Genomic DNA, 53,327 nt, shown 5'->3' with positions numbered 1-53,327 from the left:
GCCAGCAGGCGCATCGCACCCGACAGGGACACGGCCGCCGCCGCATAGCCGTCCCAGGGCGCATTGCCCTGGCGCAGGCGCTCGCCCACCGTACGCACCGTCCAGTGCGCGCCGCTGGTGAGCTGGCCCAGTTCGGACCAGGACACCGGCACCGAGATGCCCATGCCCTCGCGTGAGCGCGCGGACCAGGCGCTCACCGTGGTCGCCCCGCGCCCGTTGCGCAGGTAGTCCACAAAGATCTTGCCCACCCGGTTGCGCGGGCCGCTCTTGGCGACAAAGCGCGCCGGGATGGTCTCGGCCAGGTGCTGCACCACGGCTTGCGAGAAGCCCTTGACCGCATCCCAACCCTGCAGGCGTTTGAGGGGAACGACCACGTGCAGGCCCTTGCCGCCGCTGGTCTTGAGAAAGGCCGGCAGGTGCAGCTCCTGCAGCATCACCTGCACCAGTTGGGCCGCCTCCAGCACGTTGTCCCACGGCACGCCCTCGCCCGGGTCGAGGTCGAAGGTCATGCGGTCGGGCCGCTCGATGCGGTCCTTGCGCGCATTCCAGGTGTGGAACTCCAGAACGTTCATCTGCGCGGCCGACAGCAGCCCCTCGGGTTTGGCCACTTCGAGCAGCGGCGCATGGCCTTCGTCCAGAGCGGGGTCGAGCAGCGTGACGCCGTCCATGGCCCCCTTGTCCAGGTGCTTCTGGAAGAACAGCTCGCCGCCCACGCCATCGGGCGCGCGCACCAGCGAGACGGGCCGGCCCTTGAGGTGCTCCATCATCAGCGGCGCCACGGTGGCGTAGTAGCGCACCAGTTCGATCTTGGTGATACCGGTGGAAGGGTCGATCACGCGGTCGGGGTGCGAGATTCGCAGCGAGTCGGGCAGCGCATCGGATGCCTTGGCAACACCAGCCTTGCGGGCCGGTTTCTTCTTTTTGTCGATGGCTTCCATGGCCTGCGGCTTCTCCTGCGCGATGGTCCGGGCCGGCTTGTCCGCGCGCAGGCCGTGGAATACGGAGTGCCGGATGCGCCCTTCCTTGGTCCACTCGGCAAACGACACCTCGGCAATCAGGCGCGGCTTGACCCAGTGGGCCTTTCTGCCGACGGCAGTGCCCTCGGGGAACGGGCTCTTGGCTGTGGTCAGCGCGGTGAGCCTGGTGTGCAGCTCCTGCAGCGTGCGTTCGGTGAAACCCGTGCCCACATTGCCCGCGTAGCGCAGCGCACCATCGTCGCCATGCACGCCGAGCAGCAGCGAGCCGATGCCGGTGCGCGAGCCCTGCCGGTCGGTGTAGCCGCAGACCACGAACTCCTGCCGATGGCTGCACTTGAGCTTGATCCAGTCGGCATTGCGCCGGGAGGCATAGGCCGCCGACTTGCGCTTGCCGATCACGCCCTCGAAGCCCAGGTGGCAGGCCGACGACACCAGGTCGGAAGGTTTGGCTTCGAAGCTTTCGCTGAAGCGCACGCGGTCGTTGGCCACTTGCTCCACCAGGGCGCGCAGCATCTCGCGGCGCTCCACCACGGGCAGGCCACGCAGGTCGTGCCCATCGGCATAGGGCAGATCGAACGCGTAGTACACCAGGTCCTTGGCCACGCTGGCGTCAAAGGCGTTCTGCAGGGCCTGGAAGTCGGGCGTGCCGTGTGCGTCCAGGGCCACCACCTCGCCGTCGAGCCAGCCAGACGAAAGGGGTAGCTCGCCGATGGCCTTGACCAGTTGGGGCATGCGGTGCGTCCAGTCGTTGCCGTTGCGCGTGAACAGGCGCACCGAGCGGTTGTGCACCCGGGCCAGCAGGCGGTAGCCGTCGAACTTGAGCTCCCAAAGCCAGTCCGTGGTGTCCGCTGGCGGCTTGTCCACCAGCGTGGCCAGCTGCGGCGCCAGGGTGTCGGGCAGCGGCACCTTGGCGAGCTTGGCGGCTTTGGCCTGCACCACGGCACCACGCGCAATGCCTGCGGGCCGGGGCGGTGCCAGGGGCGCCAGCGAGGCCACGCTGTCGGGCATTTCCTCCACCACACTGAACTCTGCAGCCGGCCGCTCGAAATCGTCGTGCTCCTTGATCAGCAGCCACGGGGGCTGCCGTTCATCGCTTTTGCCACCCTTGCCGTGCATGCGCACCAGCGTCCAGTGGCCCTTGAGCTTGTGGCCATGCAGTTCGAACTTGAGCTTGCCCTTGCGGTAGCCCTCGGCCGCATCGCCCAAGGGCACCCAGTAGCCCCGGTCCCAGACGATGACCTTGCCGGCGCCGTACTGCTTGGGGGGTATCTGGCCCTCGAACGTGTTGTACGAGATGGGGTGGTCTTCCACCTGCACGGCCATGCGCTTGTCGGACGGGTCCAGGCTCGGGCCCTTGGGCACGGCCCAGCTCTTCATGCTGCCGTCGAGCTCCAGACGCAGGTCGTAGTGCAGGCGGCTGGCCCAGTGCTTCTGGATCACGTACTGCAGCGCCTCCCCACCCGGCGCCCCGCCATCGGCTGGCTCGGGCGTGATGGCAAAGTTGCGCTTTTGCTTGTACAGGGCAAGGGAGTCGGCCATGGGGTGGTCTTTCGCCATCTCTTTCGCCATACCTCAGGCCGCCCGGCGCGCCAGGGTCTTCTTGGCGGGCGCCTTCTTCGCCGGGGCCTTGGCGGCGGCCTTTTTTGCAGGCAGCTTCTTCGCCGCAGTCTTCTTCGCTGCGGGCAAGGGCGTGACCGATGCCGGCTTGCCCTTGGCCTGTACCGCAGTTGCCTTGCCGCCCTTGCCCTCCAGGCTGCGCTTGAGCAGCGCGGTCAGGTCCAGCACGTCGGCGCCGGCCGGGGCGCTTTCCTTGCCACTGTCGACCTTGACCACGGCTGCGGTCTCGCCCGAGGCCACCTTGGTCTCCACGAGCTTGTGGATCTCCTGCGCGAAGGAATTGCGAAAGCTGTCGGCATCCCAGGCCTGCGTCATGTCCTCGATGAGTTGCAGCGCCATGTCCATTTCGGCCGGCTTGATGCCAGCGGCCTTGGCGTCGAGGGGAGGCAGGTTCAGCTGCTCGAACGAACGGATCTCGCCACCCCAGCGCAGCAGGTTCAGGACCAGCGCGCGCCCACAGGGGATCAGCACCGCCAGGTGCTGCTTGGACTGGATGACCACCTTGGCCACGCCCACCTTGTTGCTTTGGCGCAGGGCCTCGCGCAGCAGCGCATAGACCTTCTCGCCGCGCTTGAGCGGGGCCGTGTAGTAGGGCCGCTCCAGGTAGACGAAGGGAATCTCGTCGGCATCGAGAAAGGTCTCGATCTCGATGGTCTGCGTGATCTTGGGGTAGGCGGCCGCGATCTCTTCGGGCGTGAGCACCACGTAGTGCCCGTCCTCGTATTCGATGCCCTTGACGATGTCGGCCGTGGCGATCTCCTTGCCCGTGACCTTGTTCACGCGCTTGTAGCCCACGGGCTCCATGGAGCGCTTGTCGAGCCAGTCGAAGTCGATGCCCGAGCTCGCCGTGGCCGAGTACAGCCCCACGGGAATGTGCACCAGTCCAAAGCTGATGGCCCCCTTCCACATCGTGCGGGTGGAAGTCGGTGCCTTGCCTGCGTCCTCTTTGTCCTGGGCCATCGCAATGCCCCTCAGCGGGCGTGGCTCAGGTACTCGCGCACCTTGTCGGCCGAGGAGCCGACGGCCGCCACGGCCTCGCGCAGCTGCGCCTCGGTAACGCCCAGGCTGTTGGTCCAGTCGCGCACTTCGTAGTGCTCGGCGAGGCTGATGAAATGGCGGTCTTGGGCGGTCTTGCTGTGGTCGTCGCTCATGGCGTGGTTCCTTCTCAGAGGGTGCTCTGGAAATTACCACCCGCCTCAGGACGGCCTTGTAGGACAGCAGCCGATCCACCCCCCGGCGAAATGCCCGGCCTGGGCGTCAGGGGGTCTGCAGACGTATGTGCAAGTGAGGCCCGGCCGTCAGGTCAAAGACATCGGCCCGGGCCAGATCGGGGCAGTGGTGGAACTGCGCTTCGACGAAGTCCGCCGTGAGCTGGCTGGCAACGGCTTCGAGCAAGGCCTGGACAGTGGCCAGCCCGCCGCCCGCGACTCCGCTGCCCTCCAGCGTATAGCTGTAGCGGCCCTGCCGGTGCGTGACGAGTGCCAACGCGATCAGGTGGCCCTCGGTGTCGCCCGCGTAGACGCGCCCTCCAGGGAAAAAGAGGGTGTAGCAGCGCACTTTCTGCAGCTGGTCCTGACCGGGCGGGTGGGCGATGGTGACCTCCGATGAGATGGGCGGATGGCAAATCAGCGTTGGCTGCCACGGCAGCTGGCTTGGCAAATTCTGCAGCCTGAACCGCATGCGCGCAAGAGTCAGGGCCAGCCCGCGCAGTGCAATCCGGCCGTGTCCTACAGAGCCATGCCTGCGGATTTCCTACGATGTTTACGTCCGGTCACGTTCGCCGTGGCCTGTGCCTGCAGGGACATTGCAGGTCCCAGTACCGGAGGGTTTCCATTGCAGCCCACTCCATCCCATCTATTCTTGATCGCGCACCGATGGCAGCCACCAGAAACAAGAAGAATGCTCCTGCTGAAACGTCTGCAGGCATCGCGAAGTCGCCCACCGGCATTGCAGGCCTCGATGAAATCACCGAAGGTGGACTGCCCGCCGGCCGCCCTACCCTGGTGTGCGGCGCAGCGGGCTGCGGCAAGACCATGCTGGCGGCGGAGTTCCTCGTCAAGGGCGCCACGGAGTATGCAGAGCCTGGCGTCTTCATGATGTTCGAGGAGTCGACCGAGGAGCTGGTAGAGAACATGCGCTCGCTGGGCTTCGACCTTGACCAGTTGCAGCAGCAAAAGAAGCTGGCGCTGGACTTCGTGCGCGTAGAGCGCAGCGAGATCGAGGAGACCGGCGAATACGATCTGGAGGGCCTGTTCATCCGCCTAGGCTACGCCATCGATTCGATCGGTGCCAAGCGCGTGGTGCTGGACACCGTGGAGGCATTGTTTGCCGGCGTGCCCAACCACGCCATCCTGCGCGCCGAGTTGCGCCGCCTGTTCCGCTGGCTCAAGGACAAGGGCGTCACGGCCATCATCACCGCCGAGCGCGGCGAGAGCGCCTTCACCCGCTATGGGCTGGAGGAGTACGTGGCCGACTGCGTGATACTGCTGGACCACCGCATCGAAGACCAGGTCTCCACCCGCCGCCTGCGCGTGGTGAAGTACCGTGGCTCGGCCCATGGCACCAACGAATACCCGTTTTTGATCGGCAGGCATGGTATCTCTGTGCTGCCCATCACCTCGATGGCATTGAACCACCAGGCATCGCGCGAGCGCATGTCCACGGGCATTGGCGGGCTCGATGAAATGCTGGGTGGCCAGGGGATCTACCGTGGCAGCAGCCTGCTGGTGTCGGGCGCGCCCGGCACGGGCAAGAGCAGCATGGCCGCCAGCTTCGTCGATGCGGCCTGCGCGCGCGGGGAGAAGGCCATCCTTTTCACCTACGAAGAGTCCGAGAGCCAGCTGCTGCGCAACATGGAGTCCATCGGCCTGAAGCTGCGCCGCTGGGTGGACAAGGGCCTGCTCAAGATCGAATCCACCCGCCCCACCCTGCAGGGGCTGGAGCAGCACCTGGCCCATGTGTACGACCTGGTGCGCGACTTGCATCCGCAAGTGGTGGCGGTGGACCCGATCAGCAACCTAACCGCGCAGAAAGATGATTCGGGCCTCAAGCTCACGCTGATGCGGCTCATCGACTTCCTCAAGACCGAGGGCACGACGGCGCTGCTCACCAGCCTCACGGCCGATGCGGCGCCCTTGCCGGTCGCCACGTCGGAAGTCGGAGTGTCCTCGCTCATGGACAGCTGGCTGCTGCTGGCCAACGTGGCCGTCAACGGCGAGCGCACGCGCACGCTGCAGGTGCTCAAGTCGCGCGGCATGCCGCACTCCAACCAGGTGCGCGAATTCGTCTTCTCCGACACGGGCGTGGACCTGGTGGACGTGTACCTCTATGGCGACCAGGTGCTCACCGGCACCGCACGCGTCGCGCATGAGGCGCAGGTGCTGGCCGCCAACGACCTGCGCGGGCGCGACCACGAGCGCCGCCTGCGCGACCTGGCCAACCGCCGCAAGGCCCTGGACGCTCAGATCGCGGCCTTGAACACAGAGGCACTGGAGCGGGCCGGCGAGGTGGAGTTCGCCATCGAGCGCGAAACCATGGAGGCCCTGGGCGCGCAGGAGCGTGCCCGCAGCATTGCGGCCAAGCGCGGTACCGCCAGCACCGGCGGCAAGGTCGCGCCTCAACCCGCGTCGCCCAAAGGATGATCGATATGGCAACCCCCTCCACCCTGCGCGAAAGGCCCACCGCCGAGCCGCTCAAACCCGAGTGGCAGCTCAGGCTCTACGTGGCCGGCTCCACCCCCCGCTCCAATGCCGCGCTGGACAACCTCAAGCGCCTGTGCGAGACGCATCTGGCCGGGCGCTACAGTATCGAAGTCGTGGATCTGCTGCTCAACCCGCAACTGGCGGCGGGCGATCAGATCCTGGCCGTACCCACCCTGGTGCGCAAGTTCCCCGAGCCGATCCGCAAGATCATCGGCGACCTGTCGAACGAGGAACGTGTACTCGTCGGGCTCGATGTGAAGCCCCTCGTTTGAACCCCATGGCACCTACCGAAACCCGCCATGCCCAGCACGAACAGCCCGCCGAGGTTTCGCAGCCCAACGACTACCGGCTCTACGTGAGCATGGCCTCGCCGATCTCGCTGCGTGCCATCGCCAACGCGCGCCGCATTCTGCAGGAGGCCTATCCCGGCACGCACCTGCTCACGGTGCTGAACATCGCCGAACATGTGGATCTGGCGCGTGCCGACCAGATCATCGTCTCGCCCACCTTGCTGCGCCTGGCGCCGCTGCCGCAGCGCCGCTTCATCGGCGACCTGTCGGACCTGAACCGGCTGCGCAGGGCCTTCGGCATACTGCCGGCGCAGGGGGCCGCATGACAGCAAACGGATTCGACCCCGCCCCGAGCCTGGCCGGAGAGACCGCCCTTGCCGCCGAGAACGCCTCGCTCAGGCTGCGGCTGCAGGAGTTGGAAGAAACGCTGCATGCCATCCACACCGGCGATGTGGATGCGCTTGTCGTCAACAACGCCATCTACACGCTGGAGAGTGCACACGCGGCCACCGACCAGCTGCGCCAGGACGTGCTGGGCCAGATGGAGGACGCCGTCTTCGCCTTCGACCAGGATGGGCTGGTGATGTACATCAACGCCGCCGCAGAGCGGCTCTATGGCGTGCGGTCCTCCGATGTGCTGGGCCAGCCCCGGCAGTTCATCTTTACCGAGATGCCTGGCATGGGCGAACCGGATGTGTCACCTGCCGCACCAGGGGCGCTGGCCACCCTGGGCACCCTGCACCGTTTGAACGATGGCCGGCTGATCGATGTGGAGGCCGTGGTTTCGCCCCTGCTCGGCCCACTGGGCCGGCCCCTGGGTTCGCTGGCCGTGGTGCGCGACATCACCCAGCGCCGGCGCGCTGAGCACTGGCGCAACCTGCTGGCGCGCCTGCCGGAGCGTCTGCGCGAGGTGGGCGACCTGCCAGGCATGGCGCAGGAGGGGGCGCGCCTGCTGGGCGAGACACTGCGCCTGGCGCGCGTGTGCTACGGCACCATCGACGACACGGGCGAGCTGTGCACCATCGACCAGGACTGGTGCGCCCACGGCCTGGCCACGCTGGCTGGCACCTGGCGCATGCACGACCTGGGCTCCTGCGCCGATGGTCTTTGGCACGGAGAACCCCTGGTGGTTGCCGACACCGGGGCCGACCCGGAGCGCTACCCAGAAGGCACACTCGATACCCAGGGCGTGCGCGCCCTGCTGAGCGTGCCGCTGATCGAGCAGGGCAAGCTCGTGGCCATCCTGTTCCTGCACCATGCGGACGCGCGCCACTGGACAGCCGATGAAATCGACTTCGTGCGCGAGTTTGCCGAGCGCATCCGCTCCGTCTGCGAACGGGTGCGCAGCGCCAATGCCCTGGCGCTCAGCGAGGCGCGGCTGCGCGATGTGAATGAAAACCTGGAAGCCACCGTGGCGGCGCGCACGGGCGAGCTGATGGCGGTTGAAGAGGCACTGCGCCAGTCGCAGAAGATGGAGGCCGTGGGCCAGCTCACGGGCGGCATTGCGCACGATTTCAACAACCTGCTGGGCGCTGTGAGCGCCAGCCTGCAGGTGCTCAAGGTGCGCATGCGCCAGGGCAAGCTCGACCAGGCCGAACGCTACATCGGCATGGGCCAGGACTCGGTCAAGCGCGCCGCCGCGCTGACCCAGCGCCTGCTGGCCTTTGCCCGGCGCCAGACACTGGACCCCAGGGCCACCGACCTCAACCGGCTGGTGGCAGGGCTCGAAGAACTGGTGCGCCGCACCGTGGGGCCGGACGTGCAGGTCGAGTGCACGGCCGCCGAGGGCCTGTGGACCACCCGGGTGGACCCCTCGCAGCTGGAAAACTCGCTGCTCAACCTGTGCATCAACGCGCGCGACGCCATGCTGCCCGGCGGCGGGCACCTGGCCATAGTCACCGCCAACATCGCGGCCACGGACACCGTGCTGCGCAGCCTGGGCCTGCCTGCGGCAGACTACGTGTGCCTGTCTGTCACCGACACCGGCTCGGGCATGCCGGCCGAGCTGATCGAGCAGATCTTCGACCCCTTCTTCACCACCAAGCCCACCGGCCAGGGCACCGGCCTGGGCCTGTCGATGGTGTATGGCTTCGTGCGCCAGTCGGGCGGCCACGTGCGCGTGCAGTCCGAAGTCGGCGTGGGCACCACCATGCGCCTGTACCTGCCGCGCCATGACGGCCAGGTTCTGGAAGACGCGGCCGATGGCCCTGCCGACACCGTGCAGCAGGGCGAGGGCGAGACCCTTCTGGTGGTGGAGGACGAAAGCACCATCCGCACCTTGACGGTGGAGGTGCTCAAGGACGCCGACTACGTGGTGGTCGAGGCCCACGACGGCCCGAGCGCCCTGCGCACCCTGCAAGCCATGCGCCGCGTGGACCTGCTGATCACCGACGTGGGCCTGCCCGGCGGCCTCAACGGCCGCCAGGTGGCAGACGCAGCCCGCCAGGACCGGCCCGAATTGAAAGTGCTGTTCATCACCGGCTTCGCCCAGAACGCCGCCGTGGGCAATGGCCTGCTCGATGCCGGCATGGAGGTCATGACCAAGCCCTTCGAGCTCACGGCACTGGCCAGGAAGGTGCGCGACATGATGGATGGGCAGACCGACCGCACGCGGCCGGCCGCGCCCCAGTGAACCGCATGATCCGGCGCCCTTTGCTGCAGGGCGAGGGCACTCAGATCGGTTTCTGATCGTCTCCGTCTTCAGTCTTGAGCAGGCCGCGGATGTTCATGGCCGCCAGGCAGACCTGCAGCGCGATCAACGCGATGGCGTGGGAGTACAGGCCCCAGGCTACCCATAGCACATTGCTGGCCAAGAACACCCAGAACCCGATGTTGCGGCGCGCGGACGCGTTGGACCCCACCAGCCAGGCCGCCAGCACCGACGCCGCAAATGCGGGCCACTGCGCCCAGTCCAGCCAATCGTTCATGGGGTGCTCGCCTTGCGCCGGTTTAGAGAATGGCGGGCAGCACGGCCAGTGCACCGCCCAGCTGCAGCAGCGTGGCGCCAAAGCCGGCCGGTGCACGAAACTGCTTGCGCGCACTGGTCGTCACGCGGGTGGCTGCGGTCCAGGCAATGGACAGGCCGCGTTCCTGCAGCCGATGCACCAGAGCAACGTCCTCACCGGTGGCCAGAGACTCAAAGCCGCCCACCTCCCTGTAGGCCTGCGCCGTGACACCGATATTGGCCCCGTGGATGTGGCGGTGGCCATCACAGTCCTGGTACAGCGCATCGAACTGCTCGCGGACCCCGTCGCCATGCGCTCCCCAGTCGCGCACCTGCACTGTGCCGCACACTGCATCGGCCTGCTGGCAAAGCTGCTGTGCAATCCAGTTGGGCGCCACCTCGCTGTCGGCATCGGTAAAGGCCAGCCAGCGCGCGCCGGCCGCCAGTGCCAGCTGGGCGCCGATGGCGCGGGCCGCGCCTACATTGCGTGCGTGGCAGACCACGGTGCGCACACCCAGCCCGGCTGCAATGGTCTGCGTTGCGTCGCTGCAATCGTCCAGCACCACGATCAGGAGCACGCGCTCGCCCGCCAGATCGGGGCAAGCCGAGGCGGCGGTGAGTGATTGAAGGCAGGCCGCGATGTGGTCTTCTTCGTTGTGCGCGGGGACGATGACGGCGATCATGCCCAGCCTCTGGCTCGCGAAGCCCGGGGCACCGTGACGGCGGCACCGCACATCATTCCGAGGAATCGGGCGAACCGGCCGTTGCCAGCGTTGTGTCTGGCGCCGCGTTCGCCTGCACCTGTGCGCCCTTGCTCTGCCAGAAACCAGGGTCCATGCTGTTGGCCAGCACCATGGCCAGCACGACCAGGGCGGTAGCCACTTCTGCATACAGCAGGCCACGGCTTTCCCAAGGAGACACGGGTTGGGGGAACTCGCCGGCAGGGCCGTGGGAAGTGCGAGCAGGCGGAGTTTGGGTGGTCACGGAATGCTCCTGGTAGTAGGTAGCCAAAAGTAATCGTTGGCAGGCGTGGGGCTTGTCGGACAGCATCCCAAAGCAGTGTCGTGCCACCGCAAATCTCCCAGTGGAATGTTCCCGAAACTGTCGGTGAAGGAACCGGGCATTCGTCCCACAGCACAGCCCGCCCGGTGCCGACCAGGCCCTGCACGCATACCCGCCAGAGTAGGAAGATCTCCAAACAAGGCCTCCTGCATGTCCGTCCCCACTGTCCGCCAGATCGTTCCCAACCCGGTTGTCACGGTTTCCGCGCTCTCCGAGGCCTTGCCTGCGCTAGCGGCGTTGCCGGTTGCGGCCCAGTTGCGGCAACTGGTGGGCATGGGCCTGGCCCGGTTACCGCAGCCTGGCAAGGGCAACACTTTGCAGCGTTGGCAGGCGCTCAGCCGTGTAGCGCAGCACAGCCTTTCGCTGGCCAAGCTGTACGAAGGGCACACCGATGCGCTGGCCATCCAGCATGAACTGGGTCACGCCCCCATTCAGACGAACGCTACATGGGCCGTCTGGGCCGCCGAAGGGGCGGGCCAGATGGCACGGATCAGCCCGCCAGGCAACGGCCGGCAGGTCACGCTGTCCGGCACCAAGGCCTGGTGCTCCGGTGCGCAGGGCGTGAGCCACGCCCTGCTCACCGCCTGGCTTGAAGGGCAGGACCAGAGCCAGCTGGTGGCGGTGGATCTGTCACACCCCAGCATTCACATGAACACCGACGCCTGGCAGGCTGTGGGAATGGCCGACACCCTGAGCGCGGAAGTCGCCTTCGATGGCACGCCCGCCACCCTGGTGGGAGACCCTGGCGACTACCTGCAACGGCCCGGTTTCTGGCACGGGGGCGCGGGCATCGCAGCCTGTTGGCATGGCGGCACGCTGGCCGTGGCCGAGGCGCTGTACCAAGGCATGCGGGCGGCCTCACCCGAGCACTCGGCGTTTGCGTCCCGCTGCGCAGCATTCGGCAAGGTGGACAGGGTGCTCGCGGGCCTTGCGGCCCTGTTGCGCGAGAGCGCCGACTGGATCGATGCACATCCGCATGCAGACGCCATGGCCGTGGCCCTGCGTTTGCGCCAGGCCGCCGAGGCAGGCGCCCATTGCGTGCTGGAGGAAACCGGGCGCGCGCTGGGCGCCACGCCCTACTGCCGCGACGCCGCCTTTGCCCGCGCGGCGGCAGACCTGCCGGTCTTCATTCGGCAGAGCCATGGCGCGCGCGACGACGCAGCCCTGGCAAACGCCGTGCTGGCGCAGGAGCACTACCCATGGGCACTGTGAGCCCCGCCGCCACGGTGGATGGGCGGGACCCTGCCACCCGCTTCATCAGCTCCCCGCGCGCGGCCTCGCGGTTCTGGGAGTCCTGGCTACGGGAACAAGGCATTCCGCGTCTGCCCGCCAGGCAGTTGGTGGGCCAGCACCAGCGCCTTGTGGTGGTAGCGCCGCACCCGGACGACGAGATTCTGGCCTGTGGCGCCCTGCTCTACGCCCACCTGGCGCAGGGCGGCACCTGCCTGCTGGTAGCGGTCACCGACGGCGAGGCCAGCACGGCAGGGGCTCCCGGGCACGATCCATTGGCCCTTGCCAGTCAACGCAGGAAGGAAAGTGCCGCGGGGCTGAAGCGCCTGGGAGTGGCCGAGCCAGACGTCGTGCGGCTCGGTCTGCCCGACGGAGGGTTGCAGGATCACACGGAAGATCTGCGAGCCCAGGTGGCGCACCTGGTACGGCCCGGGGACGTGGTGCTCACCACCTGGCGCCGCGACGGGCACCCGGACCACGAAGCCTGTGGAAACGCCTGTGCTGCGGCATGCGACACCAACGCAGCCACCCTGCTCGAGGCGCCCGTATGGATGTGGCACTGGGCCGAGCCCTGGGACCCGCAGGTGGATTGGACCCGGCTCACGGGTGTGGGTGTGGACAACGACACCGTAGCCCGCAAACTCCATGCACTGGCCGCGCACCGCTCTCAGCTCACGTCGCGCTCCCCTGCCCTGCCTCCGGTGCTGGATTCCGCCCTCATCGAGCGCGCTGGTTGGGACACCGAATACTTCTTCGCACCATGACTGCACCCGCACCGCAAAACCTGTTCGATCCCCTGTTCGCCCGGGGACCCGATCCCTGGCATTTCGAGAGCAGTTGGTACGAGGCACGCAAGCGCGACATGCTGCTAGCCAGCCTGCCACGCCCGCGCTATGCATCGGCGTTTGAGCCGGGCTGTGCGAGCGGCTTTATTTCGGAGCACCTGGCGCAGCGCTGCGACCGGCTGCTGGCCTGGGACGGGGCACACCGTGCAGTGGACTATGCGGCCCAGAGGCTGAGGCCCTATGCGCACGCTCAGGCAGCGCACGGCTGGGTACCGGACCATTGGCCTGAGGGCCGTTTCGACCTTATCGTGCTCAGCGAACTGCTGTACTACCTGAAGGAGGACGACATCGAGCGCCTGGCGCAACGCTGCCGCACCACTTTGCTGGCTACAGGGCCAGAAGCCATCGTCGTCGCCTGCCATTGGCTCCAGCCGTTCAAGGACTTTCCGCTGGGCGGGGCCCGCGTGCACGAAATCTTGCACCAGCACTTGCAGATTCCGCGCGTGGCGCAGTGGCGTGACGCAGACTTTGGCCTGGAGATATGGTCCAGCGACCCGCTGAGCGTGGCCCAGCGCGAAGGGCGCAGGGCCTGAGTAGCATTCAGGCCAGCGCCTGGAGCAACAGGTGCGGCTGCAAAGGCTTTCCCATGTGCTGGTCGAAACCGGCGGCAAGTGCGCGGTCACGGTCCTGTGGGCGTGCAAAGGCCGTGAGCGCAATGGCGCGCAGGCGCGGATGGCCCGCAGCAGCCTCCATCTCCCGGACCTTGGCGATCAGGTCATGGCCGTCGCGGCCGGGCAGACCAATGTCGCTCACGAACAGGTCGGGCCAGGCCTTGTCGAACTGGGCAATTGCAGTCTCGTAGCTGTCGGCCACGCGCACATTGGCGCCCTCGTCCGTGAGCACGATGCTGAGCATCTCGCTGGTGTCGGCGTTGTCGTCCACCACCAGGATGTCCTTGCCCTGCAGCAGGCGCACTTCACGGGCCTGCGGCGTGGCCTGGGCATCGTCATCGCCCGCCAGCGGTTCTTCATAGGCCACCAACAGCCGTGCAGTCATCGCCGTGCCCTGGCCGATCCCCGCGCTGCTGGCCGCAATGGTGCCGCCGTGCAGGTCCACCAGGTGCTTGACGATGGACAGGCCCAGCCCCAGGCCGCCATGGGAGCGGTTGCCTGGCGTGCCGCTCTGCGTGAAGCGCTGGAACAGGTAGGGCAAAAACCCCGCCTCGATACCTGCGCCGTGGTCCTGCACAACGAGGATGAGTTCGTCCGCTTCGCGCTTGAGACGCAGCTGCACCATGCCACCGCTTTCCGAGAACTTGATGGCATTGGTCACCAGGTTCCACACGATCTGCTGAAAGCGCGTGACGTCAAGCCAGGCAGGTTCATCCGTATCGTCGCAGGCCACTTCGAGGGTAATCTTCTTGGCCAGGGCCAGGTCGCGCAGGGCATCGAGCGAAATGCGCACCAGCTCCACCGGATTGGCCCACTCACGGTGCAGGCGCAGCTTGCCCGATGCAATGCGCGAGACGTCCAGGATGTCCGAGATGATGCGCCCCTGCGCCTTGGCACCGCGCTCGATGGCGTCGATGCCGCGCGCCAGCGTATCGGCGTTGGTGTTCGGGCGCTTGAGCATGTGCACCCAGCCGGTGATCAGTGTGAGCGGTGTGCGCAACTCGTGCGAGAGCACGGCCACGAAGTCGTCCTTGGTACGGCTGTGGCGCTCGGCCAGCACGCGCGCTGCCTGTTCGCGCTCGAGCAGTTCCTCGCGCCGGCGCTCGAAGTCGATGCGCTCGGACAGATCGGTTGCAATACCGATGCGGATGCCCGGCTCCACATGGTCCGACATGCCCCAGTCCAGCAGTATCTCCTTGCCGTCGCCGCGGATCAGCGGAAACTCACCCTGCCAGTTGACATCGGCCGAGCCCTGCATGCGCTCTTGCACGAAGTCCTGCCAAGGCGGCGGCGTAAGAGAGGTCACGGCCATGCCGATGAGGTCCATGCGGCTACGCTGCATCAATTTTTCGGCGGCCGGATTCACGTCGGCAAAGCGCCCCTCTGAATCGATGAGCATCATGGCCACGGGCGCCTGGTCGTAAATGGCGCGAAACCGCGTTTCGCTGCGCCGCAGGTCTTCCTCGGCCGTGCGCGCACGGATAAGGGCCTGCAGCGTAGCCACCATCAGCGGTGGCTCGGCAGGGTGCACCATATAGGCGTCGGCACCGGCATTGAGCCCTGCCACCTTGTGCTCGCTCTGCATGTAGGTGGCTGACAGGTGGATGATGGGCGTCAGCTGCGTGCGCGAATCCGCACGCAGCACCCGGCACACCTCGAATCCGTCCATGTCCGGCAGGTGCACGTCCAGCACTACCGCCGACACGTTGCGCTTGGCGGATTCAATGGCTGCGCCGCCCGTCGCCGCCTCTTCCGTCTGAAAGCCTGCGGCGCGAATGACCCGGGCTGTGGCGTAGCGGGTGACCGGGTTATCGTCCACCACCAACACCGTGTGCAGGCTTCGGTCGATCGTGGGCGAGATCATTTCTGATGTGGCCATGGTTCAGTCCGAAGTGGCTTTCTCGACCGGGTGCATCTGCACCGGCACAGTGACCGAGAACACCGAGCCCTTTCCCACCACGCTGGTAACCTCGACCGTCCCACCCAGCAGGGTGGCCAACTGCCTGGACAGCGCCAGCCCCAGCCCGGTACCGCGCAGGCGCTTCTGGATTGGCGCCTTGACCTGCGAGAAGTCATTGAACAGCGCAGGCAGGTTTTCCGCAGGGATGCCGATGCCCGTGTCGGCCACGGCAAAACGGATCATGCCCTCGCCCTCCAACCGAGCGGACACCCGCACCTCGCCCTGGGCAGTGAACTTGAGGGCGTTGGATATGAAATTGCGAAGGATCTGGGAGAGCTTGCGGTCATCCGTGTAGAGGCGTGTCAGCCCCACCGGCTCTTCGAACACCAGGTTCAGCGCCTCATTGTCCAGGATCGGCTTGAACATTCCGCGCAGCGCCGAGAACAGGTCCATCATTTCAAACCACTCGGGCGACACGTCGAGCCGGCCGGACTCGATCTTGGCCAGGTCGAGCAGGTCGTCGACCATGCTGGAGAACTCCTCACAGGTAGTCTGGATGAAGCGTACCTGGCGTTCCTGCTCCTCAGTCAACGGGCCGTCTACTCGATCGAGCAGCAGGCGCACCAGGCTCAGGGTGGCGCCGATGGGCGTGCGGAACTCGTGGCTCATGTACGACAGGAACCGGCTCTTGAGCTGGGTGGCGTGCTTGAGCTGCTCGGCCTGTTCGTCGAGTTCGGCGTACAGCGCCACCACGCCGCGGTTGGTTTCTTCGAGCTCTTCCCGCAGGGCCTGCATCTCGGCCTGCAGGGCCTCGACTTCGGCCTGACTCTGCTCCAGCTGGGCTTTCAGATCGTCACTCAAGCGCGTCTCCCTGTTTTATCACCAGCACGGTGGCATCGTCGCGGCCCCGGCTCTGCTGCCACAGCAATGCGGCCGCGATCAACGTGGGGTCGCGCTGCAGCAGCGGAACCACTTCCTCCGCTTTCCAACGCGAGGCAATGCCGTCGCTGTGCACCACAGCCACCGCATGGTCTGGCATCTCCAGTGTTGCCACCTCGGTCCGGCGCACCTGCACCCCAACCGTTCCGTGCTGGGTGATCATGGACCTGTCGAACACTCCCGAGATGATGCGCCCGATCACATTGCCGGCCCCTGCGTACTTCAACTGCCCCGAACTTTCCATGCGCAGCGCGAACACTGCCGCGCCTCGCGTGGTCTGCAGGCCGAGGTGGGCGTCGGGCAGGAAGCTTTCGATTGGCGCGAAGGGATCGCCCGCAAACACATCCAGCGCGGCGTCCGAGGCAAGGGCTGCATGGGGCCCATGGCCGAGGCCATCGGCCACCACTGCGGACACCTTGCCGCCTTCGGTCGCCACCGCCCAGCCGTCGCCGCACGCCGTCTCGCCGGGTGCGGCAATGCTCACCGCACCCCACTGTCGATGGCCAGCCGGGGCCTCCTGCGAGGCGGGGCGCACGCGCACCAGACACAAGGTGCCAAAAGGCGTCGAATGGATGTCGAAATCGCTGGCCAGGCGACGTATGGCGCCAAGGCCCGTGCCGGGCGAACCGGTACCGGTGGACACACCGTCCTGAAATGAGCGTTTGACATCCGCCATTCCGGGACCTTTGTCCAGCGCCAGGATCTCCACCTCCTGCCCACCGGCCGGAGCGGCAATCCACAGCTCCCCCTGCAGCGCGTGGCGCACGAGGTTGGTGCCCAGCTCCGTCAATATCAACGACAGGCGCCCCACATCCACTTCGCTCCAACCCCAGTCTTGCGCGGTCCGGGCGCAAAAGCGACGCGCATCGCCAACGCAGCTGGAGTCGGTGATGGCGAACGGACGGTGGCTCCATCCCCGTATCACTTCCACTTGGTGATACTCACGCGGGTGCCCTGCCCAGGGGCAGAGTCGACCACGAAATCGCTAACCAGCCGCTTGCTGCCAGGCAGGCCCAGGCCCATGCCGGAGCCCGAGGTCCAGCCGTCCGTCATGGCCAGCTTCATGTCGGCGATGCCGGGGCCTTCGTCCTCGAAATGCAAGGCTAGGCCAAGCTTGGCCCCTGTGTCCAGCACCTCCCAGCGCATGCGTCCACCGCCCCCATGGATGAGGGTATTGCGCGAGAGCTCGCTCGCGGCCGTGATCATCTTGGTCTGCTCGACGAGCGAGAACTTGAGCAGTTGGCACAGCGAGCGTACGGCCTGCCGGCTGGCAACGATGTGCTGCTCCGTCTCCAGCGGCAGCGTGCCGGTGCGTTCAATCGACATGGCCGCTCGCCACGCGTGCGCGTTGCAGCAACGCGAGCCCCCGCTCCACGTTGAGCGCCGTCTTCACACCTTCCAGCGACAGGCCGAGCTCCACCAGCGTGATGGCCACGGCCGGCTGCATGCCCACGACCACCGTGGTGGCCGAAAGAATGCGGGCGATGCCCGAGATGCTGGCCAGCATGCGGCCCACGAAGGAGTCCACGATCTCCAGCGCCGAGATGTCGATCATCACGCCGCTGGCACCGGTCTTGGCGATGCGGTCCGCCAAGTCGTCCTGCAGTGCCAGCGCTGTCTGGTCCTGCATGTCCACCTGAATCGTAACAAGCAGGGTCGAACCCATGCGCAATATTGGTATGCGTTCCATGTGCAATACCCCTCAGACGGCCTGGCGAGTGATGCGCCAGCCCGTGCGCTGCAGGGCCAGCGAGAGGGCATCGGCCAGGCTCGCCTTGGTGCTGATGCCCTGCAGGTCGATGCCCAGGTGCACAATGGTCTGCGCGATCTGCGGGCGGATGCCACTGATGATGCAGTCAGCGCCCATCAACCGGATGGCCGTCACCGTCTTGAGCAAATGTTGCGCGACCAGAGTGTCCACCGTGGGTACGCCAGTGATGTCGATGATGGCCAGCTCAGAGCCGGTCTCCACGATCTTTTGCAGCAACGTCTCCATCACGATCTGCGTGCGGTTGCTGTCGAGCGTGCCGATCATGGGCACAGCCAGCACACCTTCCCAAAGCTTGACCACGGGCGTGGACAACTCCAGCAGCTCTTCCTGCTGGCGATTGATGATGTCCTCACGCGCGCGCTGGAAGGTGGTAGCCGTGAACTGAGCCATTCCGTCCACCAGCTTGGTCAGGCCCCAGAATGCGGCGGTGAGCTGAACGCTGTCGCTACCATTAAGCCGCTGCTGCAGGGCGTTGAGCAAAGGTTTCTTGAGGGCCAACACAAAGACGCTGGTCTCTCCGGCGCTCTGGCCCTGCGCGGCGCGCGAGCGCGACAGCGAGGAAAGCACCTCCTGTAACGGCGCCCATTTGGCGTCGGCAAAGGATTCGATGTTGGCCCCCGCCTGGAGCCCCTTGGCCAGTGCCGATGCAATGTCGGCGGCATCGGCGGAGGCTGACTTGGAAAGGCTGGCATTGCCTGAACGTGCCTCTTCGAGCCACTCCTGAATGAGGGCGGGCTTGTTGCCCTCCTGCAGTGCATCGAGGATTTGGGTGTTCAGGGTAGTCATGGAAGGAGATCTCGCCAGTTAAGTGTCCGTTCCATGTCCGCGTGAGAAGAGGCTGCGGGCATGGGCAAAACATTGTACGGGCCTAAGGGCTTACTACATCGCCCAAAGGCGATGGAGACCGCGCTTTGCGGCGTTGTCTTACGCAAACTGACCTTAACCCAGCGCCTGGCGCAGCTTGCGCGCCAGGTCTTCGCGCGAGTAAGGCTTGCTCAGCAGCGCCACCCCCGCATCGAGCCGCCCGCCATGGACGATGGAGTTCTCGGTGTAGCCCGAGGTGAACAGCACCTCGATGTTCGGCTGCACCAGCCGCGCCTTGCGCGCGAGATCGGGGCTGCGCAGCGGGCCGGGCATGACCACGTCGGTGAACAGCAGGTCGATCTGCACGCCGCTCTCCACCACCGCCAGGGCGCTTTGCGCATCGGGCGCCTTGAGCACCTTGTAGCCCATGTCGGTGAGCAGCTCGACCACGGTTTCGCGCACCTGGGCGTCGTCTTCCACCACCAGAATGGTTTCGCTGCCGCCTTCGGCCTCCACCAGCGGCAGGGGGCCGCTCGAGAGCTCGGCTTCGACCGACCGGGGCAGGTAGAGCTTGACGGTGGTGCCGTGGCCCACCTCGCTGTAGATCTTGATGTGGCCACCGCTTTGCTTGACGAAGCCGTACACCATCGACAGGCCGAGCCCGGTGCCATGGCCTTCGGGCTTGGTGGTGAAGAAGGGCTCGAAGACCTTCTGCACGATGTCCTCGCTCATGCCGCAACCGGTGTCGGACACGGCGATCATCACGTACTGGCCTGCCGTGACTTCGCCATGGGTCAGCGCATAGATGTCGTCCAGGCTGGCGTTGCCGGCCTCGATGGTCAGGCGGCCATGGCCCTGCATGGCGTCGCGGGCGTTGATGGCCAGGTTGAGCAGCGTGTTCTCCAGAAAGCTGCTGTCGGCCAGGGTGTTCCACAGGCCGCCGGCCACCACCGTCTCCAGCTCGATCGCTTCGCCCAGGGCGCGGCGCAGCATGTCGTTGAGGTCGCGCAGCAGGCGCCCGACGTTGAGCACCACGGGCGACAGCGGCTGCTTGCGCGCAAAGGCCAGCAGGTGCGATGCCAGTTTGGCGCCGCGCGCCACGCCGTCGAGCGCGCCGTTGATGCGGCGCAGCGCTGCCTCGTCCTTGGCCAGGGTCTTGCGCAGCATGTGCAGGTTGCCCGAGATGATCTGCAGCACGTTGTTGAAGTCGTGGGCCACGCCCCCGGTGAGCTGCCCCACGCTTTCCATCTTCTGCGACTGGTGCAGCGCGGCCTCGGCGCGGCGCAGTGCCTCTTCGGCAGCGCGGTCGTCGGTCACGTCGCGGCCCACGGCAAGGATCACGCCGGCCTCCGGCACGGCGGTCCACATCAGCACGCGGTAACTGCCATCCTTGCACCGGTAGCGGTTGTCGAAGCGAAAGGTGGTCACCCCGCGCGCCAGGCCGCTCATCTCGTCGAGGGTGGCGGCCTGGTCATCGGGGTGCACCAGGTCCATGAAGCTGCGGCCCAGCAGTTCGCTGGCCTGCCAGCCCAGCAGGCGCGTCCACGCGGGGTTGACGGACAGCACCGTGGCTTCGAAATCGGCCACCAGCATCACGTCGGTGGACAGGCGCCACATGCGGTCGCGCTCGGCCGTGCGCTCGGCCACCTCGCGCTCCAGATTTTCGTTGAGGTGGGCCAGCGCCAGAGCGGCGGCCCGCTGTTCTTCGATGTCGGTGTTGGTGCCCACCCAGCGCACCACGCTGCCGCCTTCGTTGCGCAGCGGCACGGCACGCGCCAGGTGCCAGCGGTAGGTCCCATCGGCCCGGCGCAGTCGAAATTCCGATTCATAGCCCACGCCGCTGGCCAGTGCCTGCGCCCACTTCTCACCGGCCTGGGGCAGGTCGTCGGGGTGCACGATGCGGGTCCAGCCGGTGCCCAGCAGTGCGGCCGGCGGCAGCCCACTGTACTCGGGCACCTTGTCATTGAGCCAGTCGAGCAGGCCGTCCGGCCCGGCCGCCCACACCTGGTTGGGCATGGCCTGCGCAAACACCTGGAACTGCGCCTCGCGGCGGCTGGCCTCTTCCTCGGCCAGAACCCGCGGCGTCACGTCGGAACCCTGCACGAAGATGCCAGCCACCCGGCCCTGCGCGTCGCGCAACGGGTGGTACAGCACATCGATGTAGCGCCTTTCGTACGCGCCATCGGGTTGGCGCTGCAGCGTGGCGGGCAGCGCCGTGCCGAAGAACGGCTCGCCCGTGCCATACACCTGGTCAAGCAGTTCGAAGAAGCCCTGCCCTGCAATCTCCGGCAGGGCCTGGCGCACCGGCTTGCCCAGCACCTCGCGGTGGCCCACCAGTTGCATGTAGGCCGGGTTGGCCAGCTCGAACACATGGTCCGGCCCATGCAGCAGGGCCATGAAGCCCGGCGCCTGCTCGAACATGCTGCCCAGGCGCTCGCGCTCGCCCTGCACGCGCTTTTCGGCCGTGACCTTGGCCGTGGTCTCGGTAAGGATGGCCATCACACCCACCGGTTGGCCCTGCCCATCGGGGATGGGCGAATAATCCAGGTCCAGGTACACCTCTTCAGGCGCGCCGTTGCGGTGCAGCACGAGGAACTGGTCGCGAAAGCTCAGCGTGCCACCCGCCAGGCATTCGGTGATCACCCGGTCGTTGAAAGCCTCGGCCTCGGGCCAGGCCTGGCGTGCGGGCATGCCCAGTATCTCGGGATGGCGTGCGCCGGCGATGACGGCATAGCCATCGTTGTAGAGCAGGATGCCTTCGTGCCCCCACATCATCGCCATGGGCACGGGCGATTGCAGCATCAGGTCCACCGCCACGCGGACGGTGGGCGGCCAGGCATGCTGGGGCCCCAGTGCCGTGGCAGACCAGTCGAATCGGGCAAAGGCCTGGCGTACGGGGGTGATGGGCTCAACAGGCGTGGCAGGAGAGGGGGCGCTGTACATACACGGTAGGTTGCAAGGGGCCAAAAACGCAAGCAGGTGCACGGTGCCAAGGGCAGGTTCCAGGCGAAATCCTGGCAATCACTCAGAGAGAGACCTGCGGGATTCTCACATGGTTCAGGCCTGGGCCACCCTGTTTCGGCCCGCCTCTTTGGCCGAATACAGTGCCGCATCGGCGCGGGCATACAGGCTGCAGGCGGCTTCCCCGTCCTGCAGGGTGACTGCGCCGATGCTGATGGTCACGCCGCCGTGGGCCCCTGGCGTCTGGGCCACTGCAAGGCGCATGCGCTCGGCCACCTCGAAGGCGCCCTGCGCGCCCGTGTTCGGCAGCAGCACGGCGAACTCTTCCCCTCCCACACGGGCAACGATATCGATGACCCGGGCGCCCGCGCTCAGGACCTGCCCGATCATCTGCAGCACCTGGTCCTCGGCATCGTGGCCCAGGCGGTCGTTGATGCGCTTGAAGTGGTCCACGTCCAGCATCAGCAGGCTCAGCGGCGAACGGTGGCGCTCTACGATGGCCAGCTCCAGCGCCAGGCTGTGGTCGAACGCGCGCCGGTTGCGCAGGCCGGTGAGCGAGTCCGTCGTGGCCAGTTCGGCCAGGGCACGGTTCAGTTCATCCACCCGCTGCAGTTGCTCCAGCAGGCGCCGGTTGAGAGCGTCCGATTCGCGCACGGCCCTGCGCAACTGGATTTCACGCAGGGCCGAATGCGCCAGCTCGACCAGGACTTCGACGTCGGTCTCTGTCCATTGCCGGGGCTTGAAGTCCACCGCGCAGAAACTGCCCAGCACCTGCCCATGGGCAGTCACGAGAGGAATGCCGGCATAGGCACGCACCCCCAGAGATTTGACGGTAGGAACGTCGCAGAACACTGCCATTTGCGTGACATCGGCGAGCACCAGGGGCCCGTCAGACACCATGTCGTAGTGGCAAAACGAACGGCCCTCCAGCTGGCGCGTGGTGTTCAGCGGCTCGCCCAGGCCGAAGGCGCTTTTGTAGAAGTCCCGGCTCGAATCCACCAGCGACACGAAGGTGACGGGTGCCCCCGTGAGCTTGGCTGCCAGGCGGGTCAGCCGGTCAAAGCTCTCTTCGGGAGGGGTGTCCAGCAGGCCGGTGTCCCGGACCGCCGCGACACGGCCTGGGTCCGCCAATGCCGCCAGGATGCTGGCTTCGTCTGAGGGAACGGGAGACGGTGTTTCCATGGGACGCAGCACCTTTAAAAAGTGTGCAAACGTTACACGATCGTCCGAAGCGGCGCCCGATAGCGCGCAAAGCCCCTGAACACCCTGGCAAGCGTGCAATGGCGAGCGGATTCGCGGGGTATTCGGCCCACGCCCAACGGCGCAGTCCAGGGCTGACACACTCAGGTCTTCGGAGGCAAACATGTTGATACAACTGATCTACGCGAGCCGCACCTCGCGCGTTCTGGGCCCTGCAGATGTCAAGGACATCCTGGGCGCATCGCAGCGCAACAACACCCGCGCCGGCATCACGGGCGCGCTGTGCCTGAACAACGGAATCTTTCTGCAACTGCTCGAAGGCGACCGCGCTGCGGTGAACGCGCTGTACCACCGCCTGCTCAAGGATGGCCGCCACCGCGACACGGCCATCCTGGACCTGAGCGAAATCCCGTACCGGCGCTTCACGGGTTGGTCCATGGGGCTGATTGCATCGCTGGAAACCAACCGGCAGCTGTTTCTCAAATACTCGGGCACGGCGGATTTCGACCCATACACCATGGGCACCGCGAGCCTGCGCAGCTTCTTCGAAGAGATCTTGCAGAACGTGCGCTGGCTGGAGTAGCAGTCCCTCTGGCATGCTTGGCGCACAGGAAATGGGCGCCACGCACCTCGGTATGGGGCCATTCTTCAAAACCACGAAGAATATTAATCCCACCCTTCATTCAAACTGGTGATATACTTGCCGCTGTTGCAGTGAAGGCTCTTGACGAAAGCTTGCACCGCAACGCTCGCCGGATGGCTCCCCACCACCTGCTTGCCGCCTTTTGCGACCTCTGTCGCCCGTGTTGGTCTGTAGAGCTGCAGCCAACCGCGTTTGTTGATGCTCACGCAGGCTTACGGGCCTGTGATCCTGACTGAATCAGATTTCAAAGACCGCCATTTCCATGGGCAAGTTCGTCGTTTCGCCCGCGACACACCAGACCGACTGCGGCAATTTCCGCGCCTCATTTTCGGTCCATCGATCCCAGGGCAACGGCAGCTACTGCCGCGTGTTCCGCTTCGACAAAGCCTTTGCCTCGCGCGAAGCTGCCCGGCTGTTTGCCGTCACCCAGGGCTGGCTGCAAACCTGCATGCCGCACCCACCCACGTGTTGATGCTCTGCTGACCGCAGGCCCCATCCACCTTTTCCCGTTGCGGCCGGCCGCCGGCCAGCTCACCCTTATCCCCAACGGTGCGTCACTCGTTGCGCGCCTTCACTCCGAAAGGCTCTTCTCATGAGCAGCAAAATCTACGTGGGCAACCTGCCCTATTCCGTGACCGACTCCACCCTGGAAAGCAATTTCTCCGAGTTCGGCGCCGTCACCTCTGCCAAGGTCATGATGGACCGTGACACCGGCCGCTCCAAGGGCTTCGGCTTTGTGGAAATGGCATCTGCCGAAGTCGCCCAGGCAGCCATCACCGGTCTGCACGGCATGTCTGTCGACGGCCGTTCGATCGTCGTGAACCTGGCCCGTCCCCGCGAAGACCGCAGTGGCTCGGGTGGTTCGGGCTCGGGTGGCTACAGCGCCAGCAATCGCCAGGACACCGGCTACGGCACGGGTGGCTACGGCGGCGGCCGCTACTGATCCAGTAGCTCCCTGCTAAGAGCGGCTAACAAAACTCTTCTGGCGTCGTTGCTGCGTCTTGTCGTACTACTCGTACTGCCTGCGACGCAGCGCCTAGCCAGAACCGCTTCGCTGAGTTTTGTTATCCGCTCTAAAAAGCCGGCTCTTTCGAGCCGGTTTTTTTTCGTCCCGGCTTCCACTTTCGGGCATGCAGGAGGTCTGCTTGCGGGCAAAAAATGCCTGCAAAACGTCCTCAAAAATCCCCTCTTGAAACTGTTTTGGCCGCCTCTATTTCTGCAGTCGAACCGGCGGGGGCGGGTCTCCGACCGGTGTCATTCAACCCAACGGAGGACACACCATGTATGTATCGTTGTTGAGTCAACCGAACAGCCTGTTCGGTCAATTCGAGCGGCTTCGCCGCGAACTGGATGATGTTTTCGGTGCCACGGGGCTGCCCAGCAGCATCCGCTCGGTCAATGCGGGCACGCTGCCGGCGATCAATGTGGGGCGCACCCCCACGAGCGTGGAGGTGTATGCCTTCGCGCCGGGGCTGGACGCCTCGAAGATCGACGTGAGCCTGGACCGGGGCGTGCTGCGCATTGCCGGTGAGCGCGCGTCCGGCATCCCCGCCGCCGACCCCAAGGTGCAGGTGTATGCCAGCGAGCGCAGCGTGGGTTCGTTCACCCGCACCGTGTCTTTGCCGGACGATGTGGATCCGGCCCAGGTGAATGCCAGCTACCGCGACGGCGTGCTGCAGATCAGCATTGCGCGGCGCGAGTCGGCCCAGCCCAAGCGCATCACCGTGCAATGACCCGCATCGCATCCCAAGGAGAACCCATCATGAGCGAACAAAAACAAATGGCCACCACCTCTTCGCCTGCGTCCGCCTCGACTGCGGCCGACCGAGACACGCAGCGCGCGCTGCTCCCTGCCGTGGACGTGTTCGAGGACGGCGGCTGCATCACGCTGCTGGCCGACATGCCCGGCGTGCCCAAGGAGCAGCTGGAGCTGAAGGTGGAAGGCGAATCGCTGTGGATCGAAGGCAGCGTGCGGCCCCATGCCGCCGACGGCCTGGAGGCCATCTACGCCGAGGTACGGGTGCCCCGCTACCGCCGCAGCTTCACGCTCAGCCGCGAGCTGGACACGGCGCGCATCGAAGCCAGCCTGAAGGACGGCGTGCTGTGCCTGCGCATCCCCAAGCAGGCCCATGCGCAACCGCGCCGGATCGCCGTGATGGCAGGTTGAGGGCGTGGCCGACGCAGCTTGCAATGAGATCTTTGTTCAGAAAGGAGGAAACATGACCCCCATTGCAGAACAATCCGGACAAGGGGCCGACCAGGCGAGCAGTGCACTGTGGCAAGCATGGAGCAAGGTCGCCAGCCGGGCCAGAAGCGCCCTCGCGCGGCTGTGGCCAGCACCCGTCCCAACTGGCCGGCGCTGGCCGCCAGCGCCGCTCAGCGCAATGCCGCGACTGAGGGGTTGGGCCTTCACTGCGGCCCACGTTTTCGACGGCCCCGCCAAGGTGGTCGTGCGCGTCGAGGCCCCCGGGATGCGCCGTGAGGACTTCCGTATCGAGCTCCATGGCCATGTGCTCACCGTATGGGGCGAAAAGCGCATCCACCAGGCCGGCGCGGTGGGCCGCTGGCACATCGCCCGGCATGCGTATGGTCCCTTGCGCCGCGACCTGTCGCTTGCAACGGCGGTAGATGCTTACAACAGCAAGGCCATCTACCGCGATGGGGTGCTGCGCATCGAGCTGCCCAAGTCCGACGCGGTGCGAGGCCGGGCCATCGCCTTGCACCTGGCCTAAGGCCTGCCTGCGCCGCCCTTGCGGCACAACAATCCGCCCGGCTTCGTCCGGGCGATTTTCATGGCACCGCCACCCACGGGGTGTGGTGCAGGCTTGCGCTTTTTTCAGTGCAGATGGCGCCCGTCTCCGCGGGCGCCGGCTACTTCGGGCGAGCGCAAGCCCGCTTCAAGCAGTGTGGACGTACGCTGCACCCGCCGCAGCGCCTCGCGCGCGAGGAGGTAGGCGTCGGTCTGCAGCTGCGACAGGTAGCGCATTGATGAGCCGCTGCGCCGGCCCGCACCACGGGTGGCACGGTCTGCTCCCGAAGAGGGAGATGGGGAATGCGAATTCATGGTCAAACTCCTTTCTTGGCAAGTGAGCCGATTGCTCGTGGCAGGGGGTGGCGCGAGGCCGGTGAAATGATAGGAAATCGCCGCCGGAAATTCAAGACCGGGCGCTGAACAGCGAGGTATCCACCTGCGCGATGGAGCGAAAGGCCGGCCGGGCAAACAGATAGCCCTGCATGAGGTGGATGCCTGCATCGCGCAGAAAATCGCGCTCAGCGGGCGTCTCGATGCCTTCGGCAACCACCTCTATGTCCATGTCCTTGCACAGGGACACCAGGCTGCGCACGATGGCCTGGCGCGCACGGTTGGCGTCCACGTTGCGGATCAGGTCCATGTCGATCTTGATGATGTCGGGCTGGAAGTCGGACAGCAGCTTCATGCCTGCATACCCCGCGCCGAAGTCGTCGATGGCGGTCTTGAACCCGCAGCGCTTGTACTCGCGCAAGATGGAGGCGAACCAGGGCCCGTCCTGCACGCGCTCGCCTTCGGTCACCTCGAAGATGATCTGGTCGAGCGGAAAGTGGTGGGTGCGGGCGGCCTCCAGCGTCGTGCGAATGCACACCTCGGGTTTGTAGATGGCGTTGGGCAAAAAGTTGATGGAGACCGGCTCGCGTATGCCCAGCTCGCTCGCCCCCTTGATGGCCTTGACACGGCAGGCTTGGTCGAAGCGGTAGCGGTTGCCGTCGTTGACCTGGGACAGCACGGTCATGGCGCCCTCGCCTGCGGGCCCACGCACGAGGGCCTCGTGCGCGAACACCGTGCGCCTCTCCAGATCCACGATGGGCTGGTAGGCGTAGTCGAACTGAAACCCCAGCTTCTCCCCTTTGCCGCAGTCTTCACAGTCCTGCCGCGAGCCTTCCAGCGGGATGAAGTCGGTGGGGAAACGAGGATTGACGGTGGGTAGGGACAGCATCACTACAATTTAAAGGCCTAGAAAGGATGGCGCTGCTTCGGGTTTTTGCCATGGTAGCCACCAGCCGGGCAGCGCGACCGCTGCTGCGCAAACGCGCGGATCAGACCACTCCACCGACGAGGCCATGGTCGAGCGCCTCCTGCGCAGTGAGGTACCAGTCTTTCTCCAGCACCTTCTTTTCCACATCCTGGACGGTCAGGGAACAGCCATGCACCAGCTGCGCAAAGCCTTCGGTCTGCAGCCGCTGGCCCGACTCGATCTCGGCCAGCACATCGTTGATCTTGGCGCGGCAACTGCGAAGAGCGCCATCCAGGGTGATCTGCTTGGTCATCTTGCGCTCATGGATGAGCAGCTCGCAATCGCGCGTCAGGAACCGGTGGCTGCGGGGGATGGCAGACATGATGGTGATGCCGGCGGAGAACACGTAGGTCTTGCCCAGGAAGAATATCTCGGTGCCCGCTTTCTGCCACAGGCGGAGTTCTTCGGCGATGCGGCGGCCCGACTCGGCATCGCCGCCGGAGGTGCTCAGCTCGAACACGATGGGGGCGCCGGCCCTCGCTTCGGATTGCTGCCGAAAGAACTCGGACAGCATGGCTTCGTTGACGTTGCCGAACAGGCGGATATCGGGTGCGAGCGAGGGTAGCGATTTCATAGCGGTAAAGAGATGGGAGGGCCAGAACAGGCAACCACCGAGCGTAAAGCCACGCCGCAGCTGGGCTGTAGGACGCACTCCCAATCTGGCACGCAAGCCAGACGCCGCAGCCTACGCGCGCCCGATTGCTGCTGCTCCTACGCCCGCTGCGAGGCTGCGCCTACAGTGCCCGCACGCGCGCCGCCCAATGATCAAGGCCCCACTACCTACGGAGCCCACGATGCCCACCACCACCCCAGCCCGCCGCGAAAAAGATGCCTGCGACCTGCTCGATGCAGACCACAAGGCCGTCAAGAAGATGTTCAAGGAGTTCGAGGAGCTCATGGAATCGAAGGCCCGCGCTGCCAAACAAAAGCGCCTGGACCTGGCCATGCACATCTGCAAGGAATTGACCGTGCACGCCCAGATCGAGGAAGAGATTTTCTACCCCGCAGTGCGCGCCGCCATCAAGGAAACCGACCTGCTGGCCGAAGCCGAGGTGGAACACCAGACCGCCAAGGACCTGATCGCGCAGATCGAGGCAGCCACCGAGGTCGACGAACAGTTTGATGCCAAGGTCATCGTACTGGGCGAGTACATCGACCACCACGTGAAGGAAGAGCGCAACGAGATGTTCCCCAAGGCCCGTGCCGCCAAGAAGCTCGACCTGGTGGCCATGCGCGATGCGCTGGAAGCGCGCAAGGCCGAGCTGATGGAGGCGGAGCTCGCGCCCGCCTGATCGCTGCCTGAGGGGCCTTCGGGCCCCTTGATCGGGGCATCGCGCTCCGCCTCGCGCCGCCTGCCTCGGCCGCTCAGCCACCCCTTCACCGGAGTCCGTGGATGCGCCTGATACTGACCTATCCGGAAGATGCCAAAAACCAGGAAATGGCCGATGCCGCCCTCGCAGCGGCGCGCAGGGTGTGCGACGAGGCGCAAGAGCATCCCTACATGGCGTGGCGCGACCACTCCATGGTGAACTCCGGGCTGCTTATCCCAGGATGGGCTTTTTCGGACACGGAGATCCGCGCGGCGCAGGTCTGGGCCGATGCGCTGGATGCCGCGCAGGAGTACCTGACCGTACCCGAGTACTGCAGCGTGGAAATCGAAGTCGAATTCGAGCCTGGAGATGCCGTGCCCGGTGACCTGCCCGGTCCCGACCGCCGGTTGCTGCGCGAGTGCTGGTACTGGCGCATGCGCACTACTGCAACAAAACGGGCGTAAGCGCTGTTGTCTGCAGCCGGGCCACGGCGGACCGAAGCCCCCGCTCCCCCATCCATTTGCGCACACCATGATCACCGCTTTGTACGTTGGCGGCCCTCTCGATGGCCAGACCCGGCAGTTGCCCGACTGCCCGGCAGCCACACCCCACGGCATTGGGCCAGGCGGCGCAGGCGCCTATCGGTTGATGGGCCGGTATTTCGAGGGGCGGATCGTGAGCGTCTTCGTGCATGCGCAGTGGCCGCTCTCGCGGGAAGACACCTTGCGGGAATTGCCACGGCGCTTTTGGCAGCATTTCGTTCCGTTGGAATTCCCGAAACTCACCGAGTGATCGCCGGGCTGAGGCGCCCGCGGCTGCAGCGTCAGCCTTGGCGCACGCGCCGCTTTCTGCCACCGATCCATTGCACGACGGCAGCGCGCGCAGCAAACAGCCCCCCGACCACAGCGACCAGGGCGATGCGCGTGGCCAGCGGCAGGTCTTCACCATCGCCGCCCCGCCGCGCAGCGCCCCCGGCCGGGTCGCCAGGCCACCTCACAGGCTGGGGTGGCACTTCAGGCACGGGGTCCTCGCTCTTTACCGGGGTTTCGGGTGCCTGGGTCTTGGGCGCACCGCGGTGCGAACCGTATTCGGTGGCATACACCTTGGTGAACTCGGCGCCCAGCAGAAAGATCTGCGCCGCGTAGTACACCCAGATCAGGATGATGGCGATGGAGCCGGCCGCAGCATAGGTGGAGCTGATGCCGGCCTTGCCCACATACAGCCCGATCAGCACCTTGCCCAGCTCGAACAGTGCCGCCGTCACGCCGGCCCCCACCCACACGTCGCTCCAGGCAATGCGGGTGGAGGGCATGAGCTTGAAGATCATGGCAAACAGCAGGGTCTCCACCACCACCGAAAGCGCCATGTTGAGCACCTGCAGCACGATCTCCCAGCCCGGCAGCAGCGCCGAGAACCAGGTGCCCAGCGCCGCCACCGCCGCACTCACGGCCAGCGATGCCATGAGCAGGAAGGCCAGGCCCAGGATCAGCCCGAAGGAGAGAAAGCGCGCCCGCAGCAGGCCCCACAGGCCACTGGGCTTGGCCTTCTCGGGCACATGCCAGATGCGGTCGAGCGCGCTCTGGATTTCGGCGAACACCGTGGTCGCACCAATCACCAGAAAGACGATGCTGATGCCGCTGGCGACCAGGCCCTCGGCCGGCTCCCGGGCGCTGCTGACCAGGCCCTGGATGGCGGCCGCGCCATCGCTGCCCACCAGGCCCGATATCTGGCCCTGCAGCGCGCCGCGCACGGCCTCCTCGCCGAACACATAGCCCGCAATCGCGATCACGATGACCAGCAGCGGCGCGATGGAGAAGGCCGTGTAGTACGAGATGGCGGCCCCCATGCTGGGGGCGTAGTCGTCCACCCAGGCCATGGCGGTCTTTTTGCTGATGTCGAACAGGGTGGAGATTTTCATGGCGTGGCCAGGGCAGTGTGTGTGCCATTTGTACCTGCGGACAAAGCAGCGACGTGTAGGCAATGAGCGCGCCCGTCGCCCATCTCGCAGGAGGTCGGGCAGCAGCCTTGTGCGGCGCGGGCGAAAAGCTTGTGCTCCTACAGACGCCGCCGGAGCGCCGGCATAGATTGGACCCTTTGCCCTCAAGGAAAACCTCCATGACAACCGTATCCGAAGTAATGACCCGTGGCGTGCGCAGCCTGGCGCCTACCGACAGCGTGGTGCTGGCAGCCCAGGCCATGCAAGAGCTCAATGTGGGAGCCATCCCCGTGTGCGATGGCGACCGGCTGGTGGGCATGGTGACCGACCGCGACATCGTGCTGCGCTCGGTGGCGCAGGACCGCAATGCCGGGACCACGCAGCTCAAGGACGTGATGAGCGCCGACGTGCAATCGACCCGCGAGGGCGAATCGATCGATGAGGCGCTGCAGCAGATGTCGCGCGCACAGATCCGCCGCCTGCCGGTGCTGGACGGCGACCAGCGCCTAGTGGGCATTCTGTCGCTGGGCGACGTGGCGGTGAAGGAACGCGGTGAGGCACTGGACGTGGCCGCGTCCCTGTCCGACATTTCAGCACCGGCCCAGCCGGACCGCTCGGGCCAGTCCTAGTCCACCTGCCGCACCCCGCGGCACGCCGGGAAGGTGGAGCAGCCCCAGAATGAGCTCCCCGCGTTGTTGCCGGTGCGCGCGATGCGGCGAACCATTCCGCAGCCGCACTTGGGGCAGCCTAGCTGGGCACTCGCAGGGGCATCGGCCGGGGCGACTGCGGCGGCCTGCCCCGATGGCACGGATGGGGGTTCCGGCGGTTCGTGGTGCACCCCGCCATGGGCGGCGATGACCGCCGCCACCGCCGACCGGGATTGCTGCGCCTGCTGGAGCATGGCCAGCAGGCGCGGCCCGTCCACCAGTTGCAGGTTGCGCCCCTGGGTGAAGAGCCTCGCGTCGTTGGTGAAGCGCCCCGAGGTCACCACGAAGCCGCCCGTGGCCCCCCGCGCGGCCATCACGCCGTAGAGTTCGCGCACCGTCTCCACGCCCACCTTGAAGGCCTTCCAGTGCTTGCACTGCACGAAGAACTTCTCACCGCCCCGGGTCAGCACCAGGTCCACCCCGCCGTCGGGCCCACCACCGCCCGTGTCGGTCACCTGAAAGCCCTGCAGCCGGTAGGCCTCGCCCACCAGCATCTCGAACTCGGCCCAGGACATGCCGTCGATGGTGCTGGCGGCAGGGGCCTGCGCCACCTCGTCCACCAGGGCCCGGCGCTGCCGGCGCCGCCAGCCAGACAGAGCCGCGCCGGCCAGGCAGACCATGGGCGCCACATACTGGCCCACCATGGCCAGGCCGCCTAGCAGCGCGCCCTGCACCATCGCCCCGATCTGGCCGGGCTTGACCGGCGCCGGCTGGCTGAACGACGCGGCCAGTGGGCTGAGCACCAGGTAGAACACCACCGCCAGCCCCACGCCAGCCCACCAGGGCAACAGGGCGACGATGTCCATCATGTCCTCCAGGGGGCTGGTTTTCTTGCGCCGTGCTGCCATGGTGGTTCCCTCCCGTTTGTTGGGTGTTGCTCGCATTATTCGAAACAGGGGGTGCTTGGCTAGTTTTGAATTGCACGGCACTGGCGACACGTTCTGCACCACTATTTCTCTTGACGCCCCGAGCGCGCCCCCAGACCATCGCGCACTTGCCGCACGCACGCCGGTCCCCCGGACACCGCCCGCAGCGGCTGCACCACCGGGAGCGCAACCAACATGCCTGCAGCCACCTTCAAGGCCCCCTACTTCCCCATCATCTATGTGCGTGGCTACGCCATGACGCAGGGCGAGATCGACCAGACCACGGCCGACCCGTTCTGCGGGTTCAACGCAGGGTCGACCGTGCACCGGGCCGTGCCCGAGCGGCGCAGCAAGCCGCGCAAGCATGTGTTCGAGTCGCCGCTGGTGCGGCTGGCGTCGGACCACGGCTACACCGACGTGTACGAGGACGGCTACGACATCGTGGACCCCGAGTGGGAAACCACGGCCGACGGCAAGCCCACGGGCAATGTGCTGACGGGGCAGAGCATCATCATCTTTCGCTACTACGACAGCGCATCGACCCTGCTCGGCGACGGCAACACGCCAGGCATCGAGGACTTTGCGAAGGAGCTGAGCCGGCTTTTGGCCCGCGTGCGCGACCTGGTCTGCGCCAATGCCGCGAACGCGGTGGCGCCTGCGGACTTTCGCTGCTACCTGGTGGCGCACTCCATGGGCGGGCTGGTATGCCGGGCCATACTGCAGAACCCGGCGCTGGACCCGCAGGGCATGCGGCCCCACGTGGACAAATTCTTCACCTACGCCACGCCGCACAACGGCATCGACGTGGCGGGCATCAACGCACCGGCCTGGCTCTCCGCCATGGACATCAGCAACTTCAATCGCGGCAAGCGCATGGTGCAGTACCTGGACCTGGCGCCCGCGTATGCCACGCACCAGCGCGTGGACCTGCTGCCCGAAGCGCTGTTTCCGTCCCGCCGGGTGTTCTGCATGGTGGGCACCAACCGGCTGGACTACGAGACGGCGGCGGGCCTGTCGCGCACCTTCGTGGGCAACGGCAGCGACGGGCTGGTGCGCATCGAGAACGCCACGCTGCACGGCCTGAACGCCGACGACAGCGTGGGCGAGCCCTGCGCCAAGGCGTTTGCCTACCGCGCGCACTCGGGCTTCTACGGCATCGTGAACAGCGAAGAGGCGTTTCAGAACCTGGCGCGCTTTCTGTTTGGCGACGTGCGGGTGGACCTGTGGGCGGACATCGACGAGATCCGCCTGCCCACGCCCGTGCAGGCCCAGGTGGACGCAGGCCACAAGGTCAACGCGCTCTACCAGATGGAGCTGCGCGCCTCGCCGCGCGGCAAGCTGTGGTACCTGACCCGGCGCACGGCCGAGGAGGACTCGGTGGCCTGCATGGCCCACGCCAATTGGCAGAGCGACAACCACCACTACCTGTCCAGCGTGTTCCTCGCCAACAGCGCACGCGTGAACCCGCGCCGCCGCTCGCTGGCCTACGGGCTGGAGTTCGGCGTGCGCGCGCCCGACTACGAGATCGAGAAGCGCCTGTGGATCAACGAGCACTACGAGGGCGGCTACCTGTTTCGCAACGCGCTGATCCTGGAGATGGAGCCCCCGCCCAACGACGCCACGCCCTGGAAGGTGAAGTATTCCTGGCAGGGCACGGGCATGGTGCAGGCACAGACGGTGCTCGATGTGCAGCCGCTCGGCGACGGCCGGGTGGAGGTGGTGATCCCGTTCGACAGCCACACGGTGGAAGGCCGGGGCACGCAAAAGCCGGCCTACCCCGGCGTGCGCGGGCAGTTGCGGTTCGTGATATCGGCCTGGAACTCCTGAACATCTCCAACGGCATCGTGCTTTATCAAAACCCATTCAAAAATGAAAACCTTCACCTACTTCCTGCCATACAACCTGTGCCAGGAGCCGACCACCAAAGCCGCCGAAACCGCCGCGTGGACCGCGAGCCATACCTTGGCGGCCATAGCGCTCATCATCGTGCTGATCGCTTTGCTCATATCGGCATTGGTCATCATGCGATCTGGCGAAAAGGTGGAGCTGGAAGTGCGAAGAATCCGGTTTGCGGCGGCCACCTTTACGGGCATTCTCATTCTCTTCATCTTCACCGCCATCCTGTACTTTGCCGACCATTCCGGACGCCTCGCCGGCAAGGAGATATTCGAAAAAGCGGTGACCGCAATGACGCCACTTGCCGGGGTCATCATCGGATACCTGTTTGGAACAAAACAGAGCGCACAGTCCACCTCGGACAACCCATCCAGAAACGACACCTGATGCGGCGAACTGGCATCGACCATGCAGTAGTCCACCGCCTGAGTCCCACGCTCCGTGCAAAAGCCAGCCTCCCTCGTCGTGGCAATAAACATGGCGGCGTTTTGAACGGCCCGTGGTAGAAGTTCAGGCAGATCACTAACTTTCCCGGAACTGGCCGGTTCTGTCAGCGCCGTCTTACAGCGCGGCCGACGGCAAGCGGTTATTTTGGGGACGTGGCATGCGTCTCCGGGGGCGGAGACTTGGCCACCCTACCTGGAGGCTCACATGAAGTGCCCCCCTACCCTGCAGAGCGAGGAGGCGCGGCTGCAGGCCCTGGCAGACCATGGCCTCGAAGGCGAGCAGGCGCTGCCCAGCCTGGACCCGGTGGTACGCATTGCAGCGCGCATGTTCGGCATGCCCGTGTCGGCCGTGAACATGATCGGCAGCGACCACGTATTCTTTGCCGCCAGCGTGGGTGCAGGGCCCATGGACATGGGCCGTGACGTGTCCTTCTGCGCCCACGCCATCACGCAAAACGGCGTGATGGTGGTGCCCGATACCTTGCAGGACGAGCGCTTTCACGACAACCCGCTGGTCACCGGGCCATCCAACGTGCGCTTTTATGCTGGCGTGCCGCTGCTCTCGCCCGAGGGCCATGCCATGGGCGCGCTGTGCGTGCTCGATGACCGCCCCCACGACGACTTCAGCACGGAAGACCAGGAGCGCCTGCGCGAGCTGGCGCGCATGGCCTCTGACCGGCTGGAGCTGCACCGCATCGAGACCTCGTCCGAGCGCACGCGGCCCTCGTTCGACGAGTACGCGGGCAACTCCACCACGCCGGTGGTCTGGTTCGACGAGCAGCGGCGCGTCGTGGCGATCAACACCGCCGCCGCCGCGCTGCACGGCTACCACCCTGCCGAATGCGTGGGCCAGCCGCTGGACCTGCTGCTGGCCGAGCAGGAGCATGCCACCCTGCGCGAAGGGATTGCGCGCGCGGTGGCGGCGGCCTCGATGCAGGACCTGCAGATCCCCACCGAAGTGTGCGGGCGGCGCAAGGACTGCACGCATTTTCTGCTGGGGATTTCGCTGTTCATCTGGCGCCACAACGGGCGCCTGCGCTTCGAGGCGGTGCTCAAGGACCTCACGGCGCAGCGGCGCGAAGAGGACGACCTGCGCCGCCAGGCCAGCAGCGACCCGCTGACCGGCCTGGCCAACCGCGCCTGCTTTTACCGCCGCGTGCAGGAGGCTCTGCTCAGCCCTTTGCCGGATGCCGCTGCCGCCGTGCTGATGCTGGACCTTGACGGTTTCAGGGATGTGAACGACACGCTGGGTCACGCCGTGGGCGATGGCATCCTGCGGGAGGTGGCGCAGCGGCTGGCCCGGCTGGCAGGCCACGCGCTGTTCGAGGCCCACCAGAGCCGGGGGCCCATCGCTGCGCGGCTGGGAGGTGACGAATTCGCCCTGCTGTTGCCCGGCGTGGGCGATGCCGATGCCGCCAACCAGTTTGCCCAGCGTGCCGTCAGCGCCATCCACCAGCCCATTGCCATCGGCGGGCATGAGGTGCGCGTGGGCGCCAGTTGCGGGGTTTCCGTCGCGCCCCTGCAGGCCCACGAGGCGCTGGAGCTGGTGGGCAATGCCGATCTGGCCTTGTCGCAGGCCAAGACCGAGGGGCGCGGGCGCAGCTCCGTCTTTGTGCCTGCCCTGCGCATGGCGGCGGTGGCCCGGCGCCTGTATGGCATGGAGCTGAACCGCGCGGTGGACAAGGGCGAGCTGGTGCTGTTCTACCAGCCCCAGGTGCACCTGGAAGATGGCTCGCTCTCGGGTGCCGAAGCGCTGATTCGCTGGCAGCACCCGCAGCGTGGCCTGCTGGCGCCGGCCGCCTTTCTGCCCGCGCTGGAGGGTGGCCCCCTTGCCGCCAGCGTGGGCTCATGGATCCTGGACGAGGCCTGCGCGCAGGCGGCCTACTGGCGGCGCAACGGCGCGCCCACCCTGCGCATGGGCGTGAACCTGTTTGGCGTGCAGTTCCGCGTGGGCGACCTGGCCACCGAGGTCATGGCCACCCTGGCGCGCCATGGCCTGCCACCCGATGCGCTGGAGCTGGAGATCACCGAGAACATCGTGCTCGACCACGACGACGTGGTGCCCGGCATGCTGCGCCGCCTGCGCGACCAGGGCGTGGGCATCGCCTTCGACGACTTCGGCACCGGCTATGCGTCGCTGAGCCTGCTCACCAGCTACCCGCTCACGCGCATCAAGATAGACCGCAGCTTCGTGCAGGGCATGCTGGGCTCGCGGCGCGAAGCCTCAGTGGTGCGCGCCATCCTGGACATGGCGCGCAGCTTCGACCTCAAGACCATTGCCGAAGGCGTGGAGACCGAGGCCCAACGCGAGCGCCTGCACAGCGAGCGATGCGGCGAGGCCCAGGGGTATCTCTTCGCGCGGCCCATGTCCGCGCAGCAGTTCAGCGAAGCCTATGGTCTGGGGGCGTTGCGCAAGGCATCCGCGTAACCCCTTCAATGCATCCGCGCGCCCCCCGCGCCGCCTTCGCAGAATTACCTATTGTTTCAAAGGATAATGAGACACATTCTCATTTGTTGCCCTATACTTCATCCATACCGCAGAGACAGCACCCAGTCCACCAACCAACCGATTCCTGCACACCATGTCGACACTTGCCATGCCTCGCCCCGTCCTTCGACTGCAGCGCCCCGCGGCGCCACGCGCGTCGGCAGTTGCCGATGATGCTCTGGCGCAGGCGCCGGCCGAGTCGACTGCCGCAGGTTTTCTGCGCAGCATCAACAGCGCCACCATGCTGGGCACGGCCAAGGTCGTGAACATCCTGCACAACGGTTCGGTCTACCAGCTCAAGACCACCAAGCTCGGAAAGCTGATTCTGACGAAATAGGTTTCATCGTGGGGAGACTCCCGGGACCTCGGTCTCGAAGGGTCTTTTTTTGCTAGCCACCCGTAACCCGGCAGCCATGCTTTTTTTCCCCGCGATCATCATCACCCCCCGCATCCACTGCTGACCTGGCAGGCCGCAGCGGTGCCAGCTGTCCGCTGGCCAGAGAAGGTGCCGTCGCCACCCCCTATCTGGCGAACACCGGTGCCACGCTGCGTGCCTGCACGCGCTGCGCGTGGCGCGCTTTCGTTTCTCCCTTTTGCCGCTTTGCCGTCGCGTTCAGGCTCGCATGAAGCATGGCGTTACATAGCGGGGCATCGGCGGCCATTCAGGGCTGCCTTGCACCGCCGTGGAGGCGTGGCCGTGCACCATTTGCAAGCATCTGCAACACACGCTGCGCATGGCCTGCTGCAGGCTTTTACGGTGGGGGACAACACGCCTCGTAGTCGCGCCCCGCTGGTGGTCTGCGCGCTCACACGCAACCACCCGTAACAGCGGTCACCAAGCCCATTTATCGCTGTTGTCTTACACGCGGAACTGGGACACTTTGCTGAAATCTACCCATCGGCCATTGAGGCTGATTCGGGGGTCATTGAGGCCCCTGCCCCGGATTGTTTTTACCCACCAGGAGTAGTGCCATGAAGTTCCATCACCTGCCTCCCCGTGCGCGTGCCGTTGCCGCGTTTGTGGTGACCGTCGTGCTGGCCTTCCTGGCGGCGGCAACCGTCCTGATGCCCGACATCACGGTGCAGTCGGTGGACTCCATGGTCCGCCTGCCCGGTGGCGTGGAGCAGATCCTCACGCAAGGATTCCCCGAGTAAGTTTGCGGGCACGGGGGCCCTGCGGGTGCCCCGGTCTTCCCGGCGATTCGTGGATCCCCTGCCTGCGCATTCGCCGCAGGATGTCCCCCTCTCACCTCCTGGGCCGGCCCCGTGACGGCAGTGCTCCATGCCCGCTGCTCCCGAAAAAGGGCGCAAACGCAACGCCCGCGCGGAACCTGCTGGCAAAAAGAGGAGCACGAGAGTACCATCTGGCGCTGCACACCGGAATTTCCGGCGCTGCATACCGTAGGAGGAATACCGTGAACCCACGTTTCCTGACCCCTGATGGCAAGAGCCCTGCCGTTCTGGTTGCCGCCCTGGCGGTCTCCCTGTCGGCCCTGCTGGCAGGCTGCTCCAGCCCCCGCGAAGGCTCTCTCGACGAATTTGCCCGCTGGCACGACAAGGCCAAGGCGCAAGCCCAGGCCGGCGCGCTGATGTGGAGCGAGTTCTACAAGCAGAGCTTTGACCGGCTGACCGCCCTGCCCCCCTCCATGCAGCAGGACACGCGGCTGGAGAACACCGTGCTGCTGCTCTCCACCGCGCGCAAGTACGAGTCCAGCGAAATCACGGCACTGCAGTTCAACACCGAACGCGAGAACATCGAAACGCAGCTCGAAGCGCGCCTGCGCTGAGCTTGCCCGGTCCGCCCCGGCCCCGCGAAGATGAAGCGCGGCGGCCCCTGGCATGCCAGGGCCATGCCTGCCCATCCCGATGAACCCCATGCACGCCCATCTTCGAATCGCGCGTCCCGTGAGCGACCTGGCCCGCTCCGTGGCCCAGTACACGCTAGGTCTTGGAGTCGTGCAATTGGGCAGCTTCAGCGACCACGACGGCTTTGACGGAGTGATGCTCGGAACCCCCGGCGCAGGTTTCCATTGGGAGTTCACGGTCTGCAGAAGCCACCCGCTCGTGCCGGCACCGACGCCCGAAGACCTGCTGGTTCTACGTACCCGATGCCCAGGCCTGGCAGGCACGCTGCGACGCCACGCGCAGCGCGGGCTTCGTGGAAGTTCCGTCATTCAACCCCTACTGGAACCAGTCGGGCCGCACCTTCGAAGACCCGGATGGCTACCGCGTGGTCATCCAGTGCGCCGCATGGGGCGCACCCAACCCGGCTTAGGCTTCGCGTGCGCGGGGCCCGCCATCGCTCGGCGCTGCCACCGCCAGCAGCGCCAGGAAGGCCGCGACACCCAGCCCGGCAGACACCCACAGCGCACCGGCCCCCAGCCGGTCCAGGCACAGCCCAAACAGCCATGGGGACGCCGCCTGCGCAATGCGCGCCGGCACCATGAGCAACCCCTGCCGGTGCCCGTAGCCCGCCGGGCCGAACAGCACCAGCGGCAGCGTGCCCTTGGCAATCGTCAGGATGCCGTTGCCTGCGCCATGGAACAGCGCGAACACCACAGCCACCGGTGCGCCGGCCACGGCCAGCAGCCCGGCGCCCAGCGGATGCATGAGCGCTGCCAGGCGCGCGGACAGCAGCGGATGCACGTGGCGCAGCAGGCCGAACTCCAGCAGGCGCCCCGCCACCTGGGCCGGCCCCACCAGCGCGCCCACGGCCACGGCGGTGGCCAGCGTGGCGCCGCCCTCCTGCAGCAGGCGCGGCAGGTGCGCCGCCATGGCGGTGCTGGTGAACCAGGTGGCCGCGAACACAAAGGCCAGCAGCAGGGTGGCCCGGCGCGCATGAGCAGGTTCAGGATCTGCAGCCAGCGCTTGCACGCCCTGCGGTGTTGCGGTGTTCGCGGCCACCGCTTCGGCCTGCGGTCGGCGTGGCGTCCAGGCGTTGAGCGGCAGCCCCACCACCAGGTGCAGCGCGGCCCAGGTCCAGCAGGCGCCGCGCCAGCCCCATTGCGACTCCATCCACATCGACAGCGGCCAGCCCACCGTGCTGGCAAAGCCGGCGATCAGGGTGATGCCCGTGATCGAGTTGCGCGCGTTCTTGCCATGCAGGTGCACCAGCGCCGCAAAGGCCGCCTCGTACAGCCCACTGCCCATGCCGGCGCCGATGAGCACCCAGGCGGCAAACAGACCCCACGGGCCCTGGGCCATCGCCAGCGCGGCCAGGCCCAGCGCAAAGACCACGCTGGTCGCCATCAGCACCGGCCGACCGCCCCAGCGGTCGATGCTGCGGCCGGCATAGGGCCCCAGCAGTGCGGAGACCACCAGCGCGCACGAGAACGCAGCGAACACCATGGCCACCGACACACCGAGCTCGCGTGCCATGGGCGCGGCCAGGATGGCCGGCAGGTAGTAGGTCGATGCCCAGGCCAGGGTCTGGGCCGTGCCCAGGCTGGCGACTGTGGTTGCTGATGTCAGGTGTGGCAAGGGGAATCCTCTCGGCTAATCCATGGGGACGGCGGGCATCAGCCGCAGCATGACGTTTTGGCCGTCACCACCTGTTGCGAGGATGCCGCCTTGGACGCCGTGGGAGCCGCAGCCGGAGTACAGCTGCATCCCCCGCTGCCCTTGGCCTTCTCTGTCTCGTCCAGCGCGCAGCATGCCGACGTTTCTTGCACCGCCGGGCCACCACAGCAACCCGCAGCAGCGGTGGTCTGCCCCGTTGGCGGCTCGGAAAGGTCCACCGAGCACACCCCCGTCTGCGGCAGGTCGAGCTGTACCTGGTTGGCCGCCACCCAGTCGCCGGCAATGGCGGCCACCACCGAGCGCGCCTGCTCATAGCCCGCGGCCATCAGGAAGTTGGGCGCACGCCCGTAGCTCTTGGCGCCAATGGCATAGAAGCCGGGCTCCGGGTGGGCCAGTTCCTTGTGGCCGTGGGGCCGCACGGTGCCGCAGCTGTGCAGGTTGGGGTCGATCAGGTCTGCCAGCGCCTCGGTGCTTTCGATCCAGGGATCCAGGCGGGTGCGCAGTTCGCGCGCCAGCGACAGATCGGGGCGCGAGCCCGCGGCCACGATGATCTCATCGATGCCCTCCACGGCGGCCAGGGTCGGATCGATGGCGCGCACGGTCATGCGGTCCGCGAGCAGCTCGACGGCCTGCACGCCAAAGCCAAGGTGCAGGATGATGTGCTGCTGTTCGACCAGATCGCGCAGTCGGGTGCCCAGGGCGCCGCGTGCCGGCAGCCCATCGGCACTGCCGCCGCCGAAGACCTTGCGCAGGTCCTTGCCCCGCACCGCCCAGTGCACGCGGGTGCCAGGTTCGTCATCTGCCAGTGCTGCCAGCGCCAGCAGGTTGCCGGCAGCGGAATGGCCCGCACCCACCACCATCACCGAGCGACCTGCATACCGCCCACGGGCAGCCCCGAGGATGTCCGGCATGCCGTAGGCAATATGTTCCTGCGCCGCACCCTCGCCCAGCGCGGGAAAGCCATGGATGCCCATGGGATTGGGCTGGCCCCAGGTGCCCGACGCGTCGATCACGGCCTGGGCCCGGACCTCTTTTACCCCCTCGGCAGCCTGCACCACCAGCACGAAGTCCGCATGCTCCCGTCCGGCCGTCTTGACCTTGTCGAAGCCCGCGCGCGAAATGCCCAGCACCTGGTGGCCGAAATGGATGTGCGGCGCAAGCGCCCTGTGCGCCGCCAGCGGCCCCAGATAGCGCTCCACCAATTCGCCGGCCGTGGGCAGGCCATCGAGATCGGGCATGGCCCAGCCAGTGCTTTCCAGCAGCGCACGCGCCGCAGTGTCCACGTTGTAGCGCCAGGGCGAGAACAGGCGCACATGGCCATACGACTGCAGATGGGCAGCGACGCCGGCTCCAGCCTCGAAGACCTCCACCGCAAGGCCGCGCCCGACGAGGTGGGCGGCGGCGGCCAGCCCGATGGGGCCGGCACCGATCACGGCCACCGTGAATGAAGAGCGGGATGTGGAATCAGCCATGGGGATCTCCTTCGTATTTCGTAGATTAACGAACATTCATGACAAAAAGAAGAGGCCTCGGCCTCCTCACAGGGACTGGACCAGTTGCTTGAGCTCGGCGAGCCGCGCAGGGTTGATGCAGTAGCAGGTGCGCTGTTCCTCGGCGGAGCCCAGGATCAACCCCGCCTCCTTGAGCACTTTCACATGCTGCGAGGTGGTGGACGGCGCCAAGCCCACCACGTCGGCCAGGCTGCCGAAGTAGCACTGGCCATAGCTCGACAGGTGGCGCAGCAGCTGGATGCGGGCCGGGTGGGCCAGCGCCTTCAGCAGCATGGCCAGCTCGGCCGTGCGGTCATCATCGAGCAGGACCAAGACGTCCACTTCTTCATCACCAGGGCAGCAGGACATGGGCGGCTCTTCTCATTCGTATTTTTACGAATGATCGATCTTTGGATCAACCATGTCAAGGGTGCTGACCAGGCAAAGCCGAAACGACCAGTCTGGACAGTTCGGCAATGCCCACCGGCGCACGGGTCAGCCAGGGAATGGTGAAGGTGCGCTGGGCCAGGCCATCGGCCATGCGCGCCATCTGCCTGCGCTCGCCATCGAGGCGGGCGGCGAGCAGAGGGTCGCGCGTGCCCGCCGCCAAAACGCTCTTGTTGAGCACCCATGCATAGGGCTCGATGCCGGCGCGCCGAAGGTCCTCCTGCAGCTCTGCGGCCTGCGACACAGGCGTGACCTCGGGCAGGGCCACCAGGATGATCCTGGTGTATGCCGCGTCCTGCAGCCGCATCAAGGGCGTGACGAGCCGGCCCGCGCCATGCCCTTCGAACTCGCGCACCATCTGGCGGTGGTAGGCGCCCGTGGCATCCATCAGCAGCAGGGAATGCCCGGTGGGCGCGGTGTCCAGCACGACGAAGGCGCTGCGCGCCTCGCTGACGATGCGCGAGAAGGCGTGGAAGACAGCGACCTCTTCGGTGCACGGCGAGCGCAGGTCTTCCAGCAGCAGCGCCTGTTCCTGGGCGTCCAGACCGGGTGATTTGGCGGCCATGATCTTGTCCACGTAGCGCTGCGTCTCGACCTTGGGGTCGATCCGGTCGACGCGCAGGCCCGGCACCTGGCCATCGAGCGTGCCCTGCAGGTGGGCGGCCGGATCGGTGGTGCTCAGGTGCACGGTCTTGCCGCGCTGCACCAGCCCCAGCGCCAGGGCGGCGGCCACGGTGGTCTTGCCCACGCCGCCCTTGCCCATCACCATGATCAGCCCGTGGCCGGCAGCGGCCAGTTCATCGGCCAGGGCGGACAGACCCGGCAGGGGGGCGGTGCGCTCGATGGCCGGCGCCGGGCGGGGCGCAGCGTGGTGCACTTCCGTAGACAGCAGCGCCCGCAAGGCGGGAAGGCCGACCGTGTCGAAGCTGCGCAGCGGTACCTGGTCCTGGGGCAAGGCGCGCAAGGCGTCGGGCATTTCGGCCAGGGCCTGCTGCCCCAGGCTCTCGATGGCGGCGGCCACCCCGTCCGTGCGCTCGCTGGCGTGGAACACGCCGTTGACCACGAGCCGCTGGTTGTTCAGCCCCAGCGCATGCAGTTCCTCGCAGGTGCGCGCCGCCTCGGCGATGGCGCCCTTGTCCGGCCGGGCCACCAGAACCACCGTGGTCCTGGCGGGGTCGCTCAGGGCGTCGAGGGCCGCCTTGAAGCGGGCCTCCTGCATCTTCAGGCCCGAGTGCGGGCCCAGGCACGAGGCCCCGCGGTCATTGCCGTCCAGAAAGCCACTCCATGCCTTGGGCAGGCTCAGAAGCCGCAGGGTGTGCCCCGTCGGTGCGGTGTCGAATACGATGTGCTCGAACGCCCCGCCCTCGCCCGACAGCAGGGAGGCGAACTCGTCGAACGAAGCGATCTCGGTGGTGCAGGCGCCCGACAGCTGCTCGCGCACCGTCGCGCGCTCGGCATCGCTGGCGCCAGTGCCCATCTGCACCAGCACGCGCTGGCGGTAGGACTCTGCCGCCGTGTCGGGGTCGATGTTCAGCACCGACAACCGCGGCGCGCCGGGCACCGGCGTGGGGATGTTGCGCAGCGCGATGCCGAGCATTTCGTCCAGGTTCGACGCGGCATCGGTGCTGACCAGCAACACCTTCTTGCCACCATCGGCCAGCGCCAGCGCAGCGGCCGTGGACAGCGATGTCTTTCCAACCCCACCCTTGCCGGTAAAGAACAGGTGCCGGGTGGGATGGCTCAAAAACCCCATGGGCTTCAGCCAGGCCTGCACCTGCTGGTGCGATGGAACCCCGCCGCTGTGCACCACCAGGCCGTCGATCATGACGGCGGGGGTGGCCATGACACCGGCGCGCCGGATTTCTGCCATGTCCTGTATCTGAAGGATCTCCACCTCGACCCCCGCATCCCGTGCGGCCCGTTCAATGGTGCCGACCGTGCTGTGGCATTTGCTGCAGCCCGGTCCCAGAACTTTGATTTGCATGGGTGCGGCCTTGGTGGAGTGTGCTGATAAAGGGATGGGAGCGCGTGGGCAGTGGCGGCCAAGCATCTACGGGGCGACATGGCACCGCCATTGGGCTCCGCCCGCTAGGCAAGGGGGCTGATCTGGGTCAACTCCCGTGTGAACGCCTGGAGGGAGGATTAGGCCCATGGGTGCCTTGCCTCTGTGCGCCAGCGAACCTAGGTGGCCTGGTGCACCAGGAGAACGGAGGCTGCACCTGGACCGCCATGGGGAGCACGTCATCCGCGCGGCGAGGGGAGCAAGGCGGGCCAGGGAGACCGTCTTCACGCCCTGCAGCACCCCGGCAGAAACATCGACTTCAACTGGCCCCAGTAGCCCGCACGCGCCGGATGGAGCGCGCTGGCAGCAAACAGGCCCACCCTCGCCGGGTCGTTGCCTGCGGGCGTGTAGCGGAAGGTGCCGAAGACCTGGTCCCACAACACGAAGGCGCTGCCGAAGTTGGAGTCACCCTCGCTGCTTTCGGTGGAGTGGTGCCAGCGATGTACTTCATTGGTACTGAACACGTAGTTGGCCCAGCCGCTGCGCAGATCGAGGTTGGCGTGCTGCAGCATGAGCACCGGTTGGGAGATGGCGAGGTAGCACAGGATCGCCTCGGCCGAAAAGCCCAGCAGCAGGGCCGGCAGCATCGACAGTGCGAAGTTGAGGGAGTGGTTGAGCGGATGGAAGCGCAGGTTGTTGAGCGCGTACAGGCGCTCGCTGCCGTGGTGCATCGCGTGCAGCCACCACAGCGGCGCCAGCCTGTGGTGCAGCCGGTGCGCCCAGTACTTGCCGAACTCGATGAAGAGCGCTGCCAGAAGGACCTGTAGTGCAAAGGGCAGGCTTTGCAACCACGCCGAGCTGCCTGTATTGCCGGGCCCGCCGTGCCCGTAGACCGCGAGCAGCGCCAGCGTGCCCAGCAGCTTGAGCAGCGGCTCCACCACGGCGACCAGGGTGGCTGCGCTGGCCCAGTCGGTGGCGCGGTCTCCGTTCGGCTGGTTCCAGCGGGTCCGGTAGGGGAAATAGCGCTCCAGCACGCTGGCCAGCAGCAGCGTCAAAACCGAGGCGAGCAGCACCACCGGCTCCAGCGGGCCCCCGGCAGCGCGGACGGCGGCGAACGCACCGAGACTGGCCACAGCGACCAGAACCAGGAGATGGCGGGACAAGAAGACGGGCATGGTCGGTCTTTTCGTGGTCAGGCCTGGAACGCGTCGGTGTGGTACGCCAGGGCATCGAACTTCTGCGGGACGGCGGGCTGCGCCGGCGACTGCAGGCTGCACTGCCACCAGCCCACGTCGTGCCACTGCCCGTGCTTGAAGCCGACCTGGCGGTACACGCCCAGCGCCTCGAAGCCCACGGACTCGTGCAGCGCCACGCTGGCCTGGTTGGGCAAGGCAATGCCGGCAAATGCCTGGCAGTAGCCGAGGCCGACCAGGATGCGCTTGAGCTCGCCATACAGCTTCTTGCCGATGCCCTGCCCCCGCGCGTCCTCGCGGATGTAGGCCGTGGTGTCCACGGACCACTGGTAGGCCAAGCGCTCGCGGTGCCTGCTGGCGTACACATAGCCGTTGACCCGGCCCTGCGCGTCTTCGCTGACCAGCCAGGGCAAGGTCTGCAGGGTCTGGGCCATGCGCTCGCGCATCTGCTCCACGGTGGGCACCTCCAGCTCGAACGAGATGCTGGTGTGCTGCACGATGGGCGCGTAGATTGCGGCAATGGCTTCAGCGTCGGCGGGGGTGGCGATGCGGATGGTCATGGGTCAGCGTCTGGTGGTACGGGGTGAAGAAAGAGCACGGCGCTGTTCAGCAGCAAGGTCCGCGTCCTTGGGCGGGCGCGGCAAGGTGCAGCAAGGCACGGCCTGGTCTTGCCGCAGCGCCTTCATGAGCAACTGCAGCGACGTCTCGACGGCGGCGCGGTCGCGCTCGCTCAGGCACCCGAGCAACTGCGCCGCGTGGGCGTCCAGGGTGCTGTTCAGTTCGCGGACCCTGCCCTCCCCCTCGGCGGTGAGCGTGACCAGCCAGCTGCGGGCATCCGCCGGGTTGGGCTCCTTGGTCACCAGGCCGCGCGCGGCCATGGCCTCCACCGCGCGCGAGACCCAGCTCTTTTCCAGGCTCACGCGCGCGCCCAGTTCGGACAACGGCAACGGGCCCGAGCGCCCCAGCTCGGTCAGCAGGTGGCACTGCGTGTTGGTGGTGTGGCTGCACTCGGCCACCACGCGCTGGGCGCGGGTGTACATGCGGGCCACTTCGCGCAGCAGGGCTCCGGAATCGGCAGCGGTCATTTGGGTGTGTACAGCAACTAAATGGCAACAGGTTAAGCACCGCACAGTTAGTTGTCAATAGCAACTTCATGGGCGAGCCGGACCCTTGCGGGACAGGGCTCAGATCGATGCCTGGTTCACCCGGCGCATCAGCGCCTCACCCGACTCCTTGCGCTCGCTGTAGCGGTCCACCAGGTACGGCGACACGTCGCGCGTGAGCAGGGTGAACTTCATGAGTTCTTCCATCACGTCCACGATGCGGTCGTAGTAGGCCGAGGGCTTCATGCGGTTGTCGTCGCCGAACTCCTGGAAGGCCTTGGCCACCGAGGACTGGTTGGGGATCGTGAGCATGCGCATCCAGCGGCCGAGCACGCGCATCTGGTTGACCGCGTTGAACGACTGCGAGCCGCCGCACACCTGCATCACCGCCAGGGTCTTGCCCTGTGTGGGACGCACGGCCCCCTGGGCCAGCGGGATCCAGTCGATCTGGGTCTTGAGGATGCCGGTCATGGCGCCATGGCGTTCGGGCGAGCACCAGACCATGCCCTCGGACCAGGCGGCCAGCGCGCGCAATTCCACCACCTTGGGGTGCGTGTCCGGGGCGCCGTCGGCCAGGGGCAGGCCCTCGGGGCTGAAGATCTTCACCTCGGCGCCCAGCGCCGTGAGGATGCGCGCGCCCTCCTCGGTGGCCAGGCGGCTGAACGAGCGCTCGCGCAGGGAGCCGTAGAGCATGAGGATGCGCGCGGGATGGGTGGACGCCAGCGGTGCGGACAAACGCGCGGCGTCGGGCACCTGCAGCAGTTGCGCGTCGATGTGGGGCAGGTCATAAAGCATGGGGCAGGCCGTGGTGCGGTAATGGTGGTTGCTCAGCTGTGTGCGATTCGGTTCAGCTGGGTCTGCAGGTCGGCGTCGCTCAGGTCGGCCAGGGGCAGCTCCAGCAATTGCAGCATGCGGTAGCCGATGGCCTGGCGGGTGATCTCGAAGGCCTGGCGTTTGGCCTCGTCGCCGCCCTGGGCATTGGAGGGATCGGGGTAGCCCCAGTGCATCTGGATGGGGGTGCCCGGCCAGTACGGGCAGACCTCGCTGGCCGCGCTGTCGCAGACGGTGATGACGATGCGCGTCACCGGCGCATCGGCGGCGGTGAACTCGTCCCAGCTCTTGCTGCGAAAGGCGTCCGTCTTGACGCCCGCGCTGGCCAGCGCTTCGAGTGCCAAGGGGTTGATGCGGCCGCTGGGTGCGCTGCCGGCGCTGTGGGCCTGCACGTCCAGGCCGCGGACCTTGGCCAGGTGGTTGAGCATGCCTTCGGCCAGCACGCTGCGCGCGGAGTTGTGCGTGCACAGGATGAGGATGTGGGTGGTCATGGTCGTGGAAAGGAATGAAAAAGTGAGGGAGCCCGGGTGGGGTTCACGCCTGCCCGATGTCCTGGATCTGGCGCTTGATCGCCAGGGCATCGAGCTTCTCCAGGGGCAGCGCCAGTAGCAGCTCGATGCGCCGCTTGAGGATCAGCGCCGTGTCGCGGAAGGCCTTGTCCACCGCTTCGGGCGTGCCCTCGGCGGCCGATGGGTCGGGCACGCCCCAGTGCGCGCTCATGGGCTGGCCCGGCCAGATGGGGCAGACCTCGCCGGCGGCGTTGTCGCAGACGGTGAACACGAAGTCCATTTCGGGCGCGCTGGCCTGGGCAAACTCGTCCCAGTTCTTGCTGCGCGCGCCGGTGGCGGGCACATGCAGCCGCTCCAGCGTGGCCAGGGCCAGCGGGTTGACGGTGCCGCTGGGAAAGCTGCCAGCCGAGTGCCCCCGAAAGCGCCCTCCTCCGAAATGGTTGAGCAAGGCCTCGGCCAGGATGGAACGGGCAGAGTTCTGCGTGCAGATGAAGAGCACGTTGTAGGTTTTTTCGGTCATGGGGAAAGACTCCAGGAAGTGATGACGACGGCTGGTTGAACGGTTAACTTCAACATTTCATTAAATATTGAAATAATGACCATGGAAAGACAGGCAATGGATCGGCCTGTCACGCCGCTGCAGTGGCCTTGGGGCGCTTCTTGCCCACCGCCGAAGCTGGCGCGCAGCCGGCCTTGACGGGCAGCTCGGCGCACAGTTCAGGGTTGCCCGCGCAGCACTCTTCGGTCAGGTAGCCGATCAGCTCCGCCATCAGCGCCAGGTTGGCCCGGTAGCGCTGGTAGCGGCCCTCCTGCTCCACGGTGAGCAGTGAGGCGTGCGTCATGCCCTTGAGGTGAAAGGACAGGTTGGTGGGCGGCACGTCCAGCGCCGCCGATATCTCGCCGGCCACCATGCCGCCGGGCCCCTGCCGCACGAGCAGGCGGAACACGTCGAGCCGCACCGGGGAGGACAGCGATTCGAAGACGGCGGTGGCGGCGGTTTTTTGCACGGACTGACTATACAAGAGCGGTTGGATGGCGGCATAGGCCCAGGGAATCAAGCGACCCGGCGGCCCTGCGCGTCGATGACCAACTCGCCGTCTTCCTTGGCGAAGGGGCCGAGCAGCGCGGGCAGCAGGTCCAGCACCGTCTCGGAGGGGCGGCACAGCCGGGTGCCGGCGGGCGCCACGACGATGGGCCGGTTGATGAGGATCGGGTGGGCGAGCATGGCGTCGAGCAGGTGCCCATCAGACAGCGCAGGGTCTTGCAAGCCCAGTTCGTCGTACGGCGTGCCCTTTTGCCGCAGCAGCGCGCGCACGGGCATGCCCATGGCGGCGATCAGTTCGCTGAGCTTTTCGCGGCTGGGCGGCGTCTTGAGGTATTCGACGACGGTGGGCTCGATGCCGGCGTGGCGGATCATCGCGAGCACGTTGCGGGACGTTGCACAGGCCGGGTTGTGGAAGATGGTGTGGTCGGTGGAGGCTTGCATGGCATCAATAATACAACTATTATTGAAATATTCAATCAATCGCAAACTCCCTGCACCCGCAGATGCTTGCGACCCCCTCCCCCCCTCCCCCTTTTGAAAAGAGAAAACAGATGCTTGTGGCTCTGTCGATATTTGTGGCCACCATCGCGCTGGTCATCTGGCAGCCGCGCGGGCTGGGCATCGGCTGGAGCGCCAGCGCCGGTGCCGCCGTGGCGCTGCTCACCGGGGTCGTGCAGGTGTCCGACATCGCGGTGGTCTGGCAGATCGTGTGGAACGCCACGGCCGCCTTCATCGCCATCATCATCGTCAGCCTGCTGCTCGACGAGGCGGGCTTCTTCGAGTGGGCGGCCCTGCACGTGGCGCGCTGGGGGCGCGGCAGTGGCCGCATGCTGTTTGCGCTCATCGTGCTGCTGGGCGCCGCCGTGGCGGCGGTGTTCGCCAACGACGGCGCGGCACTGATACTGACCCCCATCGTGATCGCCATGCTCGTGGCCCTGGGTTTCAGCCCCGGTGCCACCCTGGCCTTCGTGATGGCGGCGGGCTTCATTGCCGATGCGGCCAGCCTGCCGCTGGTGGTGTCCAACCTGGTGAACATCGTCTCGGCCGACTTCTTTCGCATCGGGTTCCGAGAATACGCTTCGGTCATGGTGCCGGTGAACCTCGCCTCGGTGGCGGCCTCGTTGGGGGTGTTGCTGCTGTACTTTCGCAAGGAGATTCCGGCTGCGTACGACCCGGGGCAGCTCAAGCCCCCATCGGCCGCCATCCGCGACCTGGCGACCTTCCGCACCGGTTGGGTGGTGCTGGCCTGGCTGCTGATCGGATTTTTCGGGCTGGAACCGCTGGGTGTGCCGGTCAGCGCCACCGCCGCCGCAGGCGCCGCACTGCTGCTGGCCGTGGCGGGCCGGGGCCACGTGATCAGCACAAGGAAGGTGCTGCGCGAGGCGCCGTGGCAGATCGTCGTCTTCTCGCTGGGCATGTACCTGGTGGTCTACGGGCTGCGCAACCAGGGGCTGACGGCGTACCTCAGCCAGTGGCTCAACGCCTTTGCCGGCTACGGCATCTGGGGTGCGGCACTGGGCACGGGGGTGCTGACGGCGTTGCTCTCGTCACTCATGAACAACATGCCCACAGTGCTGGTGGGCGCGCTGTCCATCGACGCATCCGCCGCCACCGGGGTGGTGAAGGAGGCCATGATTTACGCCAACGTCATCGGCAGCGACCTGGGGCCCAAGATCACCCCCATTGGCTCGCTGGCCACGCTGTTGTGGCTGCATGTGTTGGCGCGCAAGGGCATCCGCATCGGCTGGGGCTACTATTTTCGCGTGGGGGCGGTGATCACCGTTCCCGTGCTGCTGGTCACCCTGGCGGCGCTGGCGCTGCGGCTGTCGCTGCGGTAGCACGGCGGCAAAGGCACAAGTGAAAACGGGCCGGCACCCAGAGGGGTACCGGCCCGCCGTCAATCAGCCGGGTTCAGCCGATCAATCGCAGCAGCCCAGCATTTCCAGGCAGCATTCGGCCAGTTCCGAGCAGCAGCCCGACTGGGCCATGGCCATGCCGGCCATCGACAGCAAGACAGCGGCCACGCCGAATTTGAAGAATTGTTTTTTCATTGGGAAATTCCTGATTGAGAAATGAATGGATTGGATAGAAAACGGTAAACCAGAAATCATCCAGACCTCAATCGGGCGGCCTCCACACCGGGGCCTCCCAGGACACCCACTGCCGACCAGCCCCGATGGTGTGCATCGAGGCCCGTGAAACCCCGAGCCATGGAGCGTCCGGGGCGACCATCAACGGCGTGCCGCAAGGCTGGCAGCCGGCCATGCCGCAGGCATCGGCAGTGCCACAGTCGGCAATGCAGCAATGCTCGTAGCCCGACATGCTGGCCGACACCGTCTGGGTGAGGAAAGCACTGCCCAGCAACAGCAAGCAGATGGCAAGGAATCTTCGCACGGCTGCAATGTACCCCAGCCGTGCGTCCCGGCCAAACCGAAGGGTTTGGCCCTGTCGCCCTGCCGGCAGCCTGCTACTTGCTGCCGCCCGCCTGCTCCACCACCGCCACGCGCCGGCGCAGGCGCTCCGCCGCGTCCTTGTCCCCCGCCGCCTCGGCGCGCTGCACCTGCAGCAGCAGCCAGGCCATGAGCGGGCGGCGCCAGCCCTGGGCGGATGCGGTATCGGTTGCCGTGGCGATGACGGCCGGGTCGGCCCGGCCGGCCTGCAGCAGCACACCGGCGGCCACCAGGCGCGAGAGCGGGTCTTCGATGGCGGCCAGCGCGGCGCCGCCCGATCCCAGTGTTGCCACGGCTCGCTGGGCCGGGGGCAGCAGCGCCACGTCGGGCGCGGCCAGCGGTTTGCCCGCCAGGTGGTCGGCATAGGCGCGCTCGGGTGCGGCAGCATCCTGGCGCAGCGCCTCGAAGGCAGTGCAGGGCTCCACCACCAGGCTGGCCACCTGGGCGGCGCAGCGCAGCAACTCCAGCCGGGCCAGCAGGTCCGGGCGGCCGGTGCGGGCCACCTCGGCGCGGGCACGCTCCCATTCGAGTCTTTCGACGCGGGCGTTGCCCGAGAGGTAGGCGTCGAGCGCCTTCTGCGACGAGCCCTGGGCGTTCATCTCCCATTCGGGCTCGGGCGGCTTGTTCGCGCAGCCGGCAAGCAAGCTGCCGACCAGGGCAGCGGCAAATAAACTTCGCACGATGGGTATGGTCTTGTGGGTCATGGCAGCTTGATCTCCCGGTCGCGTGCAAACGGCCATTTGCGGTTGATCTCGGTGACCAGGCTGTCGATCTTGCGCAGGTTGCTTTCCACCTCGGCGCGCAGGGCACCCAGGTCGTTGGTGGCTTCGCGGGCATTGGCGCCCACGGCCTGGGCCTCGACCAGCACGGCGTCCACCTTCTTGAGGCTGGTGCGCGTGTCGGCCAGCAGGTCGTTGACCTGGCCGACGGCGGCACGCAGTTCGGGCACCAGCGCATCCTTGCTGTTGCCGTCGGCGCCGAAGACCTGGCGGTCGGCGCGCGCGGCCAGGGTATCCAGGCGCGCCAGCAGGGTGTTGGTGCGGTCCAGCGTGGTCACGAGCTTCTTCGCGTCGCTCTCGCTGCCCATGAGGGCGCCGAGCACACCGCCTGGGCCGTTCAGGCGCTCGGTCAGTTGCTGCACGTTGGAGAGGGTGCTGCCCAGGGCGGCGTCTTGCGCGGTCAGGTTGTTCAGGTTGCCCAGCAGCTCGCGCGCCGAGGCCATGAGCTGCGGGATCTCGGCCGTGGCATCGCCGCGCAGCACCGGGCGCACGGCGCCATTCTCCAGCGGCGGGTCGGTGAGGATGCCGCTGTAGGCGCGGATGTTGGTGCCGCCCACGATGCCGCGCACCAGGGTGAACACGCTGGAGCTGCGCAGCCAGTGCGCGTCCTTGCTCGGCACCTCGATGGTGATGCGGGCATTGCCCTCGTTGGCCAGCTCGATGCGGCGCACCCGCCCGATGGGAAAGCCCGAGAACGTCATGTCCATGCCCACCACCACACCCTCGGAATCGTCGGCCGTGAGCACCAGGATCTGCGTGGGCTCGA

At 66.7% G+C, this 53,327-nt stretch carries 62 protein-coding genes and 1 pseudogene (2 of these 63 running past the window's edge); 26 read left to right on the top strand and 37 right to left on the bottom strand.

Features of this window, described 5'->3' with window-relative positions; genetic code table 11:
• From ligD to ACSQ3Y_RS17800, 4 genes are all read right to left on the bottom strand, one after another.
• Positions 1-2,516, bottom strand: the 5' portion of a protein-coding gene (gene ligD / locus ACSQ3Y_RS17815) for a DNA ligase D (protein WP_436178302.1). 31 nt of this gene lie to the left of the window's left edge; only the first 2,516 of its 2,547 coding nucleotides appear in the window; the start codon lies at positions 2,514-2,516; the stop codon falls past the left edge of the window.
• Between the two features lie 33 nt (positions 2,517-2,549).
• On the bottom strand, positions 2,550-3,554 hold the full coding sequence (locus ACSQ3Y_RS17810; protein ID WP_436178301.1) for a Ku protein: 1,005 nt from the start codon (positions 3,552-3,554) through the stop codon (positions 2,550-2,552).
• An 11-nt stretch (positions 3,555-3,565) separates the two neighbouring features.
• Positions 3,566-3,745 carry a DUF3606 domain-containing protein gene (locus ACSQ3Y_RS17805; protein ID WP_057202893.1) on the bottom strand — a complete coding sequence of 60 codons (180 nt, stop codon included), beginning with the start codon at positions 3,743-3,745 and terminating at the stop codon, positions 3,566-3,568.
• A 106-nt stretch (positions 3,746-3,851) separates the two neighbouring features.
• Complete coding sequence (locus ACSQ3Y_RS17800) at positions 3,852-4,151, bottom strand: hypothetical protein (protein WP_436178300.1); 300 nt, start codon at positions 4,149-4,151, stop codon at positions 3,852-3,854.
• A gap of 317 nt (positions 4,152-4,468) precedes the next feature.
• Between ACSQ3Y_RS17800 and kaiC the strand changes: the two genes are divergently transcribed.
• The 4 genes from kaiC to ACSQ3Y_RS17780 are packed head-to-tail and all read left to right on the top strand — an operon-like array spanning position 4,469 to position 9,217.
• Positions 4,469-6,235 carry a circadian clock protein KaiC gene (kaiC, locus tag ACSQ3Y_RS17795; protein ID WP_436178299.1) on the top strand — a complete coding sequence of 589 codons (1,767 nt, stop codon included), beginning with the start codon at positions 4,469-4,471 and terminating at the stop codon, positions 6,233-6,235.
• 5 nt (positions 6,236-6,240) lie between these two features.
• Positions 6,241-6,567, top strand: a complete 327-nt coding sequence (locus tag ACSQ3Y_RS17790) for a circadian clock KaiB family protein (protein ID WP_057267475.1) — start codon at positions 6,241-6,243, stop codon at positions 6,565-6,567.
• A gap of 5 nt (positions 6,568-6,572) precedes the next feature.
• Complete coding sequence (locus tag ACSQ3Y_RS17785; RefSeq protein WP_057202897.1) at positions 6,573-6,911, top strand: circadian clock KaiB family protein; 339 nt, start codon at positions 6,573-6,575, stop codon at positions 6,909-6,911.
• The gene (locus tag ACSQ3Y_RS17780; RefSeq protein ID WP_436178298.1) at positions 6,908-9,217 is read left to right on the top strand and encodes an ATP-binding protein; all 2,310 of its coding nucleotides are present in this window, start codon (positions 6,908-6,910) and stop codon (positions 9,215-9,217) included. Before ACSQ3Y_RS17785 ends, ACSQ3Y_RS17780 begins: the two co-directional genes overlap by 4 nt.
• A 40-nt stretch (positions 9,218-9,257) precedes the next feature.
• On the opposite strand, the gene ACSQ3Y_RS17775 is transcribed toward ACSQ3Y_RS17780, so the two are convergent.
• From ACSQ3Y_RS17775 to ACSQ3Y_RS17765, 3 genes are read right to left on the bottom strand one after another with little or no spacing between them, the layout of a single operon-like run.
• Positions 9,258-9,512 (bottom strand): hypothetical protein, encoded by a 255-nt coding sequence (locus ACSQ3Y_RS17775; RefSeq protein WP_436178297.1) that lies wholly within the window; start codon positions 9,510-9,512, stop codon positions 9,258-9,260.
• Positions 9,513-9,534: 22 nt separating this feature from the next.
• The gene (locus tag ACSQ3Y_RS17770) at positions 9,535-10,212 is read right to left on the bottom strand and encodes a glycosyltransferase (RefSeq protein ID WP_436178296.1); all 678 of its coding nucleotides are present in this window, start codon (positions 10,210-10,212) and stop codon (positions 9,535-9,537) included.
• A gap of 52 nt (positions 10,213-10,264) precedes the next feature.
• The gene (locus ACSQ3Y_RS17765; protein ID WP_436178295.1) at positions 10,265-10,513 is read right to left on the bottom strand and encodes a hypothetical protein; all 249 of its coding nucleotides are present in this window, start codon (positions 10,511-10,513) and stop codon (positions 10,265-10,267) included.
• A gap of 228 nt (positions 10,514-10,741) precedes the next feature.
• Between ACSQ3Y_RS17765 and ACSQ3Y_RS17760 the strand changes: the two genes are divergently transcribed.
• From ACSQ3Y_RS17760 to ACSQ3Y_RS17750, 3 genes are read left to right on the top strand one after another with little or no spacing between them, the layout of a single operon-like run.
• Complete coding sequence (locus ACSQ3Y_RS17760) at positions 10,742-11,803, top strand: acyl-CoA dehydrogenase (RefSeq protein WP_436178294.1); 1,062 nt, start codon at positions 10,742-10,744, stop codon at positions 11,801-11,803.
• Positions 11,791-12,585 carry a PIG-L deacetylase family protein gene (locus tag ACSQ3Y_RS17755; protein WP_436178293.1) on the top strand — a complete coding sequence of 265 codons (795 nt, stop codon included), beginning with the start codon at positions 11,791-11,793 and terminating at the stop codon, positions 12,583-12,585. Before ACSQ3Y_RS17760 ends, ACSQ3Y_RS17755 begins: the two co-directional genes overlap by 13 nt.
• Positions 12,582-13,199 carry an SAM-dependent methyltransferase gene (locus ACSQ3Y_RS17750; RefSeq protein WP_436178292.1) on the top strand — a complete coding sequence of 206 codons (618 nt, stop codon included), beginning with the start codon at positions 12,582-12,584 and terminating at the stop codon, positions 13,197-13,199. Before ACSQ3Y_RS17755 ends, ACSQ3Y_RS17750 begins: the two co-directional genes overlap by 4 nt.
• A 7-nt stretch (positions 13,200-13,206) precedes the next feature.
• On the opposite strand, the gene ACSQ3Y_RS17745 is transcribed toward ACSQ3Y_RS17750, so the two are convergent.
• The 8 genes from ACSQ3Y_RS17745 to ACSQ3Y_RS17710 form a co-directional block, all read right to left on the bottom strand.
• Entirely contained in the window at positions 13,207-15,156 is a 1,950-nt protein-coding gene (locus ACSQ3Y_RS17745; protein ID WP_057202900.1) for a hybrid sensor histidine kinase/response regulator, read from the bottom strand.
• A gap of 3 nt (positions 15,157-15,159) precedes the next feature.
• Positions 15,160-15,972: a sensor histidine kinase gene (locus ACSQ3Y_RS17740; protein ID WP_082604205.1), complete on the bottom strand. Its 813-nt coding sequence runs from the start codon at positions 15,970-15,972 to the stop codon at positions 15,160-15,162.
• 58 nt (positions 15,973-16,030) lie between these two features.
• Positions 16,031-17,047, bottom strand: coding sequence for an ATP-binding protein (locus ACSQ3Y_RS17735; protein ID WP_436178291.1), 1,017 nt, complete (start codon positions 17,045-17,047; stop codon positions 16,031-16,033).
• On the bottom strand, positions 17,038-17,442 hold the full coding sequence (locus ACSQ3Y_RS17730) for an anti-sigma regulatory factor (protein ID WP_057202903.1): 405 nt from the start codon (positions 17,440-17,442) through the stop codon (positions 17,038-17,040). The genes ACSQ3Y_RS17735 and ACSQ3Y_RS17730 overlap by 10 nt, the downstream gene beginning before the upstream one ends.
• Positions 17,432-17,806: an STAS domain-containing protein gene (locus tag ACSQ3Y_RS17725; protein WP_436178290.1), complete on the bottom strand. Its 375-nt coding sequence runs from the start codon at positions 17,804-17,806 to the stop codon at positions 17,432-17,434. The genes ACSQ3Y_RS17730 and ACSQ3Y_RS17725 overlap by 11 nt, the downstream gene beginning before the upstream one ends.
• A gap of 12 nt (positions 17,807-17,818) precedes the next feature.
• The gene (locus ACSQ3Y_RS17720) at positions 17,819-18,673 is read right to left on the bottom strand and encodes an STAS domain-containing protein (protein WP_436178289.1); all 855 of its coding nucleotides are present in this window, start codon (positions 18,671-18,673) and stop codon (positions 17,819-17,821) included.
• 153 nt (positions 18,674-18,826) lie between these two features.
• Positions 18,827-21,634, bottom strand: coding sequence for a PAS domain S-box protein (locus ACSQ3Y_RS17715; protein ID WP_436178288.1), 2,808 nt, complete (start codon positions 21,632-21,634; stop codon positions 18,827-18,829).
• Between the two features lie 114 nt (positions 21,635-21,748).
• Positions 21,749-22,834, bottom strand: a complete 1,086-nt coding sequence (locus tag ACSQ3Y_RS17710; RefSeq protein ID WP_436178287.1) for a sensor domain-containing diguanylate cyclase — start codon at positions 22,832-22,834, stop codon at positions 21,749-21,751.
• A 181-nt stretch (positions 22,835-23,015) separates the two neighbouring features.
• Here ACSQ3Y_RS17710 and ACSQ3Y_RS17705 point away from each other — a divergent pair, with 181 nt between their 5' ends.
• Complete coding sequence (locus tag ACSQ3Y_RS17705) at positions 23,016-23,435, top strand: BLUF domain-containing protein (RefSeq protein WP_057202908.1); 420 nt, start codon at positions 23,016-23,018, stop codon at positions 23,433-23,435.
• An 83-nt stretch (positions 23,436-23,518) separates the two neighbouring features.
• Here ACSQ3Y_RS17705 and ACSQ3Y_RS17700 read toward each other — a convergent pair whose 3' ends face one another.
• Complete coding sequence (locus ACSQ3Y_RS17700) at positions 23,519-23,701, bottom strand: hypothetical protein (RefSeq protein WP_436178286.1); 183 nt, start codon at positions 23,699-23,701, stop codon at positions 23,519-23,521.
• A gap of 56 nt (positions 23,702-23,757) precedes the next feature.
• Here ACSQ3Y_RS17700 and ACSQ3Y_RS17695 point away from each other — a divergent pair, with 56 nt between their 5' ends.
• From ACSQ3Y_RS17695 to ACSQ3Y_RS17675, 5 genes are all read left to right on the top strand, one after another.
• Positions 23,758-23,967, top strand: a complete 210-nt coding sequence (locus ACSQ3Y_RS17695; RefSeq protein WP_057202911.1) for a hypothetical protein — start codon at positions 23,758-23,760, stop codon at positions 23,965-23,967.
• A gap of 120 nt (positions 23,968-24,087) precedes the next feature.
• On the top strand, positions 24,088-24,438 hold the full coding sequence (locus ACSQ3Y_RS17690) for an RNA recognition motif domain-containing protein (RefSeq protein WP_057202912.1): 351 nt from the start codon (positions 24,088-24,090) through the stop codon (positions 24,436-24,438).
• A 337-nt stretch (positions 24,439-24,775) separates the two neighbouring features.
• Positions 24,776-25,228, top strand: a complete 453-nt coding sequence (locus ACSQ3Y_RS17685) for an Hsp20/alpha crystallin family protein (protein WP_436178285.1) — start codon at positions 24,776-24,778, stop codon at positions 25,226-25,228.
• A 29-nt stretch (positions 25,229-25,257) separates the two neighbouring features.
• Positions 25,258-25,662 (top strand): Hsp20/alpha crystallin family protein, encoded by a 405-nt coding sequence (locus tag ACSQ3Y_RS17680; RefSeq protein WP_436178284.1) that lies wholly within the window; start codon positions 25,258-25,260, stop codon positions 25,660-25,662.
• A 217-nt stretch (positions 25,663-25,879) separates the two neighbouring features.
• Positions 25,880-26,227, top strand: coding sequence for an Hsp20/alpha crystallin family protein (locus ACSQ3Y_RS17675; protein ID WP_436178283.1), 348 nt, complete (start codon positions 25,880-25,882; stop codon positions 26,225-26,227).
• A 104-nt stretch (positions 26,228-26,331) separates the two neighbouring features.
• On the opposite strand, the gene ACSQ3Y_RS17670 is transcribed toward ACSQ3Y_RS17675, so the two are convergent.
• The 3 genes from ACSQ3Y_RS17670 to ACSQ3Y_RS17660 all read right to left on the bottom strand — a co-directional run bounded on the left by ACSQ3Y_RS17670 (position 26,332) and on the right by ACSQ3Y_RS17660 (position 28,118).
• Positions 26,332-26,559 (bottom strand): hypothetical protein, encoded by a 228-nt coding sequence (locus tag ACSQ3Y_RS17670; RefSeq protein WP_436178282.1) that lies wholly within the window; start codon positions 26,557-26,559, stop codon positions 26,332-26,334.
• Between the two features lie 91 nt (positions 26,560-26,650).
• Entirely contained in the window at positions 26,651-27,466 is an 816-nt protein-coding gene (locus ACSQ3Y_RS17665) for an EAL domain-containing protein (RefSeq protein WP_057202916.1), read from the bottom strand.
• A 100-nt stretch (positions 27,467-27,566) separates the two neighbouring features.
• On the bottom strand, positions 27,567-28,118 hold the full coding sequence (locus tag ACSQ3Y_RS17660; protein ID WP_057202917.1) for an ATP-dependent Clp protease proteolytic subunit: 552 nt from the start codon (positions 28,116-28,118) through the stop codon (positions 27,567-27,569).
• A gap of 220 nt (positions 28,119-28,338) precedes the next feature.
• Between ACSQ3Y_RS17660 and ACSQ3Y_RS17655 the strand changes: the two genes are divergently transcribed.
• From ACSQ3Y_RS17655 to ACSQ3Y_RS17645, 3 genes are all read left to right on the top strand, one after another.
• On the top strand, positions 28,339-28,836 hold the full coding sequence (locus ACSQ3Y_RS17655; RefSeq protein ID WP_057202918.1) for a hemerythrin domain-containing protein: 498 nt from the start codon (positions 28,339-28,341) through the stop codon (positions 28,834-28,836).
• 101 nt (positions 28,837-28,937) lie between these two features.
• The gene (locus tag ACSQ3Y_RS17650) at positions 28,938-29,318 is read left to right on the top strand and encodes a hypothetical protein (protein ID WP_436178281.1); all 381 of its coding nucleotides are present in this window, start codon (positions 28,938-28,940) and stop codon (positions 29,316-29,318) included.
• Between the two features lie 67 nt (positions 29,319-29,385).
• A complete protein-coding gene (locus tag ACSQ3Y_RS17645; RefSeq protein WP_436178280.1) occupies positions 29,386-29,646 on the top strand; it encodes a hypothetical protein in 261 nt (86 codons plus the stop codon).
• Between the two features lie 31 nt (positions 29,647-29,677).
• Here ACSQ3Y_RS17645 and ACSQ3Y_RS17640 read toward each other — a convergent pair whose 3' ends face one another.
• Positions 29,678-30,772 carry a YihY/virulence factor BrkB family protein gene (locus ACSQ3Y_RS17640; protein ID WP_436178279.1) on the bottom strand — a complete coding sequence of 365 codons (1,095 nt, stop codon included), beginning with the start codon at positions 30,770-30,772 and terminating at the stop codon, positions 29,678-29,680.
• A gap of 197 nt (positions 30,773-30,969) precedes the next feature.
• On the opposite strand from ACSQ3Y_RS17640, the gene ACSQ3Y_RS17635 reads away from it, so the two are divergent.
• On the top strand, positions 30,970-31,419 hold the full coding sequence (locus ACSQ3Y_RS17635) for a CBS domain-containing protein (protein ID WP_436178278.1): 450 nt from the start codon (positions 30,970-30,972) through the stop codon (positions 31,417-31,419).
• Here the strand turns inward: ACSQ3Y_RS17635 and ACSQ3Y_RS17630 are convergent.
• Entirely contained in the window at positions 31,416-32,345 is a 930-nt protein-coding gene (locus ACSQ3Y_RS17630; RefSeq protein WP_436178277.1) for a restriction endonuclease, read from the bottom strand. The two genes, ACSQ3Y_RS17635 and ACSQ3Y_RS17630, sit on opposite strands and share 4 nt — an antisense overlap.
• Before the next feature lie 213 nt (positions 32,346-32,558).
• Between ACSQ3Y_RS17630 and ACSQ3Y_RS17625 the strand changes: the two genes are divergently transcribed.
• The 8 genes and pseudogenes from ACSQ3Y_RS17625 (at position 32,559) to ACSQ3Y_RS17590 (ending at position 39,468) form a co-directional block, all read left to right on the top strand.
• Positions 32,559-34,190, top strand: coding sequence for an esterase/lipase family protein (locus ACSQ3Y_RS17625; RefSeq protein ID WP_436178276.1), 1,632 nt, complete (start codon positions 32,559-32,561; stop codon positions 34,188-34,190).
• Positions 34,191-34,232: 42 nt separating this feature from the next.
• On the top strand, positions 34,233-34,646 hold the full coding sequence (locus ACSQ3Y_RS17620; RefSeq protein WP_436178275.1) for a hypothetical protein: 414 nt from the start codon (positions 34,233-34,235) through the stop codon (positions 34,644-34,646).
• Between the two features lie 264 nt (positions 34,647-34,910).
• Positions 34,911-37,133 (top strand): putative bifunctional diguanylate cyclase/phosphodiesterase, encoded by a 2,223-nt coding sequence (locus tag ACSQ3Y_RS17615; RefSeq protein ID WP_436178274.1) that lies wholly within the window; start codon positions 34,911-34,913, stop codon positions 37,131-37,133.
• 154 nt (positions 37,134-37,287) lie between these two features.
• Positions 37,288-37,530, top strand: coding sequence for a hemin uptake protein HemP (gene hemP / locus ACSQ3Y_RS17610; RefSeq protein WP_082604200.1), 243 nt, complete (start codon positions 37,288-37,290; stop codon positions 37,528-37,530).
• Positions 37,531-38,165: 635 nt separating this feature from the next.
• A complete protein-coding gene (locus tag ACSQ3Y_RS17605) occupies positions 38,166-38,348 on the top strand; it encodes a hypothetical protein (protein ID WP_057202927.1) in 183 nt (60 codons plus the stop codon).
• 260 nt (positions 38,349-38,608) lie between these two features.
• Positions 38,609-38,980 (top strand): hypothetical protein, encoded by a 372-nt coding sequence (locus tag ACSQ3Y_RS17600; protein WP_436178273.1) that lies wholly within the window; start codon positions 38,609-38,611, stop codon positions 38,978-38,980.
• Positions 38,981-39,032: 52 nt separating this feature from the next.
• Positions 39,033-39,176: pseudogene (locus ACSQ3Y_RS17595) on the top strand (VOC family protein); the annotation flags it as partial.
• Positions 39,177-39,222: 46 nt separating this feature from the next.
• Positions 39,223-39,468, top strand: coding sequence for a VOC family protein (locus ACSQ3Y_RS17590; RefSeq protein WP_436180132.1), 246 nt, complete (start codon positions 39,223-39,225; stop codon positions 39,466-39,468).
• Here ACSQ3Y_RS17590 and ACSQ3Y_RS17585 read toward each other — a convergent pair.
• The 12 genes from ACSQ3Y_RS17585 to arsC all read right to left on the bottom strand — a co-directional run bounded on the left by ACSQ3Y_RS17585 (position 39,465) and on the right by arsC (position 49,773).
• On the bottom strand, positions 39,465-40,673 hold the full coding sequence (locus ACSQ3Y_RS17585) for an MFS transporter (RefSeq protein WP_436178272.1): 1,209 nt from the start codon (positions 40,671-40,673) through the stop codon (positions 39,465-39,467). The genes ACSQ3Y_RS17590 and ACSQ3Y_RS17585 overlap by 4 nt on opposite strands.
• Positions 40,674-40,711: 38 nt before the next feature.
• Positions 40,712-42,184 (bottom strand): NAD(P)-binding domain-containing protein, encoded by a 1,473-nt coding sequence (locus ACSQ3Y_RS17580; protein ID WP_436178271.1) that lies wholly within the window; start codon positions 42,182-42,184, stop codon positions 40,712-40,714.
• Positions 42,185-42,250: 66 nt separating this feature from the next.
• A complete protein-coding gene (locus ACSQ3Y_RS17575) occupies positions 42,251-42,571 on the bottom strand; it encodes an ArsR/SmtB family transcription factor (protein WP_436178270.1) in 321 nt (106 codons plus the stop codon).
• A 55-nt stretch (positions 42,572-42,626) separates the two neighbouring features.
• Positions 42,627-44,633 carry an arsenical pump-driving ATPase gene (gene arsA, locus ACSQ3Y_RS17570; RefSeq protein ID WP_436178269.1) on the bottom strand — a complete coding sequence of 669 codons (2,007 nt, stop codon included), beginning with the start codon at positions 44,631-44,633 and terminating at the stop codon, positions 42,627-42,629.
• Between the two features lie 302 nt (positions 44,634-44,935).
• Positions 44,936-45,826 carry a sterol desaturase family protein gene (locus ACSQ3Y_RS17565; protein WP_436178268.1) on the bottom strand — a complete coding sequence of 297 codons (891 nt, stop codon included), beginning with the start codon at positions 45,824-45,826 and terminating at the stop codon, positions 44,936-44,938.
• Between the two features lie 17 nt (positions 45,827-45,843).
• Positions 45,844-46,404, bottom strand: coding sequence for an arsinothricin resistance N-acetyltransferase ArsN1 family B (locus tag ACSQ3Y_RS17560; protein WP_057202932.1), 561 nt, complete (start codon positions 46,402-46,404; stop codon positions 45,844-45,846).
• Positions 46,405-46,407: 3 nt separating this feature from the next.
• Entirely contained in the window at positions 46,408-46,929 is a 522-nt protein-coding gene (locus ACSQ3Y_RS17555; protein ID WP_436178267.1) for a MarR family winged helix-turn-helix transcriptional regulator, read from the bottom strand.
• Positions 46,930-47,028: 99 nt separating this feature from the next.
• A complete protein-coding gene (gene arsH, locus ACSQ3Y_RS17550; protein WP_436178266.1) occupies positions 47,029-47,742 on the bottom strand; it encodes an arsenical resistance protein ArsH in 714 nt (237 codons plus the stop codon).
• A gap of 32 nt (positions 47,743-47,774) precedes the next feature.
• Positions 47,775-48,269 carry an arsenate reductase ArsC gene (locus ACSQ3Y_RS17545; RefSeq protein ID WP_436178265.1) on the bottom strand — a complete coding sequence of 165 codons (495 nt, stop codon included), beginning with the start codon at positions 48,267-48,269 and terminating at the stop codon, positions 47,775-47,777.
• A 43-nt stretch (positions 48,270-48,312) separates the two neighbouring features.
• Positions 48,313-48,807, bottom strand: a complete 495-nt coding sequence (locus ACSQ3Y_RS17540; RefSeq protein ID WP_436178264.1) for an arsenate reductase ArsC — start codon at positions 48,805-48,807, stop codon at positions 48,313-48,315.
• Between the two features lie 109 nt (positions 48,808-48,916).
• Entirely contained in the window at positions 48,917-49,294 is a 378-nt protein-coding gene (locus ACSQ3Y_RS17535) for an ArsR/SmtB family transcription factor (protein WP_436178263.1), read from the bottom strand.
• Positions 49,295-49,341: 47 nt separating this feature from the next.
• The gene (gene arsC / locus ACSQ3Y_RS17530) at positions 49,342-49,773 is read right to left on the bottom strand and encodes an arsenate reductase (glutaredoxin) (RefSeq protein WP_436178262.1); all 432 of its coding nucleotides are present in this window, start codon (positions 49,771-49,773) and stop codon (positions 49,342-49,344) included.
• Positions 49,774-49,883: 110 nt separating this feature from the next.
• Between arsC and ACSQ3Y_RS17525 the strand changes: the two genes are divergently transcribed.
• Positions 49,884-51,170, top strand: a complete 1,287-nt coding sequence (locus tag ACSQ3Y_RS17525; RefSeq protein WP_436178261.1) for an arsenic transporter — start codon at positions 49,884-49,886, stop codon at positions 51,168-51,170.
• An 81-nt stretch (positions 51,171-51,251) separates the two neighbouring features.
• Here the strand turns inward: ACSQ3Y_RS17525 and ACSQ3Y_RS17520 are convergent, their stop codons facing one another.
• The 4 genes from ACSQ3Y_RS17520 to ACSQ3Y_RS17505 all read right to left on the bottom strand — a co-directional run.
• Positions 51,252-51,383, bottom strand: coding sequence for a hypothetical protein (locus ACSQ3Y_RS17520; RefSeq protein ID WP_255361109.1), 132 nt, complete (start codon positions 51,381-51,383; stop codon positions 51,252-51,254).
• 67 nt (positions 51,384-51,450) lie between these two features.
• Positions 51,451-51,726, bottom strand: coding sequence for a hypothetical protein (locus tag ACSQ3Y_RS17515; RefSeq protein WP_436178260.1), 276 nt, complete (start codon positions 51,724-51,726; stop codon positions 51,451-51,453).
• A 73-nt stretch (positions 51,727-51,799) separates the two neighbouring features.
• Entirely contained in the window at positions 51,800-52,486 is a 687-nt protein-coding gene (locus tag ACSQ3Y_RS17510) for a hypothetical protein (RefSeq protein ID WP_436178259.1), read from the bottom strand.
• Positions 52,483-53,327: the 3' portion of an MlaD family protein gene (locus tag ACSQ3Y_RS17505; protein ID WP_436178258.1), read on the bottom strand. 169 nt of this gene lie beyond the right edge of the window; only the last 845 of its 1,014 coding nucleotides appear in the window; its start codon lies off the right edge, out of view; the stop codon is at positions 52,483-52,485. Before ACSQ3Y_RS17505 ends, ACSQ3Y_RS17510 begins: the two co-directional genes overlap by 4 nt.

Origin of the sequence: Acidovorax sp. LjRoot66, assembly GCF_964253305.1 — a bacterium.
In the GTDB taxonomy this organism is placed as follows: Bacteria; Pseudomonadota; Gammaproteobacteria; order Burkholderiales; family Burkholderiaceae_C; genus Acidovorax.
This window is presented reverse-complemented; position numbering and strand designations above follow the sequence as displayed.

Bases quoted from the DNA above. Each gene is read 5' to 3' on its own strand.
- ACSQ3Y_RS17810 (WP_436178301.1), bottom strand. From the start codon at position 3,554: ATGGCCCAGGACAAAGAGGACGCAGGCAAGGCACCGACTTCCACCCGC.
- ACSQ3Y_RS17805 (WP_057202893.1), bottom strand. From the start codon at position 3,745: ATGAGCGACGACCACAGCAAGACCGCCCAAGACCGCCATTTCATCAGC.
- kaiC (WP_436178299.1), top strand. From the start codon at position 4,469: ATGGCAGCCACCAGAAACAAGAAGAATGCTCCTGCTGAAACGTCTGCA.
- ACSQ3Y_RS17790 (WP_057267475.1), top strand. From the start codon at position 6,241: ATGGCAACCCCCTCCACCCTGCGCGAAAGGCCCACCGCCGAGCCGCTC.
- ACSQ3Y_RS17785 (WP_057202897.1), top strand. From the start codon at position 6,573: ATGGCACCTACCGAAACCCGCCATGCCCAGCACGAACAGCCCGCCGAG.
- ACSQ3Y_RS17780 (WP_436178298.1), top strand. From the start codon at position 6,908: ATGACAGCAAACGGATTCGACCCCGCCCCGAGCCTGGCCGGAGAGACC.
- ACSQ3Y_RS17775 (WP_436178297.1), bottom strand. From the start codon at position 9,512: ATGAACGATTGGCTGGACTGGGCGCAGTGGCCCGCATTTGCGGCGTCG.
- ACSQ3Y_RS17770 (WP_436178296.1), bottom strand. From the start codon at position 10,212: ATGATCGCCGTCATCGTCCCCGCGCACAACGAAGAAGACCACATCGCG.
- ACSQ3Y_RS17760 (WP_436178294.1), top strand. From the start codon at position 10,742: ATGTCCGTCCCCACTGTCCGCCAGATCGTTCCCAACCCGGTTGTCACG.
- ACSQ3Y_RS17755 (WP_436178293.1), top strand. From the start codon at position 11,791: ATGGGCACTGTGAGCCCCGCCGCCACGGTGGATGGGCGGGACCCTGCC.
- ACSQ3Y_RS17750 (WP_436178292.1), top strand. From the start codon at position 12,582: ATGACTGCACCCGCACCGCAAAACCTGTTCGATCCCCTGTTCGCCCGG.
- ACSQ3Y_RS17745 (WP_057202900.1), bottom strand. From the start codon at position 15,156: ATGGCCACATCAGAAATGATCTCGCCCACGATCGACCGAAGCCTGCAC.
- ACSQ3Y_RS17740 (WP_082604205.1), bottom strand. From the start codon at position 15,972: ATGCAGGCCCTGCGGGAAGAGCTCGAAGAAACCAACCGCGGCGTGGTG.
- ACSQ3Y_RS17730 (WP_057202903.1), bottom strand. From the start codon at position 17,442: ATGTCGATTGAACGCACCGGCACGCTGCCGCTGGAGACGGAGCAGCAC.
- ACSQ3Y_RS17725 (WP_436178290.1), bottom strand. From the start codon at position 17,806: ATGGAACGCATACCAATATTGCGCATGGGTTCGACCCTGCTTGTTACG.
- ACSQ3Y_RS17720 (WP_436178289.1), bottom strand. From the start codon at position 18,673: ATGACTACCCTGAACACCCAAATCCTCGATGCACTGCAGGAGGGCAAC.
- ACSQ3Y_RS17715 (WP_436178288.1), bottom strand. From the start codon at position 21,634: ATGTACAGCGCCCCCTCTCCTGCCACGCCTGTTGAGCCCATCACCCCC.
- ACSQ3Y_RS17710 (WP_436178287.1), bottom strand. From the start codon at position 22,834: ATGGAAACACCGTCTCCCGTTCCCTCAGACGAAGCCAGCATCCTGGCG.
- ACSQ3Y_RS17705 (WP_057202908.1), top strand. From the start codon at position 23,016: ATGTTGATACAACTGATCTACGCGAGCCGCACCTCGCGCGTTCTGGGC.
- ACSQ3Y_RS17695 (WP_057202911.1), top strand. From the start codon at position 23,758: ATGGGCAAGTTCGTCGTTTCGCCCGCGACACACCAGACCGACTGCGGC.
- ACSQ3Y_RS17690 (WP_057202912.1), top strand. From the start codon at position 24,088: ATGAGCAGCAAAATCTACGTGGGCAACCTGCCCTATTCCGTGACCGAC.
- ACSQ3Y_RS17685 (WP_436178285.1), top strand. From the start codon at position 24,776: ATGTATGTATCGTTGTTGAGTCAACCGAACAGCCTGTTCGGTCAATTC.
- ACSQ3Y_RS17680 (WP_436178284.1), top strand. From the start codon at position 25,258: ATGAGCGAACAAAAACAAATGGCCACCACCTCTTCGCCTGCGTCCGCC.
- ACSQ3Y_RS17675 (WP_436178283.1), top strand. From the start codon at position 25,880: ATGCCGCGACTGAGGGGTTGGGCCTTCACTGCGGCCCACGTTTTCGAC.
- ACSQ3Y_RS17670 (WP_436178282.1), bottom strand. From the start codon at position 26,559: ATGAATTCGCATTCCCCATCTCCCTCTTCGGGAGCAGACCGTGCCACC.
- ACSQ3Y_RS17665 (WP_057202916.1), bottom strand. From the start codon at position 27,466: ATGCTGTCCCTACCCACCGTCAATCCTCGTTTCCCCACCGACTTCATC.
- ACSQ3Y_RS17660 (WP_057202917.1), bottom strand. From the start codon at position 28,118: ATGAAATCGCTACCCTCGCTCGCACCCGATATCCGCCTGTTCGGCAAC.
- ACSQ3Y_RS17655 (WP_057202918.1), top strand. From the start codon at position 28,339: ATGCCCACCACCACCCCAGCCCGCCGCGAAAAAGATGCCTGCGACCTG.
- ACSQ3Y_RS17650 (WP_436178281.1), top strand. From the start codon at position 28,938: ATGCGCCTGATACTGACCTATCCGGAAGATGCCAAAAACCAGGAAATG.
- ACSQ3Y_RS17645 (WP_436178280.1), top strand. From the start codon at position 29,386: ATGATCACCGCTTTGTACGTTGGCGGCCCTCTCGATGGCCAGACCCGG.
- ACSQ3Y_RS17640 (WP_436178279.1), bottom strand. From the start codon at position 30,772: ATGAAAATCTCCACCCTGTTCGACATCAGCAAAAAGACCGCCATGGCC.
- ACSQ3Y_RS17635 (WP_436178278.1), top strand. From the start codon at position 30,970: ATGACAACCGTATCCGAAGTAATGACCCGTGGCGTGCGCAGCCTGGCG.
- ACSQ3Y_RS17630 (WP_436178277.1), bottom strand. From the start codon at position 32,345: ATGGCAGCACGGCGCAAGAAAACCAGCCCCCTGGAGGACATGATGGAC.
- ACSQ3Y_RS17625 (WP_436178276.1), top strand. From the start codon at position 32,559: ATGCCTGCAGCCACCTTCAAGGCCCCCTACTTCCCCATCATCTATGTG.
- ACSQ3Y_RS17620 (WP_436178275.1), top strand. From the start codon at position 34,233: ATGAAAACCTTCACCTACTTCCTGCCATACAACCTGTGCCAGGAGCCG.
- ACSQ3Y_RS17615 (WP_436178274.1), top strand. From the start codon at position 34,911: ATGAAGTGCCCCCCTACCCTGCAGAGCGAGGAGGCGCGGCTGCAGGCC.
- hemP (WP_082604200.1), top strand. From the start codon at position 37,288: ATGTCGACACTTGCCATGCCTCGCCCCGTCCTTCGACTGCAGCGCCCC.
- ACSQ3Y_RS17605 (WP_057202927.1), top strand. From the start codon at position 38,166: ATGAAGTTCCATCACCTGCCTCCCCGTGCGCGTGCCGTTGCCGCGTTT.
- ACSQ3Y_RS17580 (WP_436178271.1), bottom strand. From the start codon at position 42,184: ATGGCTGATTCCACATCCCGCTCTTCATTCACGGTGGCCGTGATCGGT.
- ACSQ3Y_RS17575 (WP_436178270.1), bottom strand. From the start codon at position 42,571: ATGTCCTGCTGCCCTGGTGATGAAGAAGTGGACGTCTTGGTCCTGCTC.
- arsA (WP_436178269.1), bottom strand. From the start codon at position 44,633: ATGCAAATCAAAGTTCTGGGACCGGGCTGCAGCAAATGCCACAGCACG.
- ACSQ3Y_RS17565 (WP_436178268.1), bottom strand. From the start codon at position 45,826: ATGCCCGTCTTCTTGTCCCGCCATCTCCTGGTTCTGGTCGCTGTGGCC.
- ACSQ3Y_RS17560 (WP_057202932.1), bottom strand. From the start codon at position 46,404: ATGACCATCCGCATCGCCACCCCCGCCGACGCTGAAGCCATTGCCGCA.
- ACSQ3Y_RS17555 (WP_436178267.1), bottom strand. From the start codon at position 46,929: ATGACCGCTGCCGATTCCGGAGCCCTGCTGCGCGAAGTGGCCCGCATG.
- arsH (WP_436178266.1), bottom strand. From the start codon at position 47,742: ATGCTTTATGACCTGCCCCACATCGACGCGCAACTGCTGCAGGTGCCC.
- ACSQ3Y_RS17545 (WP_436178265.1), bottom strand. From the start codon at position 48,269: ATGACCACCCACATCCTCATCCTGTGCACGCACAACTCCGCGCGCAGC.
- ACSQ3Y_RS17540 (WP_436178264.1), bottom strand. From the start codon at position 48,807: ATGACCGAAAAAACCTACAACGTGCTCTTCATCTGCACGCAGAACTCT.
- arsC (WP_436178262.1), bottom strand. From the start codon at position 49,773: ATGCAAGCCTCCACCGACCACACCATCTTCCACAACCCGGCCTGTGCA.
- ACSQ3Y_RS17525 (WP_436178261.1), top strand. From the start codon at position 49,884: ATGCTTGTGGCTCTGTCGATATTTGTGGCCACCATCGCGCTGGTCATC.
- ACSQ3Y_RS17520 (WP_255361109.1), bottom strand. From the start codon at position 51,383: ATGAAAAAACAATTCTTCAAATTCGGCGTGGCCGCTGTCTTGCTGTCG.
- ACSQ3Y_RS17510 (WP_436178259.1), bottom strand. From the start codon at position 52,486: ATGACCCACAAGACCATACCCATCGTGCGAAGTTTATTTGCCGCTGCC.